The organism is Pseudomonas sp. AN-B15, assembly GCF_019056475.1.
Taxonomy (GTDB): Bacteria; Pseudomonadota; Gammaproteobacteria; order Pseudomonadales; family Pseudomonadaceae; genus Aquipseudomonas; species Aquipseudomonas parakoreensis.
Genome location: NZ_CP049737.1, coordinates 4,584,402 through 4,642,072, shown reverse-complemented (window position 1 = coordinate 4,642,072; position 57,671 = coordinate 4,584,402). Strand labels below are relative to the sequence as shown.

Annotated in this window: 36 protein-coding genes and 1 pseudogene (2 of these 37 cut by a window edge); 19 read left to right on the top strand and 18 right to left on the bottom strand. The window is 60.7% G+C overall.

Going from position 1 to position 57,671, the window contains the following annotated elements:
• Positions 1-660: the 5' portion of a LysR substrate-binding domain-containing protein gene (locus tag GTQ41_RS20975; RefSeq protein WP_047296134.1), read on the bottom strand. It extends 222 nt beyond the left edge of the window; 660 of the gene's 882 nt are visible here — the first part of the coding sequence; it begins with the start codon at positions 658-660; its stop codon lies off the left edge, out of view.
• 228 nt (positions 661-888) lie between these two features.
• On the opposite strand from GTQ41_RS20975, the gene GTQ41_RS20970 reads away from it, so the two are divergent.
• The 6 genes from GTQ41_RS20970 (at position 889) to GTQ41_RS20945 (ending at position 8,274) form a co-directional block, all read left to right on the top strand.
• Entirely contained in the window at positions 889-2,526 is a 1,638-nt protein-coding gene (locus tag GTQ41_RS20970) for a 5-guanidino-2-oxopentanoate decarboxylase (RefSeq protein WP_047296132.1), read from the top strand.
• Positions 2,523-3,974, top strand: a complete 1,452-nt coding sequence (locus GTQ41_RS20965; RefSeq protein WP_047296130.1) for an aldehyde dehydrogenase family protein — start codon at positions 2,523-2,525, stop codon at positions 3,972-3,974. The genes GTQ41_RS20970 and GTQ41_RS20965 overlap by 4 nt, the downstream gene beginning before the upstream one ends.
• A 217-nt stretch (positions 3,975-4,191) precedes the next feature.
• Positions 4,192-5,295 (top strand): ABC transporter substrate-binding protein, encoded by a 1,104-nt coding sequence (locus GTQ41_RS20960; RefSeq protein ID WP_217325351.1) that lies wholly within the window; start codon positions 4,192-4,194, stop codon positions 5,293-5,295.
• Positions 5,296-5,451: 156 nt separating this feature from the next.
• The gene (locus tag GTQ41_RS20955; protein WP_007965862.1) at positions 5,452-6,360 is read left to right on the top strand and encodes an ABC transporter permease; all 909 of its coding nucleotides are present in this window, start codon (positions 5,452-5,454) and stop codon (positions 6,358-6,360) included.
• Complete coding sequence (locus tag GTQ41_RS20950) at positions 6,357-7,205, top strand: ABC transporter permease (protein ID WP_047296126.1); 849 nt, start codon at positions 6,357-6,359, stop codon at positions 7,203-7,205. Before GTQ41_RS20955 ends, GTQ41_RS20950 begins: the two co-directional genes overlap by 4 nt.
• Before the next feature lie 13 nt (positions 7,206-7,218).
• Positions 7,219-8,274, top strand: coding sequence for an ABC transporter ATP-binding protein (locus GTQ41_RS20945; RefSeq protein WP_047296124.1), 1,056 nt, complete (start codon positions 7,219-7,221; stop codon positions 8,272-8,274).
• 151 nt (positions 8,275-8,425) lie between these two features.
• Here the strand turns inward: GTQ41_RS20945 and GTQ41_RS20940 are convergent, their stop codons facing one another.
• Positions 8,426-9,355: an AraC family transcriptional regulator gene (locus GTQ41_RS20940; protein ID WP_047296122.1), complete on the bottom strand. Its 930-nt coding sequence runs from the start codon at positions 9,353-9,355 to the stop codon at positions 8,426-8,428.
• Between the two features lie 430 nt (positions 9,356-9,785).
• Between GTQ41_RS20940 and GTQ41_RS20935 the strand changes: the two genes are divergently transcribed.
• The gene (locus GTQ41_RS20935) at positions 9,786-10,139 is read left to right on the top strand and encodes a putative quinol monooxygenase (RefSeq protein WP_047296119.1); all 354 of its coding nucleotides are present in this window, start codon (positions 9,786-9,788) and stop codon (positions 10,137-10,139) included.
• 43 nt (positions 10,140-10,182) lie between these two features.
• Positions 10,183-10,425 (top strand): hypothetical protein, encoded by a 243-nt coding sequence (locus tag GTQ41_RS20930; RefSeq protein ID WP_047296118.1) that lies wholly within the window; start codon positions 10,183-10,185, stop codon positions 10,423-10,425.
• A 6-nt stretch (positions 10,426-10,431) separates the two neighbouring features.
• On the opposite strand, the gene GTQ41_RS20925 is transcribed toward GTQ41_RS20930, so the two are convergent.
• Entirely contained in the window at positions 10,432-11,061 is a 630-nt protein-coding gene (locus GTQ41_RS20925) for a flavin reductase family protein (protein WP_047296117.1), read from the bottom strand.
• 253 nt (positions 11,062-11,314) lie between these two features.
• Entirely contained in the window at positions 11,315-11,590 is a 276-nt protein-coding gene (locus tag GTQ41_RS20920; protein ID WP_217325350.1) for a hypothetical protein, read from the bottom strand.
• Positions 11,591-11,932: 342 nt separating this feature from the next.
• Here GTQ41_RS20920 and GTQ41_RS20915 point away from each other — a divergent pair, with 342 nt between their 5' ends.
• Positions 11,933-12,688, top strand: coding sequence for a membrane protein (locus GTQ41_RS20915; protein WP_047296115.1), 756 nt, complete (start codon positions 11,933-11,935; stop codon positions 12,686-12,688).
• Between the two features lie 148 nt (positions 12,689-12,836).
• Here GTQ41_RS20915 and GTQ41_RS20910 read toward each other — a convergent pair whose 3' ends face one another.
• From GTQ41_RS20910 to GTQ41_RS20880, 7 genes are all read right to left on the bottom strand, one after another.
• The gene (locus GTQ41_RS20910) at positions 12,837-14,156 is read right to left on the bottom strand and encodes an MFS transporter (RefSeq protein ID WP_047296114.1); all 1,320 of its coding nucleotides are present in this window, start codon (positions 14,154-14,156) and stop codon (positions 12,837-12,839) included.
• A gap of 326 nt (positions 14,157-14,482) precedes the next feature.
• Positions 14,483-15,814: a sigma-54 dependent transcriptional regulator gene (locus tag GTQ41_RS20905; protein WP_047296112.1), complete on the bottom strand. Its 1,332-nt coding sequence runs from the start codon at positions 15,812-15,814 to the stop codon at positions 14,483-14,485.
• Entirely contained in the window at positions 15,814-17,574 is a 1,761-nt protein-coding gene (locus GTQ41_RS20900) for an ATP-binding protein (RefSeq protein ID WP_047296110.1), read from the bottom strand. Before GTQ41_RS20900 ends, GTQ41_RS20905 begins: the two co-directional genes overlap by 1 nt.
• A 78-nt stretch (positions 17,575-17,652) precedes the next feature.
• Positions 17,653-20,475, bottom strand: a complete 2,823-nt coding sequence (locus GTQ41_RS20895; protein ID WP_047296108.1) for an RHS repeat domain-containing protein — start codon at positions 20,473-20,475, stop codon at positions 17,653-17,655.
• A gap of 26 nt (positions 20,476-20,501) precedes the next feature.
• Positions 20,502-23,279 (bottom strand): RHS repeat domain-containing protein, encoded by a 2,778-nt coding sequence (locus GTQ41_RS20890; protein ID WP_047296106.1) that lies wholly within the window; start codon positions 23,277-23,279, stop codon positions 20,502-20,504.
• A complete protein-coding gene (locus GTQ41_RS20885; RefSeq protein WP_047296104.1) occupies positions 23,279-27,811 on the bottom strand; it encodes a SpvB/TcaC N-terminal domain-containing protein in 4,533 nt (1,510 codons plus the stop codon). The genes GTQ41_RS20890 and GTQ41_RS20885 overlap by 1 nt, the downstream gene beginning before the upstream one ends.
• Positions 27,812-28,000: 189 nt before the next feature.
• Entirely contained in the window at positions 28,001-29,524 is a 1,524-nt protein-coding gene (locus tag GTQ41_RS20880) for a fumarate hydratase (protein WP_027612504.1), read from the bottom strand.
• A 420-nt stretch (positions 29,525-29,944) separates the two neighbouring features.
• Between GTQ41_RS20880 and GTQ41_RS20875 the strand changes: the two genes are divergently transcribed.
• From GTQ41_RS20875 to GTQ41_RS20865, 3 genes are all read left to right on the top strand, one after another.
• Positions 29,945-31,051, top strand: a complete 1,107-nt coding sequence (locus GTQ41_RS20875) for a GGDEF domain-containing protein (RefSeq protein ID WP_047296103.1) — start codon at positions 29,945-29,947, stop codon at positions 31,049-31,051.
• Positions 31,044-31,979, top strand: coding sequence for an iron-sulfur-binding ferredoxin reductase (locus GTQ41_RS20870; protein WP_047296100.1), 936 nt, complete (start codon positions 31,044-31,046; stop codon positions 31,977-31,979). The genes GTQ41_RS20875 and GTQ41_RS20870 overlap by 8 nt, the downstream gene beginning before the upstream one ends.
• Positions 31,980-32,163: 184 nt before the next feature.
• Complete coding sequence (locus tag GTQ41_RS20865) at positions 32,164-32,913, top strand: enoyl-CoA hydratase-related protein (RefSeq protein WP_047296097.1); 750 nt, start codon at positions 32,164-32,166, stop codon at positions 32,911-32,913.
• Positions 32,914-33,117: 204 nt separating this feature from the next.
• On the opposite strand, the gene pyk is transcribed toward GTQ41_RS20865, so the two are convergent.
• Positions 33,118-34,569, bottom strand: a complete 1,452-nt coding sequence (gene pyk / locus GTQ41_RS20860) for a pyruvate kinase (protein ID WP_041068487.1) — start codon at positions 34,567-34,569, stop codon at positions 33,118-33,120.
• Positions 34,570-34,741: 172 nt separating this feature from the next.
• On the opposite strand from pyk, the gene GTQ41_RS20855 reads away from it, so the two are divergent.
• Both GTQ41_RS20855 and GTQ41_RS20850 read left to right on the top strand, forming a co-directional pair.
• Positions 34,742-35,128, top strand: a complete 387-nt coding sequence (locus GTQ41_RS20855; protein ID WP_047296095.1) for a tol-pal system YbgF family protein — start codon at positions 34,742-34,744, stop codon at positions 35,126-35,128.
• A 229-nt stretch (positions 35,129-35,357) separates the two neighbouring features.
• Complete coding sequence (locus GTQ41_RS20850; protein WP_047296093.1) at positions 35,358-35,717, top strand: PilZ domain-containing protein; 360 nt, start codon at positions 35,358-35,360, stop codon at positions 35,715-35,717.
• A 147-nt stretch (positions 35,718-35,864) separates the two neighbouring features.
• Here the strand turns inward: GTQ41_RS20850 and GTQ41_RS28680 are convergent.
• A pseudogene (locus tag GTQ41_RS28680) lies at positions 35,865-36,010 on the bottom strand (DUF6124 family protein); the annotation flags it as partial.
• A 431-nt stretch (positions 36,011-36,441) separates the two neighbouring features.
• Here GTQ41_RS28680 and GTQ41_RS20845 point away from each other — a divergent pair.
• The 5 genes from GTQ41_RS20845 to GTQ41_RS20825 all read left to right on the top strand — a co-directional run bounded on the left by GTQ41_RS20845 (position 36,442) and on the right by GTQ41_RS20825 (position 52,441).
• A complete protein-coding gene (locus GTQ41_RS20845) occupies positions 36,442-37,053 on the top strand; it encodes a hypothetical protein (RefSeq protein WP_155416822.1) in 612 nt (203 codons plus the stop codon).
• 78 nt (positions 37,054-37,131) lie between these two features.
• Positions 37,132-40,416 carry a hypothetical protein gene (locus tag GTQ41_RS20840; protein WP_155416821.1) on the top strand — a complete coding sequence of 1,095 codons (3,285 nt, stop codon included), beginning with the start codon at positions 37,132-37,134 and terminating at the stop codon, positions 40,414-40,416.
• Positions 40,413-44,036 carry a Tc toxin subunit A gene (locus GTQ41_RS20835; RefSeq protein WP_047296091.1) on the top strand — a complete coding sequence of 1,208 codons (3,624 nt, stop codon included), beginning with the start codon at positions 40,413-40,415 and terminating at the stop codon, positions 44,034-44,036. Before GTQ41_RS20840 ends, GTQ41_RS20835 begins: the two co-directional genes overlap by 4 nt.
• Positions 44,037-44,082: 46 nt before the next feature.
• Positions 44,083-48,138 (top strand): neuraminidase-like domain-containing protein, encoded by a 4,056-nt coding sequence (locus GTQ41_RS20830; RefSeq protein WP_217325349.1) that lies wholly within the window; start codon positions 44,083-44,085, stop codon positions 48,136-48,138.
• Positions 48,131-52,441, top strand: a complete 4,311-nt coding sequence (locus GTQ41_RS20825; protein WP_052912772.1) for a hypothetical protein — start codon at positions 48,131-48,133, stop codon at positions 52,439-52,441. The genes GTQ41_RS20830 and GTQ41_RS20825 overlap by 8 nt, the downstream gene beginning before the upstream one ends.
• A 17-nt stretch (positions 52,442-52,458) precedes the next feature.
• On the opposite strand, the gene GTQ41_RS20820 is transcribed toward GTQ41_RS20825, so the two are convergent.
• The 5 genes from GTQ41_RS20820 to GTQ41_RS20800 form a co-directional block, all read right to left on the bottom strand.
• Positions 52,459-53,790, bottom strand: a complete 1,332-nt coding sequence (locus GTQ41_RS20820; RefSeq protein ID WP_047296086.1) for a DUF58 domain-containing protein — start codon at positions 53,788-53,790, stop codon at positions 52,459-52,461.
• 115 nt (positions 53,791-53,905) lie between these two features.
• Positions 53,906-54,907, bottom strand: a complete 1,002-nt coding sequence (locus GTQ41_RS20815) for a MoxR family ATPase (protein ID WP_047296084.1) — start codon at positions 54,905-54,907, stop codon at positions 53,906-53,908.
• Complete coding sequence (locus GTQ41_RS20810; RefSeq protein ID WP_047296082.1) at positions 54,904-56,067, bottom strand: DUF4350 domain-containing protein; 1,164 nt, start codon at positions 56,065-56,067, stop codon at positions 54,904-54,906. The genes GTQ41_RS20815 and GTQ41_RS20810 overlap by 4 nt, the downstream gene beginning before the upstream one ends.
• Positions 56,064-57,608: a DUF4129 domain-containing protein gene (locus tag GTQ41_RS20805; protein ID WP_047296081.1), complete on the bottom strand. Its 1,545-nt coding sequence runs from the start codon at positions 57,606-57,608 to the stop codon at positions 56,064-56,066. Before GTQ41_RS20805 ends, GTQ41_RS20810 begins: the two co-directional genes overlap by 4 nt.
• Positions 57,595-57,671 carry the 3' end of a stage II sporulation protein M gene (locus tag GTQ41_RS20800; RefSeq protein ID WP_047296303.1) on the bottom strand. It continues 901 nt past the right edge of the window, so 77 of the gene's 978 nt are visible here — the last part of the coding sequence; the start codon falls outside the window, past its right edge — the gene reads right to left on this strand; it ends in the stop codon at positions 57,595-57,597. The genes GTQ41_RS20805 and GTQ41_RS20800 overlap by 14 nt, the downstream gene beginning before the upstream one ends.

The window sequence follows — 57,671 nt, the reverse complement described above, 5'->3', positions numbered from 1 at the left end:
CGTCTCGAAATGCTGGCCCGTGTTGACGTTGTTCAACTGCAATTCGGCCGCCGTCAGCCATACCGTCCAATCCTGCGTATCGCGGGTCGGATGCAATAGCAGATGTTGTTGCAGGTCGGCCGGTTCGCTCAGCGCCGGTGGGCCTTTCAATAACGCTGGCGAACAGACCGGCGTCAGTTGCTCATCGAACAGATGCAGGGCAGTGGATGAGTTGTCCGGCGGCGTGCCGTAGATCACCGCCGCATCGAACTGCTCGCGCTGGAAGTCGACACCGTGGGCCAGTGTGGTGGTCAGTTTGACCGGTACGTCCGGGCGTTCCTTTTGCCATTGCAGCAGACGCGGCACCAGCCAGCGCATCACGCAGCTGGGCGCCTTGAGTTGCAGGGTTTGCCGCTTGCGACCGATCTGCTCGGTGGCCTCGCTGATCAACCCGAAGATCTTCTCCACCCGCGGCAGCCATTCGCGCCCTTCGGCGGTCAGCTCCAGGCCTCGGGCCAGACGGATGAACAGCTCATACCCCAGATGATCTTCCAGCCCGGCGATCTGCCGGCTCACGGCGCCCTGGGTGATGTGCAACTGCTCGGCCGCCCGGGTGAAGTTGCAGCACTGCGCAGTGATCAGAAACGTGTGCAGGGCGGGCAGGGGAGGCAGTCGTTTCATGTGGATCCAAGGTATGACGTGAGGACATGGCTAGTATGACTTTTAATCGATTGTTGCCGCTACCTGCCGCCCGTTCAATGAGCTCATTCCACCCGGATCGATGTGGGAGCGAGCTTGCTCGCGAATACGGTTTTCCATTCAGCATCAATGTGGCTGATACACCGCTTTCGCGAGCAAGCTCGCTCCCACACTGGCACGGCGTATTGAACAACAAGAAGGGCAATCGACATGGCGACGTGTGGCGAAGTACTGGTCAAGTTACTCGAGGATTACGGGGTCGAGCAGGTGTTCGGCATTCCCGGGGTGCACACCGTGGAGCTGTATCGCGGGCTGGCCCGTTCGAGCATCAACCATGTCACCCCACGGCATGAACAGGGCGCCGGTTTCATGGCCGACGGCTACGCGCGCACCAGCGGCAAACCGGGGGTGTGCTTCATCATCACCGGTCCGGGCATGACCAACATCACCACCGCGATGGGCCAGGCTTACGCCGACTCGATCCCGATGCTGGTGATCTCCAGCGTGCAGACCCGCAGCCAGTTGGGCGGCGGTCGCGGCAAGCTCCACGAGTTGCCGAACCAGAGTGCGCTGGTCGGCGGCGTGGCGGCGTTCTCCCACACTTTGATGTCGGCGGCAGAGTTGCCGGCCGTGCTGGCCCGTGCCTTCGCGCTGTTCCAGGCCGGGCGTCCGCGTCCGGTGCACATCGAGATTCCGCTGGATGTGTTGGTGGAAGAGGCCGACGAACTGCTCGCCAGCATTCCGGTGAATATCGACCGCGCCGGGGCTGCACCGGCTGCCGTACGGCGCATGAGCGAACTGCTGGCCGGCGCTCAGCGTCCGCTGATTCTCGCCGGTGGCGGGGCCATCGATGCCGCCGCCGAACTCACCGAACTGGCCGAGTTGCTCGACGCCCCGGTGGCGCTGACCATTAATGCCAAAGGCATGTTGCCGGCCAGCCATCCGCTGCTGATCGGCTCGACGCAAAGCCTGGTCGCGACCCGCGCGCTGGTGGCCGATGCCGACGTGGTGCTGGCAATTGGCACCGAACTGGCCGAAACCGATTACGACGTGACCTTCGCCGGCGGCTTCGAGATTCCCGGCAAGCTGCTGCGCATCGACATCGACGCCGATCAGACCGTGCGCAATTATCCGCCGCACGTGGCCTTGGTCGCCGACTCGCGCAACGCTGCGCAAGCGCTGCTCGGTGCGCTATCGCAGCAGGCGCTGGCCGAGCGGCGCAACGATTGGGGCCAGGTGCGGGCAGCGCGTCTGCGCGATGAGCTGGCCGCGACCTGGGATGCACCCACCCTGGCCCAGACCCGTTTTCTGGAAACCGTCCTGCACGAGTTGCCGGACGCGGTGTTCGTCGGCGACTCCACGCAACCGGTGTACACCGGCAACCTCACCTTCAACCCGGAGCGACCACGGCGCTGGTTCAACTCGTCCACCGGTTACGGCACCCTCGGTTACGCCTTGCCGGCGGCGATTGGCGCGTGGCTCGGTGGCAACCTCGAGGGTGACGCTCGTCCGCCGGTGGTGTGCCTGATCGGCGACGGCGGCTTGCAGTTCACCCTGCCGGAACTGGCCAGCGCGGTTGAAGCGCGCACGCCGGTGATCATCCTGCTGTGGAATAACCAGGGTTACGAAGAGATCAAGAAGTACATGGTCAACCGCGCCATCGAGCCGGTCGGCGTCGACATCTACACCCCGGATTTCATCGGCGTCGCCAAGGCCCTGGGCTGTGCCGCCGAAGCGATCAGCTCGGTTGAACAACTGCGCGGCGCGCTGCGTGCCGCCACTGATCGTCAGGGCCCGACCCTGATCGAAATCGACCAGACCCAATGGATGCAGGCGGTGGCCCAATGATCAATTTCCCGACCACACTCGATGGCCTGTACATCAACGGCCAATGGTCGGCCGGGCGTGAACACCTGCGGGTGATCAACCCGGCCACCGAAGCACTGCTGACCACGGTCAATGGTGGTGATGAAAGCGCGGTTGAGCTGGCCGTCGGCGCCGCCACTGCAGCGTTCAAGCGCTGGTCGAAAACCAGCGGTGCCGAACGCGGCGCGATCCTGCGCAACATCGCCAACGGCGTGCGCAACGGTCGCGATCACCTGATGAAATTGCAGTCGGGCAACAACGGCAAACCGCAATTCGAAGCGGCCATCGACGTCGATGATGTGATCGCCACCTTCGAGTATTACGCCGGTTTGGCCGAAGGCCTCGACGCACAACTCGACAGTAACGTGGTGCTGCCCAGCGACGATTTCAGCGCGCGTCTGCGTCGTGAACCGTGCGGTGTGGTCGGGCTGATCGTGCCGTGGAATTTCCCGATGGTCACCACTGCGTGGAAGCTCGCACCGGCCTTGGCCGCTGGTTGCTGCGTGGTGCTCAAACCTTCGGAAGTCACGCCGCTGCCGGAGCTGGAACTGGCGGCGATCATTGCTGAATCCGGTCTGCCCGACGGCGTGTTCAACCTGGTCTGCGGCACCGGTCTGGCGGTGGGGGCACCGCTGTCGGCGGATCCGCGCATCGCGAAGATTTCCTTCACCGGCAGCAACGCTGTCGGCGTGCAGGTGATGCAGCGCGCCGCCGAAACCGTGAAGGGCGTGAGCCTGGAGCTGGGTGGCAAATCTTCGTTGTTGGTGCTCGAAGACGCCGATCTGGAACTGGCGGTGGAACTGGCTTGCGGCGGCGGTTTCTTCAATGCCGGGCAGATGTGTTCAGCCACCAGTCGCGTGCTGGTCGCCGAGGAGCTGGCCGATGAATTTCTTGAGCGTCTGCGAAAACGCGCGCAAGCGATTCGCGTGGCCGACCCGTTCGACCCGGACGTGGAGATGGGCGCACTGGTCAATCAGGCGCAGTACCAGCGTGTGCTCGGCCACATCGACCGCGGTTTGAGTGCCGGGGCGAAGCTGGTATGCGGCGGCAATCGTCCGGCGCATCTGTCGCGCGGTTATTTTTTGCAGCCGACGGTGTTCACCGACGTGCCCCTCGACAGTGCGCTGTGGTGTGAAGAGATCTTTGGCCCGGTGCTCTGCGTGCGCAGTTTCAGCAGCGAAGCCGAGGCGATTGCCCTGGCCAACGACAGCCAGTTCGGGCTGGTCGCCAGTGTGGTGACGCGTAACGCCGAGACCGCCGACCGGGTCGCCAATGCCCTGCAGGCGGGGCTGGTGTGGCTCAACGCGCCGCAAGTGATCTTCCCGCAGACGGCGTGGGGTGGTTACAAGCAGAGCAGTATCGGCCGCGAATTGGGGCCGTGGGGCCTGGCTGCGTTTCAGGAAATCAAACACGTGATCCGGGCGCTCTGAACGCCCGAAAAAGGTGAGCGCATGCCTCGCAACGAGGCATGCGTCGGTGTCATGGCTTCGATGAGTTTTTATCGATAGTCAGGTGTATTGCACGACCTCAGGATGAACCCGTCGGCTGCGCTGCAGGCCTTTGAATACAAGGCCTGCAGCGGATCCGGCCGCGCGGATGCAACGGTTGCGACCAACCTCATACTTAAAAGAACAAAGGGAGTCCTTCATGGGCGAGCATGATCTGAACAGGCGTCAATTCATTAAAACCGTCGGCGTCGCCTCGGTAGCAGCGGCGGCCCTGAGCATGCCCTTCATCCGGGCCAGCGCCAGCGACACACGGTTTGCCGGCAAGACCTTGCGTTTGCTGACCTGGTCGGATGACACCGGCCTCGCCGCACTGCGCAACATCGCCGCCACGTTCGAGGCCAAGACCGGCGCCAAGGTCATTGCCGACCGCACTGGCAGCACCTCGGAAATGGTCGCCAAACTCAAGGCCGGCGGTGACCGTCCGCAGTACGACATCATCACCCTGGCCGGAGTCGGTGCTGAAGGTCTGGCCGCCGCCGGACTGCTGGAAAAACCCGACCTCAACCGCATTCCCAACCTGATCGATGTACCGGAAAAATACCGCACCGGCGCCAACGGGCACGGCATCGGTTACCTGCTGTGGTGCAACAGTCTGGTCTACAGCACCCGCACCCTCAAACAGGCTCCGGACAGTTACGCCGCGCTGTGGGATGCCGATCTGGCGCCGAACATTTTCCTGCCGCCGCCGAACTGGACCGAGGCCATGGACCTGATCATCATCGCCGCGAAACTCGCCGGCGCTGATGAACACAACATTGAGCCGGGCTTCAAGAAACTCGCCGAGCTCAAGGATCGCGTGGTCACCCTCGGCGAGAACCCGAACCAGATCGCCGAGCTGTTCCGCACCGGTTCCCTGGACATGGGTGGTTTGTACGCCCCGGCATTCTTCCCCAAGCAGATCCGCGATCCGAACTACGGCCTCGGTGCCACGTTCGGCATGAAGGAAGGTTTCTACACCGACCTGATGCTCTCGGTGATGCCGAAGAACCGTCCGGGCGACACCGATCTGGCCTACGCCTTCATCGATCACTCTCTCGATCCGCTGGTGCAGGGCAAGATGGCCGAAGACATCTTCAACGGCCCGGTCAACGCCAAGGCGATCATCTCCGCCGAAGCGCGCAAGAGCCCGTACATCCTCACCCCGGAGCAGATTGCCGAGAAGGCGATCATGCACGACAACGCCTTCCTGGCGACCGTGCATGACCAATGGATTCGTCGTTATACGGAAATCTTTTCTTCCTGACCCTAACACCTCCTGTAGGAGCTGCCGAAGGCTGCGATCTTTTGCCTTTGATCTTCTTTGCGCAGATGAGGATCAACAGCAAGATCAAAAGATCGCAGCCTTCGGCAGCTCCTACAGGGATGTGTTGTTCGGCTTTCCATTGACGAGATCATTGCTATGGAACATCAATCCCTGACCCAACCGGTCGGCGCCGCAGACGTGCGCCCGGCGCGCGGTGTTTCGCCGACCGCCCGGGCGTGGTTTTTCCTCACGCCGTCGATGCTGTTTCTCGGTGTGCTGATCGCCGCCAGTCTGCTGGTGCTGCGCATGAGTGTCGGCACTAAAGGCGCGGAGTGGAGCGGGTTCAGCCTCGCCAGCTACGCGCAATTGCTCGAACCCTATTACCTGAAATCCCTGCTGCTGACCCTGCGTCTGGCGTTGATCAGTGCGGTGATCGCCGTGCTGCTGGCGATCCCGGTGGCGTACACAATGTCACGCCTGACCTCGCCGTTCGTGCGGCGGATCTTTCTCGCGGCGGTGCTGTTGCCGCTGCTGGTCAACCTGCTGCTGCAAAGCTACGGCTGGCTGGTGATTCTCGGCCCGGGCGGGATGCTCAACCAGACGCTGATGGGCCTGGGCCTGATCAAGCGCCCGATCATGTTGCTGTACAACCAGAACGGCGTGCTGATGGGCCTGGTGCAGACTGCGTTTCCACTGGCGGTGTTGCCGATTGCCAGCGCCATGCGCGGTGTCGCGCGCACCTACGAAGAGGCCGCCGCAACCCTGGGCGCCAGCCGTTTTCAGGTGTTCCGCCAGGTGGTGTTGCCGATGAGTCTGCCGGGGATCATCACCGGGGCGACGCTGGTGTTCGCCTACAACGCCAGCAGTTTTGTCGTGCCGTTGCTGCTCGGTGGTCGCCGTGTGCCGATGCTCGCGGTGATGGTGCATGACCAGATCGCGCCGCTGATGAACTGGCCCGCCGCATCGGCGGCCGGGGTGGTGCTGATCGTCACCACGCTGGCGATCATGACCCTGTCCGAATACATCACCGGCCGTCGTCGGCGCCTGCTGGAGGCTTCGCAATGAGTTCCCTGACCAACAAGCGCATGGCGCTGCTGCCCGGCGACACCGGCAAGTTCGCCGGGATCCTTTCCGGGGTCATTCTGCTGCTGGCGGTATTGCCGATCCTGACCATGATCGTCATGTCGTTCAGCGGTGCGTCGAACCTCGACTTCCCGCCGAGCAGCTACAGCCTGCAATGGTACAAGGCGGCCTGGCACACCTTCGTCTCGCCGGACGCCAGTGATGTGTTGAGCCTCGGCCAGGCCATGGCCACCAGCCTGCTGGTGTCGTGCCTGACCATGGTCTTCGCCACGCTGATCGCGGTGCCCGCCGCCTATGCGCTGACCCGCTGCGAGTTCCGTGGCAAAGCCGTGGCGCTGCAACTGATGTCGCTGCCGCTGGTGTTTCCGATGGTGGTGTTGGGTTTGGCGTTGTTGCTGGTGTTCGACAGCCTGCCGTTTCACCTGACCACCTCGCGGCTGGTGATTGCCCACGTGATTCTGGCGCTGCCGTTCGTGGTGAAAAACTGCACCGCCGCGATGCTCTCCATCGGCAGCGAAGTCGAAGAGGCGGCGCGGATGCTCGGCGCCTCACCGCTGCGGGCGATTGTCGATGTGGTGGTGCCGTTGATGAAGTCGGGGATTCTGGCGGGGATGCTGCTGGCGTTCATCGTCTCGTTCAACGAATTCACCGTGACCTATTTCCTCTACACCATCGACGTCATGACCGTGCCGATCTGGATGTACAGCCGCACCGTGTCATCGCTCGACCCTACCGTGTTCTCGTTTGCCGTGCTGATCGTGCTGATCGACTTCGTCCTGATCTGGGCGCTGGAGAAGCTGGTGGGCGAGGGCGGCGTTTCCTTTTGATTTGAGGTGCAACATGACTGGTCTGATTCTGGAAAACGTCGAGAAATTCTACGGCTCGGCTTGCGCGGTACAGGACGTCAACCTGCATTTGCCGGAAGGCAAACTGGTGTGTTTTCTCGGCCCGTCGGGCTGTGGCAAAACCACCTTGCTGCGGATGATCGCCGGGCTGGAAACCCTCACCGGCGGCGAGATTCGCCTCGACGGCGAGGACATCGGTCACACCCCGGCGCACCTGCGCAACTTCGGCATGGTGTTCCAGTCACTGGCGCTGTTTCCGCACATGACCGTTGGCGAGAACATCGCCTACCCGCTGAAACTGCGCGGCGTGAGCAAGGCCGAGCAGCAGGCGCGGGTGGTGGAGTTGCTGGAATTGATTCAGCTGCAAGCGATGATCGACCGGCCGGTGGCGAAACTCTCCGGCGGGCAACGACAGCGGGTGGCGATTGCCCGGGCCATCGCCTCACGGCCGAAAATCCTTCTGCTCGACGAACCGCTGTCGGCGCTGGACGCCAAGTTGCGCGAGTCGATGCAGGTGGAAATCCGCCAGTTGCAGCAGCGTTTGAACATCACCACGATCATGGTCACCCATGATCAGCGCGAAGCCATGACCATGGCCGACATCGTCGTGGTGCTCGGCGAGCACAAGGTGCAGCAGGTGGGCACGCCGATCGAAATCTATCGGCACCCGGCCAACGAGTTCGTCGCTGACTTCATCGGTTCGGGCAACATCTTCCCGGCCACGGCGCTGGGCGACGGCAAAGTCAGCCTGCCGGGCGGTGATGCGCTGCAAGTGCCGATCTGCAGCAGCATCGAGGCGGGGCAGAAGGTAAAGATGCTGATTCGTCCGGAAGACCTGCAACTGTCCGCGCCACAGACGACGGCGGGCAATCGCTTGCTCGGGAAGGTGACGTTCGTGAGGGATATCGGGGCGACCATCGAGACCACGGTGGAGTGTTCCGGGGTGACGTTTACCGCATTGAGCACGCCGTGTCAGGGGATCGGTTTGGGAATCGGGCATCCGGTGTCGGTGACGTTGCCGAGCGAGGCGTGTCGGGTACTCGGTGCCTGATTCTGGATTGAGGTTGTCTTGACTGGCCCCATCGCTGGCAAGCCAGCTCCCACAGGTTTTTCGGGTGTGTACACATTCTGTGATCAGCACAAAACTCTGTGGGAGCTGGCTTGCCAGCGATGGCGTCAGTCGATACAACACAACACCTTGATCAGACCGACTGCCGCAACCGCGCCAGATCCCTTAACGGCGGCGCACCAAACAAGCGGCTGTACTCACGGCTGAATTGCGACGGGCTTTCATAGCCCACGCGATAGCCCGCTGCCGACGCTTCCAGCCCTTCGGCCAGCATCAGGCGTCGCGCCTCTTGCAGGCGCAGTTGCTTTTGATATTGCAGCGGACTCATCGCGGTCATCGCTTTGAAACGGTGATGCAGGGTCGAGACGCTGAGGTTCACTTCTTTCGCCAGATCATCGATGCGCAGCGGCTGTTCGAAGTTGCCGTTGAGCCATTTGATCGCCTGACTGATGCGATGGCTCTGACTGTTGGCAATCGCAATCTCATACAAACGGTGGCCCTGCGGACTGCGCAGCAGGCGATAGAGAATCTCCCGGCGAATCAGTGGCGCGAGCATGGCGATGTCTTTCGGCGCATCCAGCAGTCGCGCCAGACGCAACACCGCGTCGAGCATCGCGCTGTCGATCTTCTCCACATACAGGCCGCGCCCGGTCGGCCGGGTCGGCACGCCCATGGGGCCGGCGTCGGCGATCAATGCGGTGATTTCCGCCGGGTCGATGTCCAGGCGCACGGCGAGGATCGGCTCCTCCGGCGAGACATTTACTACCCGCCCGCTGAGCGGCATCGAGACCGAGACCACCAGGTAATTCAGCGGGTCGTAATTGAAGAACTCATCGGCCAGCCGTACCTCTTTGCGACCCTGGGCCATGATGCACAGCGCCGGTTGCGCGAGCACCGGGGCGAAATCATGGGATTTTGTGTGGCGCGACATGAACAGTGAGCCGATGGCGGTCTGGTAACTGCCGTCGTCCGTGGTGTTGCGGCGGATGATCGCCGCGAGTTCTGCGCGCTGTTTTTCCATGTCGGCATCGGGCGGAGACTGGAAACGATCGAATGACGTCATGCGCGGCATCCTCTGCTAAGACGGTGGAATGGGGCAGAGACTATATTTGTGCAAGCGCCAGCGGTAGACACATCCTGTCAAATGCTTGCCTGATTCTGCATCGGCTGCTTTTGTGCCGCCGCGATCAGCCTGCATCCGACGCACAGTGCCTGCGGTCAAATCCCCCTGTAGGAGCTGCCGAAGGCTGCGATCTTTTGATTTTAAAAGCGAAAGTCAAAAGATCGCAGCCTTCGGCAGCTCCTACACAAAACTCGTATGACAGCGGTGTGACAGGGCTTTAGCGGTGGTTGCCAGTCGTTTATGCAGTCTCGCAGGATTGTGCAACAGGGCGGCAGGAATCGACTAACGGCACCTTGCGCGCGGCCCTTAACCTTGGTTCCTGTCGCAGCCCGTCCCCCGGCTGCCACGCGACTCCCTGGGAGGGTTGAACATGTCCAAGCAGATTCCCGTCAGTCATATGGCCTTCGTTCGAGCGCGCGCCGGCCGCTCCGCCGAACTGGGTATGCGCCTCAGTGCCTTGATCGAACCGTCACGCAACGCCCCCGGTTGCCTGAACTTCGCCTTGCAGCAGTCGCAATGCGATCCGGAGCTGTGGCTGGTTTCCGGTTTCTGGAGCCATCAACAGGCGATGACTGCGTATTTCAACAGCCCGTCGATGCAGATCTTTGCCGAGCTGGTCCAGGACCTGGTGGTCAACAGCCTGGATTTCCACACCTTCAAAGAGGTGTCGGCGGTGCAGGCGCTGGGACAATGCCCGGCACCGATACACAAACTCGCCGGTTGAGGGTTTAATGTCCGGCTTATTGGTCTGAGCCAGGATGTGTGCCATGGCACGTAAAGAGTTCGAACATTTCGAAGCAGTCTCCGCAGTCGTCCCCGTCGAGTTGGGCGGCAACAAGGGTTATCACGCGGCAATCGCGGTCAAGGCCCTGGTCGATGGCGGTGCGCCACGTTTCCATAAACTGCTGGGTGATCAGGTGTTCCCCGGCGCCATCGCTGCCGATGACGCGGCGACCCAGGAGCTGGAACGTCTGCAGGGCGTCACTGATGACGCCGAGCTGATCTGGTAACTGCGCTTACTTGCCCGCCCCCGGGCGCCACATTTTGAACAGGGCTTCAGGCCCCAACTGGAAATAATCCGCCGGCCCGCCGCCGCGCAGAATCGGTTCTGCCGCGGCGGTGTCGTAGATCCCGTCCTTCAACAGCCACTTGGCGATATGCACGGCAACCACTTCACCGAGAATCAGCCAGCTCGGCACGGTTTCGCCATCGGCGCGCTGCAACTGAATGATCTGCGTGACCTTGCATTCGAAGGACACCGGGCTTTCGGCTACCCGTGGCACTGCAATCAGCTTCGACGCCACCGGCGTCAGTCCCGCCAATTCAAACTCGTTGACCTCGGGCGCGACCATCGCGCAGCTCTGGTTCATCTGCTCGGCCAGCGGCCGGGTGGCGAGGTTCCAGGCGAATTCGCCGGTCTGCTCGATGTTGTTCAGGCTGTCTTTGCGTCCGACGCTGGAAAAACCAATGATCGGCGGAATGTAGTTGAACGCGTTGAAGAAGCTGTAAGGCGCAAGGTTCAGCCGGCCGTGGGCATCCTGCGAAGAAATCCAGCCGATAGGGCGCGGGCCGACGATGGCGTTGAACGGATCGTGGGGCAGGCCGTGGCCGTGAGCGGGTTCGTAGAAGTGGATGTCATCGGACATGGCTGGGGTTCCTCAAGAGGGCATTCTGAAAGACGCCATAGTGTAAGAGCGCACCGCGTATTTCCAGTCAAACGCTGATCCCACTGTAGGAGCTGCCGAAGGCTGCGATCTTTTGATCTTGCTCTTAAAAACAAAATCAAAAGATCGCAGCCTTCGGCAGCTCCTACAGGGGATTTTGGTGGATTTGAGAATTGTGCGGCTTCAGAAATGACTAAGCCCGGCCGAAGCCGGGCTGTGGAAGAGCTGCTGATATTCAGCTGATGGCTGCAGCAGTACCGGTTTTATCGAAGCCGTCAGCCGCGATGGCGTTGGCAGTACCGGTCTTGTCGAAGCCATCGGCAGCCACGGTTTTGCCGATGTTGGTTTTATCGAAACCGTCAGCGGCGTAAGTGCCCGAGTAGCTGGTTTCGATGGCGGCGCTGGCGCCGGAAATGAAGTCGGCCGATTTGGTTTTGTCCGAACCATCGGCAGCGAAAGTGTTGGCGGCCAATACGGACAGGGTCAGGGCGAGGATCAGTTTGGTTTTCATGTCAGTTACTCCAGATGCGTTGGCGATGTGTCTTGCTTGGATCTAATGCTACGCCAACTAAATTGATTAAAAAGCGCAAATAAATGCTAAAAACAATCGATTAACTTGATATTAAGGGCGGCGCATTCAATTCGCTTTCATCGTTAGAGCGAGCGCCGCGCAGGTCATCGATCAGGTAGGTGCAGGATGCGGGAGATGCATTAACCGCTAATTAATGGCCTCCTTCGAACTGTGTGACAGATTTTTCATGCATTCCCGACCGGTTTTTCACCGGTGCAACGCCAGTCTGCCCACGGCCAGAAAACCAAGAACCAGCCGTCTCACACTGGAGCTTTGCTTGCGATGAACAAACTGCCTCAAATCACCCTGGCGTTCTGGGTCATGAAAATCTGCGCGACGACCCTGGGGGAAACCGCGGGGGACTTGCTGTCGATGACCCTCAACGTCGGTTACGCCCTCAGCTCGCTGATCCTGATCAGCGTGTTCGTGCTGACCCTGATCACCCAGTTGATGGCCAAGACCTACAAGCCGCTGCTGTACTGGATCGTGATTCTGTCGACCAGCACCGCCGGCACCACCATGTCCGACTTCATGGACCGCACCCTTGAACTGGGCTACGCCACCGGATCGATGATCCTGATTGCGATTCTGCTGGCGATCTTCGCGGCCTGGCGCCTGAGCGGCGATTCGCTGAACGTCAGCAAGGTGCAGACCTTTCGGGGCGAGATGTTCTACTGGATGGCGATTCTGTTTTCCAACACCCTGGGGACCGCGCTCGGCGACTACCTGGCCGATGATTCGGGCCTGGGTTTTGCCGGTGGCGCGCTGCTGATCGGCTCGACCATTGCCGTGGTGGTCGCGCTCAAATACTTCACCAGGATTTCGACCGTGGTCTTGTTCTGGGTGGCGTTCGTGCTGACCCGGCCGTTCGGTGCGACCTTGGGTGACCTGATGACCAAATCCCATGAAAAGGGTGGCCTGGACTTCGGCACCATCGGCTCGTCGGCGGTGCTGGCGGGGATTCTGCTGGTGATGATTGCCGGCGCGTCGTTTGCGCAGAAGCGTTATGGCAAGCCGCCGGTTGCCGAGTTGACTTGATACCGAGTCGTCCCAATCGCTGGCAAGCCAGCTCCCACAATGATCGGTGATGTTCACCAAATCTGTGTGCACCACCTGAACCTGTGGGAGCTGGCTTGCCAGCGATGAGGCCACCACAGCCACCGTTGCAGTGGCTGTGAAAACCCGATCAGTCCGTCACGATCCGCGAATGTTTCTGCGTGTCTTTCATGGTGATGTACACCAGCAACGACACTGCGATGCACGCGGTCACGTACCAGTAGTAACCGGTTTCCATGCCGATGCTCTTGAACCACAGTGCGATGTATTCGGCGGTGCCGCCGAAGATCGATACGGTCAGTGCGTAGGGCAGACCGACGCCCAGCGCGCGGATTTCGGTCGGGAACAGTTCGGCTTTCACCACGGCGTTGATCGAGGTGTAGCCGCTGACAATGATCAGTGCGGCCATGATCAGGAAGAACGCGCCCCACCAGGTCTGGATGGTGTGCAGGGTCATCAGGATCGGCACGGTGAAGATCGTACCGAGTACGCCGAAAGCGATCAGGATCGGACGTCGACCGATTTTATCGGACAGGCCACCGATGATCGGTTGCAGGCACATGAACAGGAACAGCGTGGCGGCGGAAATGGTGGTCGAGTCGGAGATGCTCATGCCGACCGTGTTCACCAGGTATTTTTGCATGTAGGTGGTGTAGGTGTAGAACGCCAGCGTACCGCCCATGGTCAGGCCGACCACGGTGAGCAGCTCTTTCGGATGGCGCAGCAAGGTGCGCATGGCGCTTTCCTTGGACTTCTCTTTTTTGGTGAACGACTCGGTCTCTTCCATGCCGCGACGCAGGTACAGCGCGACGACCGCGCACAGTGCGCCGATGGCGAACGGAATACGCCAGCCCCACGCGTACAGCTGTTCGGTGGTCAGCAGGTTCTGCAGCACGATCAACACACCCAGCGCGATGAGCTGACCGGAGATCAGGGTCACGTACTGGAAGCTGGAGAAGAAACCGCGACGTTCCTTGGTCGCCATCTCCGACAGGTAGGTGGCCGAGGTGCCGTATTCGCCGCCCACCGACAGGCCCTGCAGCAGACGGGCAAACACCAGCAGGATCGGCGCGCCGATGCCGATGGTTTCGTAGTTCGGGCTGAGGGCGATCAGCAAGGAGCCGAAGCACATCAGGTAGACCGAGGCCATCAAGGCTTTCTTGCGACCGACCTTGTCGGCGTAGAGGCCCATCAGCCAGCCACCGATCGGACGCATCAGGAAGCCCACGGCGAAGATCGCGGCGGTGTTCATCAGTTGCGCGGTGGTGGAACCGGCGGGGAAGAAGGTTTTGGCAAAGTACAGCGAGAAAGCGGCGTAGACGTACCAGTCATACCACTCGACCATGTTGCCGACCGAGCCGCTGAAGATCGATTTGATCCGGCTGGCGGTGGTTCTTGCTTTGGCGGGCGCGGCAGCCGACCCAAGGGGCAGGGCGTTGGAGTTATCCATTGAAGGATCCTTCGTTTAATTGTTTTTGTGGAGCGCGTTAAAACGCAGCCTGCCGGGGCTATAGCAGGAGCTGTGCCAACGGCGAGAGGGGCGGTTTAGACGGGGTGGCGGGATTTAATGAGCGGAAATCCGCTTATGGCTGGATTGTGGTGAGCGGAAAATTGCTCATTCAGACAGACCCGTGGATCATCGTTGGCTGTGCCGGCCCCTTCGCGAGCAGGCTCGCTCCCACAGTGGTCGGTGGTGTTCACACATTCTGTGTTCAGCACAAAACCCTGTGGGAGCGTGGCTTGCCCGCGAAGAGGCCCGATCAGACACTGCAAAACTCAGCTGCCCGAAACAAACATCTCCCGACTCAGCCCATGCCGCTGCAGCTTTTCATTGAAGGTCCGGCGCGGCAGCTGCAACTCCTCCAGCACCGCTTTCACATCGCCCTTGTGCCGGGTCAGCGCTGCGCGCAGGCACTGCGCTTCAAACGCTTCCTGCTGCGCGGCGAGGGACTGGCCGGGGTCGATGCCCTGCACCGGCTCATCCAGCCCCAGTACCTGCCGCTCGGCAACGTTGGCCAGTTCCCGCACGTTGCCCGGCCAGTCGTGGCTGAGCAGGTGACTCAATTGCGCTCCGGAGAGTGGCGCAAAGGTGCGGCCCAGACGCTGGGCGGCGCTGAAGGCGAAGGATTCGAACAGCAGCGGGATGTCTTCGCGCCGATCACGCAGCGGCGGCAGACGCAGCTCGGCGACGTTCAGACGATACGCCAGGTCTTCGCGAAAACGTCCGGCCCGGGCCTCGTCCAGCAGATCAGGTTTGGTCGCGGCAACGATGCGCAAGTCGACACGAATGCTCTGATTCGACCCGAGGCGCTCCAGCTTCTGTTCCTGCAGCACTCGCAGCAATTTCACTTGCTGGGCCATTGGCATGCTTTCGATTTCATCAAGAAACAGCGTGCCGCCGTCGGCGTATTCCAGCTTGCCGATACGCTTGCCGGAAGCCCCGGTGAACGCGCCACTTTCGTGACCGAACAATTCGGCTTCGAACAACTGCTCGGGGATCGCCGCGCAGTTCAGCGCGACGAAGGGCTTGTCGGCGCGCGGGCCGAAATCATGCAGGCAACGCGCGATCAGTTCCTTGCCGCTGCCGGTTTCGCCACGGATCAGCACGTTGACCGGCAGCGCCGCCAGATCCAGCACCTGGCGGCGCAAGGTCTGCATGCCACGGGACACGCCGAGCAGCGTCGCATCGAGGCGGGCGCGGTGGTCGGCTTGCTCGTGCAGGGCGCGGTTTTCCAGGACCAGCCGACGCTTGTCGAGTGCGCGGCGCAGGCTGCCAAGCAGGGTCTCCGGGCTGAACGGTTTTTCCAGGAAGTCGTAGGCACCGTCACGCATGGCTTCGACCGCCATCGGCACATCGCCGTGACCGGTCAGCAGAATCACCGGCAGATCGGCATCACGTTTCTGCACTTCGGCCAGCAATTGCAGACCGCTGAGCCCGGGCATGCGCACATCGCTGAGGATCACCCCGGGAAAATGCGCCGGCAGGGCCGCGAGGCAATCTTCGGCTCGGCTGAACAGCTGCACTTCGAACCCCGACAGGCTCAGCCATTGCTCGACGGCATTGCGAATGCTGCTTTCGTCATCGACGACCATCACTGAATTGAGCATCAGAGGTGTGCCTCCAGATCGATCGGCAGGGTCAGGGCAAACACCGCACCGGCTTCGCCATTTTCCACGCTCAGACGCCCGCCGGATTCGTGCACGATAGCGAAGGATACCGCCAGCCCCAACCCCAGACCGTCGCCGACCGGTTTGGTGGTGAAGAACGGGTCGAACACCTGATTCAGGTGTTCTTCGGCAATCCCGCCGCCATTGTCGATCACACTCAGGCGCCACAGCTGTTCGTCGGCCTCCAGTCGGATTTCCAGACGCTTGCACGGTTTGCCTTGCATCGCATCGAGGGCGTTGCGCAGCAGGTTGATCAGCACCTGTTCGAGGCGGATCGCATCGCCGCGCACCCACGCCGGGCGCGTCAGGTGCAGCACCAGGCTGACCTGTTCATCGCGCAGACGGGCGTCGAGCAATTGCAGCGATTGATCGACCACCGTCGCCAGATCCAGGCGTTCGCGCAGGCCGCTGGGGCTCTTGCGGGCGAAGGTTTTCAGATGGCCGGTAAGCGACGCCATGCGCGTGAGCATGTCGTCCACCGGTTTGAGCGCCTTGTAGGCGTCATCGACACGGCCATGCTCGAGCAGCAGGCGCAGGGTCGCCAGTTGCATGCGTTGCGCAGTCAGCGGTTGATTGATTTCGTGGGCCAGGGCGGCGGACATTTGCCCCAGCGCCGCCAGTTTGGCCGATTGCACCAGACCGTCCTGCGCGGTGCGCAGATCGCGGGTGCGTTCCTCAACCAGTTGTTCGAGTTCTTCGCGGTTGCGCTGGCGGACTTTCGACAGACGCCAGCGCTGATTGAGAAACAGCAACAGAAACACCAGCGCCAGCCACACTCCCGCAGCGGCCAGCCCGGCGTTGCGCAAGTCCTCGAAGGCCACTTGCGGGCGGCGCAGCAGGTGCAGGGTCCAGCCTTCGGTGGTCAGCGGCAGCGATTCCCACAAGTAGTCCGCCGTTCCGTCCGGGCCTTCGACCCGGCGCAAGTCGCTGTTGTCGTCGAAGTGACGCAGCGACAGATGCGTCAGCGGGACCAGCGATTGTTTGTCGTACTGCCGCGTACGCTTGATCTCGGCCATGTCGCGGCTGTCCAGTGGCCGTAACGAGCGATAGCGCCAGCCGGGCTGGTTGGCGATGAAGATGATCCCGCGCGCATCGCTGACCAGTAACGTGTCACTGCCCTGGCTCCATTCGCGCTCAAGCTCGGGGAACTCCAGTTTGACCACCATCGCCCCGAGGAACTCGGCGTTGTCGCCCAGCACGGCGCTGGACAGAAAATAACCGGGGATGCCGCTGGTCACGCCCACCGCATAAAAGCGCCCGCTGCCCTGAGTGCGGGTCTGGCTGAAGTACGGACGAAAACCGTAGTTGTGGCCGACGTAACTGCTTGGCAGGCGCCAGTTGCTGGCGGCCACCGCGAGGCCGGTGTGATCGAGCAGTTCGAGGGTCGAGGACTGCGCCGCGCCGTTGATCTGCTCCAGCTTCAGGTTCAGCGCGTTCTGTTGCTCAGCACCCACTGGCCCGGCCAGCGCGCCGCGCAATTGCGGATCCAGCGCCAGCACGGCGGGCAGGGCGCGGTAGCGGTCGATCAGGGTATGCAGTGAATTGGCATACAACGCCAATTGCTGGCTGGCGCGGGTGGCGTCTTCCTCCAGCGCCTGACGCTCGGCGTGGCGGATGGCAAGGGCCGCCGCGATGGCCGCACCGGCAATGATCAGCAGGGTGTACAACGTCAAACGCAGGGTACGAGAAGTCGGCAGCATGCTGGACTGATGGATAAGGGGACGGGCGGGCACGATAGCATGGGGCCGGCGATCCTGTTCGCTTCATGTGTCAGCGGATCAGACCGTAGTGAACTGACGGGATCTGGAACGCAATATCGTGCGCGTGTATTCCAGCTCGTTGATCACGGCCGCCGTGGCCTGCCATAGATTTTGCGGAGTATCGCCTTCGTTTCGGCCCAATAGCCCATAGGTATTGATTGCCGTCAAACCTGCGCTCTCGAAGGCTTTTTCGATATCCAGCATGTTGGCAGACAAATAATCGATCAGGCCGCTCGCATTGGCGATGCCCTTGGCCATTTTTTCAGCGCTGAGCTCATGACTTGCTCCGGCGATTTCATGGCCTATTTCAATTGCACCCAACAGTGCCCCCGCCGTGGCGCTGATTTCAGCGGCAGCTTGCGGCAGCATTTCCTTGGCGCCAACACTGATCAGAGTCGACGCCACTTCCTTGGAGCCCTTGAGCACGCCCTTCTGCGTATCGGGGATCATTTTCGCGTACTTTTGCTGCAGGTAATTGATCGGTGCCATGGTTTTATATTCGGCTTTCTCGACAATTTTTTCTTTGGACAGACGGCTGGCCTTGAATTTGACAGACGCGCTGGTGCCGGTGCGTTCTGCGGCGTAATCCCACAATCCGCTAATCAGTTTCTTCGCGCCAATGCCCATTGCAATCCCTACGACGTTACCTGCGCCGGGAGCGACGGCGCCCAGCGCCTGGGCGCCGATACCGACCAGAATGCCGCCGCCGTAGGCCACGACCTGGCCGGTCAGGTGTACACCGGTGCGGCGCAGGACGGCCCCGGCAAATTGCCCGGTCGAGCGCTGGTTGAGTACCTGTTGCTGGGCATCCAGACCGCGACGCAGCGACAGCGCCAGAATGTTCAGATGACGATCGACCTGTTGTGACAGGCTGACCCGATCCCGGTAACGCTGCTTTTTCTCTTTGCTCAGTGCCTTTCTCTGATCGCGCTGAGCGGGGGTTTCGATAAACCTGTCCAAGGTCTGGCCGTCGGTGTCGATGTGGCCAATCGGATTGTTGGCGACAAAGGCATACAGGTTCAGCCCGTCGATATCCAGCGCCGGATCAGCGCTGACCCAGCGTTGCAACCACGGTGCGTAATAGCGTGCGCCATAGTAATAAAGGCCGCTGCTGTCCATTTCCCGGCCTGAATAGCGAATGGTTTTGTAGCCGACTTCCAGTGCCGAGCGAGTCGCCAGCCAGGCGGTTCCACCAAATGCGTAGTAATGCTCCAGGCTGATCACGTCAGCCTGCCGGTCAAGCTCCAGTGCGCAAGAACCAAGATGGTCATCAAGGTTATAGCGCAGTTGATCGGCTTCGATGCCGGACGGTCGGCCATTGAGCCAGTGCAGGCAACGTGCGCCTGGAAGATTGATGACATGCAGTTGCTGCCCGTCACTGCGGCTGTGGATTTCCAGGCCTGGCAGGTAGCGTACCTCGTGACGGTGGGTGACGGACGGGGTGTGGCTCAGCGAGCACTTGTAGATGCGCTCACCTTGGCTGTAACGGTAGGTTTCAACGTCGTCGGGCAAGCCGTTGCTGTGTTGCAGCAAGGTAACGCGAGTCAGTTGATCACGACTGTCCCACGCCAGAGGCTGAGCGCCGGGTTGCAGTTTCAACTGGTTACCGTGCTCGTCGAAGTGATCGCTGAACACCGGGTCGGGATCAGCGGATTTGCAGCGCACCCCACGATTACTGTTCGGGTCAATCTTCATCAGCTGAGTGAAATTGTGGCCTTCGCGCACATGCACAAGCTCGACGAGGTTGTTTCCCGCGTCATATGCATAATGTTCGGTGTAGTTGTAGCGTCGTCCCGGATCTACAGGCTGGATCGGTTGCGGTAAACCGGGCGACTGCTGCGGGATCTCGCCTTCGAAGCCGCGACTTTCGCTCAGCCGATACAACGAGTCGTAGACAAAGTGGCGATCACCCTCGACGCGCTGATTGGCAAAATACACTGTGGCCAGGGTGCGATCCTCGATACGCAGGATATTGCCGACCGGGTCGTAGGTGTAGCGCAAGTCTTGCAGCGGTTTTTCCTGATCCTTGCCGGCCAGCAGATGCAGCAGCCGACCGTCAGCAGGATCGTAGACGCGGCGGCTGCGAACACCATTACCGACCAGTTGTTCCAGCGGCTGGCCCGAGGCGTTGTATGCGGCAGCGTCGAGTACCGGTTGCGCTGCGTCCGCCCCGGCTATCCACAGTGATACCCGACTTGACTGGCCGGCGACATCGTAGCTGGAGCATTGTCGGTGACCACCGGCATCGGTGACTTGCACCACATTGCCGCGTGCGTCGAAATCCATACGCGTGATGAACGCCGTCGTCTCGCCAGACAGCGTACGTGTTTCACCCACGGCCTTGCCATGCAGGCTGTATCCGTCGACCACCACCGTGGCGCCCGGGTCGGCGCTTTCGCTCAGCTCACCGCGCAGGTTATGTCCGGGGTCGGCATTGTGGTCGGCATAGCTGTAGCGCTCGACGTCGACTTGCGCATCTTCAGTGACGGCGATCAACCGCATCATCGGGTCGTATCGATAGCGCCATTGCTTGCCGCGCTGGTCTTGGCGTTGCAACACTTCATTGGCCAGACCGGGCAGATTGACGCGCCAGCCGGAATCGACGCTGTCGACTTTCAGTGGTTCGCCGTCCAGACGGTAGGCGGTGGTCAGGCAGGGCATGGGGAGCCGTGGGTCATATTGTTCGATCAGACGGCCGTTGGGGTCGTAGCATTGGCGGGTGATCTGGCATTGGACTTCGGCGTCCACCACCGTCCGCAGATAAGCAACGTTTCTGGCCGGCAGCCCCCTGGGATCGTGAGCCGACAGGGTGGGCGTTCGCCAGTGCACTGAAGGACTCATGCCCGCCCCTCTGAGAAACGGATCATTCAGGCTGCCTTTTTCCGGGTTCGGCGCTGCGCCAGCAAGAACTGATTGTCAGTAGTGCCCATCGCTTTGTACGCCGTCATCATGTCTTGAGAGCGCTTGATGGTGGACAGCGTAAAACGGGTCAGACGACGCAGGTCCGAGCGAGCGATGGGGGCCAGGGTCTCTACCGATGTCATGTGGTTGATGTTCGGCAGTGAGTTGGCCGGGTAAACGATGTCGGTGCCCAGCGCATCGAATGCATTTTCTGCCCAGCCGGCACGTTGTTCTACCGCCGATTTCCAGTCATCGAGCATTGTGTCTATTTTCTGGATCTTTACCGGATCAAGGCGGTTTTTGATGTCTTCTGCTTCTACTGCCCGGGCAAACATGTTCTGTGCTGCGGGGATGATCGATATCCACGAAGCCATGAGCCGGCCCATGATGAAGGAGGGGTTGAGTACCGCATCCAGGCCCGGATGAATCAGCTCGTCTTTCACGTGTCGCCAGGAGCTGATTTCCTTTGCGCCTGCTCTGATGCCCAGCTCGTGATCAATGGCCTTGACCGAGATCTGCGAGGTTTGCGGAATCAGTGGGCCCGTTCTGAGACCGGCGCTGTTGGCGATCGGATCTATCATGGCCGTGGCGGAGTCGCCGCCAATATTGCCGCCGATCACCCCCCCGGTCGTGGTGTAAGGCGTGGTGCCAGGCATATTGGGAATCACCAGGTCAACCAGCTTGCCGCCTGCGACACCGCCCTCATAGCCGACGACCCCTCTCACGACTTCGCCTGCCATGTTCAGTGCCAGATTCATTGCCACACCCTCCTCATGGAGAATGTTGTGGATTTGCCCCGCCACCTGCGTGGAATGTCCCTGGACGCTGGAAAGAAAGGCTGAATACAGCATGATCACACTTTCCGCCTTGTTGTTTCCGTCAGGATCCACATACCGCAGCGGATTGTTACCCACGAACGCAAACCGGTTTGGCCCATCGACATCTCCCGCCGGATCCGCACTGAGCCATCGTTGCAACCACGGCGCGTAATACCGCGCGCCGTAGTAATACAAACCGCTGACATCCATTTCCTTGCCTGAATAGCGCAGCGTCTTGTAGTCAATCTCAACCGCCGAATTCGCGCTCATCCACGCGGTCGCACCGAACGGGTAATAGCCTTCGTGGCTGATCAGGCGCGCCTGCTGGTCCAGTTCCATCACGCATGAGCCCAAGTGGTCATTGAGGGTGTAACGCAACTGGTTGTCGGCAACGCCCGGCGGTTTTCCGCTGAGCCAATGCAGGCAAACGACATGGCCGCCGCCGGTGGCGAGACTGATGACGTGCAGTTGCTCCGTGTTGTCCTTGCTGCGGATTTCCAGTCCGGGCAGGTAGCGCACTTCGTGGAAATGCCGGGTAGAACCGCTGTAGGTGTCGTGGCGTTTGTAGACGCGCGCGCCTTGGCTGTAGTGATAGAACTCGGCGTCATCCGGGCCGTTTTCGCGTTGGACCAGAGTCACCGAAGCCAGTTGATCGCGGGCGTCCCAGCGTAATGTCAGTCCCGGTTGCAGGGCCATCAGGTTGCCGTGGCGGTCGAATAACCGTTCGAAATCCGGTGCGGGATCACCTTCTGTCCAGCGCACACCGCGATTGCTTGCTGCGTCGATATGCATCAACCGGGTCTGGCAGGCGCCTTCGCGCACATGACGCAGTTGCGTCAGGTTGCCGCCGTGATCGTAGCGGTAGGTCTGCAGGTAATTGCGCCGATCCCTGGGATCGCTGGGCTGCGGTCGGCCGGGAATGTCGCCGGGGGTGGCATCGTCGTAACCGCTGGCGCTGATCAGCCGATACAACGAGTCGTAATGAAACGCGCGTTCGCCGTCGACCCGCTGGTTGGCGAAATAACTGGGAGTGAACACGTTGTCGAGGATGCGTGTCGGGTTGCCGACCGGATCGTATTCATAACTGATGTCCTGCAGGGGTGGCTGCGCACCTTTTCGCGCCCATTGCCGCTGCAGACGCCCTGTGCCTGGCTCGTAGTCCCAGTTGCTGGCAATGCCATTGCCGGCCTGTTGTTTGATGATTTGTCCGACGGCGTTGAACTGCGTGTCGAGCAACACCTCCTGCCAGGTGTGGTCGCCGGCCAGTTGCAGTTGCAACTGTTTGAGTTGACCGGCGACGTCGTAGCGCAATTGCTGACGATGGCCGCCAGCGTCGGTCTGTTCCAGCATCGCGTCCAGCGGGCTGAAAATACGCTGGGTGACAAACTCCCGGGCATCGGTAAAGGTGCGGCTTTCGCGCAGTGGCTGACCGGCCAGGCTGTAGCTGTTCAGGTGCAGGCTGCCGGACGGGTCGATTTGCTCCAGTAATCGGCCGCGCTGGTTGTGCTCGGGCGGAGCACTGGCATCGGCATAGGTAAAGGTGCCACTGAGCGTGTCGGCGCTGTTGCTGATCGCCACCAGGCGCAGCAGCTCATCGTAACGGCTGCGCCAGTGCACGCCGCGCGCGTCCCAGCGCTGCACGGTTTGCCCGGCCAGCCCGGGCAGACTCAGGCGCCAGCCGGCGTCGACGTTGCTGACCTTGAGTGGCTGGCCGTTGAGGTCGTAGAGGTGAGTAGTGCTCGGGCCGCTCAGGCGTGGATCGAACTGCGCCACCAGACGCCCGGCCATATCGTGCTGTTGGCGAGTCACCAGGGCCTGGGCCGTCTCATCGGCCCGTGCGCGCAGATAGCCAACCTGACGCAGCGGCAAGCCGCGACCGTCGATCACGACGAGCGATGGCGTGCGCCGATGGAGATTGGCGCTCATCAGTGCAGCATCCGTGGTGAAGCCGACGCCTGCTCAGCGGTTTCGTCGGTGTCGTTGAAGTCTTCGCTGGTCTGATACCACGGATGATAGGTCTCGCGAGAAAAGTAGCCTTTGGCGTTGATCAACTTGACCGGACGCCCGAGCGGGTCATAGAACAGCTGATCGAAGTAGCCGTACCGTCGCAGCGATTGATCATTGACGTAGCCGTGAGTATCGGCAAAAAACGGCCGGAACTGCCGCACCGCCAGGCCCTTGTTGTTGTATTCGACCCGGGCGCTGACCCGCCAGCGTGACTCGGCGTGTTCCTCGCGCAACTGTCCGCGATCGACGATCAGTGACCCATCAGCGGCCACTACACAGGCGATTCCGGGTTCGACCCGTTGCAGGGTTTGCAACGCGCGGCCAAAACCGTCCACGTAGCTGATGGTGATCTGCACTTGTGCCGCCACCGGATCATCGGGATAGCGGTCGGCACTCAGCGTCGCGCTGTGCACCGGTGTGCGCGCAACCGCGTTGATGAGTTCACGCAGTGCCTGTTCGGCGGGTGTCGGCGCCGTCAATTGCGCCAGCCGTCGGCGCGCGCTGGCGCGAATGTGCAGGCTCGGCAAGACATCGCCGCTGGCCAGCCATTGGTCAAGCAGTTGCGGCGTTGTGTTGACCTGTGTCGGCAACCGTCCCATCCAGCTGAACAAATCCCTGTGCAAGGTGCTGGCCGCTTTTTGTACGGTCGCCTGCGGGTTGGCAATCGCGGCGTCCGGGCCTGGATCTACTGGGCGAACGTATTCGTCGAGCGGTCGAAAACCGGCAGCGACAGCGTTTTCTGTGCCATGGAAGCTGGTCGCAAAAGGTTGGCCGGAAGGTGCATAGAGCGCTTCCTGAATGTTCTCGTTGGCATCGATGATGCGCACTGGCTGCAGAGCATGGCGATCGTATTCGCAGCGGGTGATGCAGCCATCCGGCAGTTCGACGCTGATGACCAGCAGGCGATACTCGTCGTATTGCGCCTCGGTCCAGCCGTGGCTCAGGGTTTCGCGATACGCAAGGACCCGGAAGAAATCCTTGGCCTCGGCGTACTTCGCGTAGTTGTAATGCGCGGACCAAAGGCTTTCGGCGTTCGCGTTTACCGCCGTGTCGTCGAACAGTAGCGGCATGGGTGTGTAACCGATGTTCGCCAGCTCCTGCAGGATATCGAACGGTGGCGGCAGAACGTCGTAGGCGGCGAGGGCCGTCTTGTCAAAGCTGGCCATTTCCAGCGGCCCTGTCAGCGCTTCGAATTGCGCCGAGCCATCGGGCAGCAGACTGCCGTCTTCTGTCTTGATATAGCGCTGTACGGTTTGTCCGGTCAGCACCCGCAGGGCATTCCACTCGGGCGAGCGGACATGTTCCTTGAGTGACTCCCAGTTTGTCTCTTGCGGGTTGAGACCCGATGGCAGGTCGCCGTTTGGCAATACCAGGGCATTGCGGCGTTGCTGCCAGGGCAGGTGGAGGCGCCATTGTTGCGGGTTCTTGTCCAGATTGATCGAGCGTGCGCGTGTTTCGTCGAGATAAAAAAAACGCTGCGCCGGGTCATGCGCGTCCCGCCACCACTGTTGTTCGTCGGGGTCGCTGAAAGGCGGGGGATCGCCCGGCAGGCGCCGTCGTGCATAACTGATGGTCAGGCTGTGAGTGGCGTGGCCGTATTCGCTGCTGTTGAGCAACACTTCATGCCGGCACAACGGGTCGTCAATGAAACCATCGTACTGATAGCTAAGTTTTTCCAGGGTCTGCACCAGCAGCACGGCTGCCGATCCCTGCCGAGCTGTGGGCTGGACATCTCGCACCCGATAACGAAACTCCTCTACCGCACAGAGCCGTGTATTGGCCGGCTCGTCAGTGCCGTTCCAGGTTTCGATACGGGCGACGGCGCCGACCAGCGCACGCGCAATTGCACGGCGTACGCCTTCGTCCTCTGGCGTTACGGGTTCATCGTATTCATCGCCGGGGTGATAGCGACTGAAGACGGTGGGTCGCAAGTCAACTGCGTCACGGTCACCGTCGAAGTAACCCTGCCTTGATCGATCCATCGCCTGCCCGGTCAAGAACCAGGTACAGACCCGCACCGGTGCTGTGAAGCCAGCTTCGTCATCGCCCGCCGAACGTTCGCTGTCGGTCTGCTGCAGGTGACCGAAACCACGAAATTCACGCTCGGTGCTGTCGTAGACGCCTTCGCGATAGACGCACGATTGCGTCAGGCAATTGCCGGTAATTTCATCCAGTTGGCGTTGCCGGCTGACGACTTGAACCGCGAACGGTAAATGGCACACCGGTATTTCCCCGGGATGCTCGACTCGCCACTGCTGCTTTTCATCCAGCCATTCCTGGGCAGAGCTGCGGTAGACCACCTGCGTGGCGCAGCCCATGTTGTTGTTGGTCGCGGTCAGCAAATAAGGCTTGGCTGCGACGAAGTCGTAGCGCCAGTGCTGCGGGGTCATGTGCGGCACCGTCAGGATCAGGCTGGCACAACCCAGGCCTTGCAGGTCGGCGAAAGTGACCTGACACAGACGGTCGTAACTCACGCCTGGCGGCCACGGCACGAAGACGGGCGTCTGTTCCAGGCCATTGCCGCCGCGATTGAGGTAGATCTCGAAGCCGGCGGTTTTCAGATAAATCAAGGCCGGTGCGCCGGAGCCGTCGAGGTCGGCGATCCGCAGTTGCTCGACGTTGAATTCGTCGTACAGGAAGGGCAGGGCACTGATCACCCGGCCTTCGCCGAATTTGCCATGCCCCAGATTGGGCCAGCATTTGATTTCGTTGTGCCGGATCCGGCACAGCTCGCTCATGTCACTGCCGAGCATGTTGCCCAGAAACACCAGTTCTGTGGGGGCGTTGCCGAACAGCGGCAGACTGTCCTCATTGTCTTCGCGAGGCACCTCTTCGGCGCTGGAAAATCCCTGCTCCCGGCGATTGGCATACAAGCGCACCGCGCGCGGACCGATCAGTGCCAGCGAGTTGAGGCCATCACCGACCAGGTCGCCGAGCTGCGAAAGTGTGTTGAAAAATTCCAGCGGCATGCCGTTAAACGCGATGAATGGCGCCCAGCTGCGGTCGGCATTCAACGTGCGATATCCGCCGATGCCCGGTTCGGCAACGCTCCAGTCCAGTCGCCCGTTGCCGGTCAGGTCGAGCAAGATCTGCCGCGCGGCGCCGGCGCGTCTGGCCACCGGGATCTGTTCCAGTTCAGTCCAGGGCGCATAGGTGATGGCGTCAGGTCCCGCCATTGCACGAAGCGGTTCGCGGTAATACCAGCACTGATCGTAGCGGCAGAGAAATCCCGGTAGACCTTCGCCGTACAGGTCGAGGCACTGGTAAAACTGGCCATCCTCAACGCCCGGCATATTGTCTTCGGCGAACATCCGGGTCGGGATTTTATTGATCGCGAAGGGCGAGTAGTCAAACTCCACCGGCGGTGTCGTCTCCAGCGCGCCGCTGGCATCGAAGGCCTGATAGTGAGCGGCGTTGATCCGGTTGTACGTCCATGGATCGGAGGGCGACGGGTATTCGAGCAGCAGCCGCCGCACCAGCAGTGGATCCGCACCGGCAGGTCGCGAGAAGTTGTGGAACATCAGGATTTGTCGGCACAGGCGCCGCGTACCCAGCTCGAAACCCTGACCGAAGGTGGAGAACGGATCCCGGCGTTTATCCCAGACAGCCAGGCTGTCGCCACCGTACACCGGAGCCTCTGTCAGTGAACGGGTGCGCTCGCCGTAATCGAACAACAGATGGAAATGCCAATCCAGTTCGGTCAGATCATCCACGGTCCAGCTGAACAAATGCTGGCTGGCCGTGACGTTGCCATAGAACACCGCGCGCAAGTAACGCTGGGCGCGGTAATCGTGAATCGGGTCGAGGTCCTGGTCATCGGCCAGATAGGCAAAGCAGATGTGCTCGCCAAGCGGGTTCATGCTCTCGCACAGCAACCAACTGGCGACGCGAAGTGCATCGTCCGGATCGGCCCGGCGCGAGGCGCGGGTCTTGCCGTATACCTGCAGTGAACCGTCCGCGCCGTGGATCAGCCAGAAGGGTGGCTCGGCTGCCGTTTTTGTCGCCCGTTGCCAGCGCTCGCGGAGCGCAAAGTCACGTTCGACCCGCGGCCAGTAACGCACGACGTTGTGATAGCCGACTTCAATTCCGTTGTAGGATTTTTCAAGGCGCGACTTTACTGTGCCGTCGTCGTTGAGTTCCGGCAGCCACACCTCACCATCGTCACCGATGATTTCATCGAGATCGCTATAACGCGGTACCCCTTTTGCGGTACCACGGCTGATCTGAGCAATGCCCAGGCTCCAGCCGAAGCCGAATGGCCCGTTGCCGGTCTGACTGCTGTACGTCAGCGACAGTTGCGGATCCCAGCCACGTCCGGCGGACAGCGGCAGTGGCAGTTCAAATGAAGCCGCGCCAGTGGCACCCACTGCCCCCCAGCTTTTGCCGATCGTTGTGATCGACGCGCTGCTGGCGATGGACGGGGTGATGATGCTCAGCTCTTGATCGGCCATGGTCGGATCCATTGCACACGCGAAGCACGTGCGTGGACAGACGCTATCAACAAGAAAAGATTTCGTAACCTGTCAGATCTGACAGGTGCCAAAAAGCTATTAATGTGCAGGGTGCTCGCACGGACAGGTGGGCACAAAAAAGGCCGGCCCGTCAGATGACGGGCCGGCCTTGTTCATGCTGCGAAACGCTTACTGCACTTCTACCGCCAGGCTTTCGGCGATCTTCTGCTGCCAGATCGCCGGGCCGGTGATGTGTACCGACTCACCGTTGCTGTCCACCGCGACGGTGACCGGCATGTCCTTGACCTCGAACTCGTAGATCGCTTCCATGCCCAGTTCGGCGAAGGCCAGCACCTTGGACTTCTTGATGGCCTGGGCCACCAGGTAAGCGGCGCCGCCCACGGCCATCAGGTACACGGCCTTGTTGTCCTTGATCGCTTCGATCGCGGTCGGGCCACGCTCGGACTTGCCGATCATGCCCAGCAGGCCGGTCTGCTCAAGGATCTGACGGGTGAACTTGTCCATCCGCGTCGCGGTGGTCGGGCCAGCCGGGCCAACCACTTCGTCACCGACCGGATCCACCGGGCCGACGTAGTAGATAAAGCGACCTTTCAGATCCACCGGCAGGGTTTCACCCTTGTTCAGCATCTCGACCATGCGCTTGTGCGCCGCGTCGCGACCGGTGAGCATCTTGCCGTTGAGCAGGACGGTTTCGCCCGGCTTCCAGCTCTGCACTTCTTCCGGGGTCAGGGTGTCGAGGTTGACGCGACGGGCCGACGGGCCGGCTTCCCAGACGATTTCCGGGTAGGCATCCAGCGATGGCGCTTCCAGCGATGCCGGGCCAGAACCGTCGAGCACGAAGTGCGCGTGACGGGTGGCGGCGCAGTTCGGGATCATGCACACCGGCAACGAAGCGGCGTGGGTCGGGTAATCCATGATCTTCACGTCGAGCACGGTGGTCAGGCCACCGAGACCCTGGGCGCCGATGCCCAGCTGGTTGACCTTCTCGAACAGCTCCAGACGGATCTCTTCGATACGGTTCTGCGGGCCACGGGCTTTGAGTTCGTGGATGTCGATGGATTCCATCAACACTTCCTTGGCCATGACCGCGGCTTTCTCGGCGGTGCCGCCGATGCCGATGCCGAGCATGCCTGGTGGGCACCAGCCGGCGCCCATGGTTGGAACGGTCTTCAGTACCCAGTCAACGATCGAGTCGGACGGGTTGAGCATGGCCATTTTCGACTTGTTCTCGGAACCGCCGCCCTTGGCCGCCACGTCCACTTCCACGGTGTTGCCCGGGACGATGGAGTAGTGGATGACCGCCGGGGTGTTGTCCTTGGTGTTTTTGCGAGCGCCCGCCGGGTCGGCGAGGATCGAGGCTCGCAGGACGTTTTCCGGCAGGTTGTAGGCGCGGCGCACGCCTTCGTTGATCATGTCGTCCAGGCTCATGGTCGCGCCATCCCAACGTACGTCCATGCCCACACGTACGAACACGGTGACGATGCCGGTGTCCTGGCAGATCGGGCGGTGGCCGGTGGCGCACATACGCGAGTTGATCAGGATCTGTGCGATCGAATCACGGGCCGCTGGCGATTCTTCGCGCAGGTAGGCTTCGTGCATCGCCTGGATGAAATCCACGGGGTGGTAGTAGGAAATGAATTGCAGGGCGTCGGCAACGCTCTGAATCAGGTCATCTTGCTTGATCACGGTCATGAGTCGCGCTCCTCTAAAAGACGGGAACATTCAATAAGGTGCTTGCAGCTTGGGTGCATCGGTCGGTTGCAAGCACCTTTCAAGGCACGCCGGGGCTGCTGGCGCGACGCTAAAAAGGCGCGGCAGTATACCGCGCCTCTTCAGGGCGTACACGCGCTGGCAGTCATTCGTTGGTCGCATGGCTGGCCCACCCTTTCTGTAGGAGCTGCCGAAGGCTGCGATCTTTTGTCTTTTACTTTTGAAAGCAAGATCAAAAGATCGCAGCCTTCGGCAGCTCCTACAGGTCAGTGCACAAGGGTTTTTGACGTCAATTATCAGGCCCGAAAATCGGTGGTCATTTATCGACCGCCCCTCTAAAGTGGCATCCGGTCTGTAGAGTAGGACACTCGGTCAGCCTCCTATCGCACGGTGAGTCAACGATTGACCCATAACGCCATTCAACGTCTTTTGCTCAAACGCTTCGCCCTCGCTGCGGCCACCTATGGATTGGCTTTGCTGTTGTTGTGGCTGGCATTTTTCACCGGACATTACCCGCAATCACTGAACAGCGTGGCCATCGGCAGTGCGCTGGTGGTGATCTGCCAGGCCACGTTGTTTACGCTGTTCTGGTCCGGGCACAATCAGCGCTTCGCCGACCCCAGCCTGACCGAAGCGCAAGTGCTGCTCGGGCTCGGCTGGCAGACCTGGCTGATCGCTCATCTGGACGAAGCACGTGGCGCGTTTCTGGTGTTCTACGTGCTGATCCTGTTGTTCGGCCTGTTTCATTTATCCCGGCGCGCGTTCATTCGTTGCGCGCTGCTGGTGTTCTTCAGTTTCTGTGCGATCACCCTCTGGGACGGCTATCACTTCCGTCTGCCGGATCCGGCAATGGCGGCGTTGCAGGTGTGCATTCTGGCGATGGTGCTGGCCTGGCTGGTGATCTACGCACGCTTTGTGCAGGTGTCACGGCAACGCATGCGCCAACGCCGGTTTGCCCTGCAGGCGCATCAGGACACCCTGCGCGGAATGATGCGCCAGCTCGAAGATCTGGTGGCCACCGATGAGCTGACCGGACTGTTCAATCGCCGGCATTTTCTGCGTCTGGCTTCCCGCGAACTCGACGACATGGAGCCGGGTGTGGTTCACGGTCTGGCGCTGATCGATCTCGACCATTTCAAGCGCATCAACGATTTGCACGGTCATGCCGCCGGCGATCAGGTGTTGCAGGCCTTCGCCGGTGTGGCGGGTGCCTGCCTGCGTGACGGCGACGTACTGGCGCGTTACGGTGGCGAGGAATTCGTGGTGTTGCTGCCCGACTGCGATGCCGAACGCCTGACGGCTTGTTGTGAACGCCTGCGCATTGCTTTCACTGATGTCGAACTGGTGGGGCTGAACGTGCGCAACCTCAGCCTGTCGGCAGGCATGACCCTGCTGGAACTGGGTGATGATCTGGACGACGCCTTGCAGCGCGCCGATCAGGCGCTGTACCGGGCCAAGCGCGACGGGCGCAATCGCTGTGCAGCGGCGTGGGAGAATGTGGATGCCTGAACTTCGGGTCGGTGACCGGCAATGGTCGGTGGCGGCGGGCAGCAATTTGCTCGACGCGCTGAATCAGCACGGCGTCGCGGTGCCTTACAGTTGCCGCGCCGGCAGTTGCCATGCCTGTCTGGTGCAGTGCGTGAACGGCTTGCCCACCGACAGTCGACCGGACGCCTTGAGTGCCGAACAGCGCCAGGAAGGCTGGCGACTGGCCTGTCAGTGCCAGGTCACGCAAGACTTGCACGTGCACACGTTCGACCCGCTCACTGACGGTCGCCCGGCGCTGGTCCAGGCGCTGGACTGGCTCAGCGACAACGTACTGCGTTTGCGCCTGACCCCGCAACGACCGCTGCGCTACAGCGCCGGGCAACATCTGGTGCTGTGGATCAACCACATCGCCCGGCCATATTCGCTGGCGAGCCTGCCGCAGGAAGACCGCTATCTCGAATTCCACCTCGACTGTCGCCAGCCCGGCGAATTCAGCGATGCGGCGCGGCGCCTGCAGATCGGCGACCCGATCCGCCTCGGCGAGCTGCGCGGCGGCGCCCTGCATTACGACCCGGACTGGCACGCGCGCCCGCTGTGGCTGCTGGCTGCCGGCACCGGGCTGGGGCCGTTGTTCGGCGTGCTGCGCGAAGCCTTGCGTCAGGATCACCAAGGCGCCATCCGCCTTATTCATCTGGCCCATGACGCGCGTGAGCACTATCTGGCCAAACCTCTGGCGGCGCTCGCTGCGCAGCGCGAAAACCTCAGCGTCGAGCTATGGACGGCGGCCGAGTCAGCCGCCGCTTTGGCGCAACTGCGCCTTGTTTCCCGGCAGACCCTGGCCTTAGTCTGCGGCTCGACTGCCAGCGTCGAGGCCTTTGCCAAGCGTCTGTACCTGGCCGGACTGCCGCGCAATCAACTGCTGGCCGATGTGTTTTTGTCCCGCCGTTAAGCGCTGAAACTTTTGGGGCACGGCGCAACCCTGTAGTGAGGGGATTTATCCCCGACGGGCTGCGTAGCGGCCCCAGGATTTTGTGAGCGCTGCGCACTCAATCGGGGATAAATCCCCTCGCCACAAAAGTTTTGCATCACCAAAAAAGAACTTTGTCAGCCCTTTTTAATGTTGAGTAACGCTGATGACCGAAGCCATCCTGCTGGAACGCGAACGCGGTTTGCTCACCCTGCGCCTCAACCGCCCGGACAAGAAAAACGCCCTGACCCGCGCGATGTACAGTCGCCTTGCCGAGGCCCTGAAGCAGGCCGACAGCGATCCTGAAATCACTGCCGTGCTGATCTCTGGCAGCGCCGAATGCTTCACCGCCGGCAACGACATCGCCGACTTCATCCAGCAACCGCCGAGCGACCTCGACAGCCCGGTGTTCCACTTCATGCTCAATCTGCTCGAATGCCGTAAACCAGTGGTTGCCGCTGTGGCCGGTGCTGCCGTGGGCATCGGCACCACATTATTGCTGCATTGCGATCTGGTCTACGTCAGCCGCGATGCGCGGTTGCGCATGCCGTTCGTCAATCTGGGGCTGTGTCCGGAGTTCGGTTCCAGCCTGATCCTGCCGCGTTTGCTCGGGCAGGCCAAAGCGGCCGAGTTGTTGTTGCTCGGTGAAGGTTTCAGCGGTGAGCAGGCCGCGCAGTGGGGCATCGCCAGCGAGGCGCTGGGCAGTGGCGAAGCGGCGCTGAACAAGGCCCGGGAAATGGCTCTGCGTTTCGACGAATTGCCGCCGGACGCGGTGCGCATCAGCAAGCAATTGATGAAGGCGCCGGATCGCGAATTGATCCGTAAGGTGATCGAGGAGGAGGGCGCGCTGTTCACCCAGCGCTTGCGCTCGCCGGAGGCGTTGGCGGCCTTGACCGGGTTTATCAAGCGGCATTGAGATTTTCGCTGGCCGGGCTGGCCTCATCGCTGGCAAGCCAGCTCCCACAGTTTTTGTGGTGGATGCAAGATCTGTGATCACCGCCTGGCCCTGTGGGAGCTGGCTTGCCAGCGATGAGGCCGGAGCCGATACAAAATCTGTTGGAGCAGAATGCAAAAAGCCCCGGCACTCACATGCCGGGGCTTTTGGTTTTCAGCGAATCACTCAGACCTGTGGATCGCCAACGTGCAGGATCTTCATGCCGTTGGTGCCGCCGGTGGTGTGGTAGCTGTCGCCCTTGGTCAGGATGACCCAGTCGCCTTTTTCCACGACGCCGCGCTTGACCAGCTCGTCGATGGCTTTCTGGCTGACTTCGTTCGGGGCCAGCGAAGCCGGATCGAACGGAACGGTGTACACGCCACGGAACATCGCCGCGCGGGCCTGGGCTTCGCGGTGCGGGGTGAAGCAGTAGATCGGCACCGACGAACGGATACGCGACATGATCAGCGGGGTGTAGCCGCTCTCGGTCAGCGCGATGATCGCCTTGACGCCCGGGAAGTGGTTGGCGGTGTACATGGTCGCCAGCGCAATGCTCTCGTCGCAGCGCTCGAATTCCTTGCCGATGCGGTGGCTGGAGGTCTTGCTAGTCGGGTGCTTTTCAGCGCCGACGCAGATGCGCGCCATGGCCTGCACGGCTTCCAGCGGATAAGCGCCGGCAGCGGATTCGGCAGACAGCATCACGGCGTCGGTGTAGTCGAGCACGGCGTTGGCCACGTCGGACACTTCGGCGCGGGTCGGCATCGGGTTCTGAATCATCGACTCCATCATCTGGGTCGCCACGATCACCGCTTTGTTGTGGCGGCGTGCATGCAGAATGATTTTCTTCTGAATGCCCACCAGCTCGGCGTCGCCGATTTCCACACCGAGGTCGCCACGCGCAACCATGACCGCGTCGGAGGCCTTGATCAGACCGTCGAGGGTTTCGTCATCGGCCACGGCTTCGGCGCGTTCGATCTTCGCCACCAGCCAGGCAGTGCCGCCAGCTTCATCGCGCAGTTGACGGGCGTAGTTCATGTCCGCCGCATCACGCGGGAAAGACACGGCGAGGTAGTCGACTTCCATTTCGGCGGCGAGCTTGATGTCGGCCTTGTCTTTTTCAGTCAGGGCCGGAGCAGTCAGGCCGCCGCCGCGACGGTTGATGCCTTTGTGGTCGGACAGCGGGCCGCCGATGGTCACGATGCAGTGCAGTTCGGTGGCGGTGGCGGTTTCAACGCGCATCACCACGCGGCCGTCGTCGAGCAGCAGCTCGTCGCCCACGCCGCAGTCCTTGACCAGATCCGGGTAGTCGATGCCGACCACTTGCTGGTTGCCTTCGGTCAACGGATGGCTGGTGGAGAAGGTGAACTTGTCACCGATCTTCAGCTCGATGCGCTTGTTGGCGAATTTGGCGATACGGATTTTCGGGCCTTGCAGGTCGCCCAGCAGGGCGACGAAGCGACCGTGCTTGGCCGCGAGGTCACGCACCAGCTTCGCACGAGCCTTGTGCTCGTCGGGGGTGCCGTGGGAGAAGTTCAGACGGGCGACGTCCAGACCAGCCAGAATCAGCTGTTCGAGAACTTCCGGCGAGTTACTGGCCGGGCCAAGGGTAGCGACGATTTTGGTACGACGGACGGACATGCAAAGACTCCTCAGGTTCAAGCGCTCGCAGAGGCTACTACGCTCTTTGGGTGTAGTCATTGTTCGTTTGCACTACTTATTGTTTTCTTTATTGAACGCGACAATCGGAACAAAGGACTCTGAAGATTTCTCGCCCGAGGTCGATAATGATCACAAGACAGGAGAATACCCCATGCGATTCGTGCCCATTGCCGCCCTTGCCCTCAGCGTCCTCGCCGTCACGGGCTGCACCCGTTGGTCGATGAACCATCATCTGAACAACGCCTACAGCGCCTATGACCGGGGCAATTGCGAGCAGGTGATGCTCGAACTGTCCAAGGTCGAACGCGCCAGCCGTGCCCGCCCGTATGTGTGGCCGGAAGTGTCGATGATGCGCGGTCAGTGCCTGGAACGGCAAAAAATGTACATCGACGCGGCGCAGACCTACCAGTTCATCATCGCCTCGTACCCCAACAGCGAATACGCCTTCCGCGCTCGCGCGCGCCTGGAAACCCTGCAGAGCCTGGGTCATTACCCGACGCGTAGCGCAGCGGCCGTGCCAGGTCCGCAACGCTTCTGATGCCGGGTGTCATACAAACGCTGGCCGACTGTACAAGCTGAGCTATAGTCCATTGATCCGGTTCGGCGCCTGGCGCCCAAACCGAGGCAACACCTGCGACTGGTAGAGGTTGAGGTGATGGCGTATTGGCGACCGTCACACCGGGAGCGGGGAGAGCGTGTCTGCGAGACGGGCCCGTTCCGAAGCAAAGGTGCGGCTCTGTAGTGGAGCCTTGCATGGCGTACTGCGCATGTTTACTGACCGCCGAATCGAACGGCATCAACTGCCGTACTTCCTCCGGGTGTACAACAGCGTCACCGACAAACCCATCGGTTTTCTGGGCAACGTGTCCGAAGACGGGCTGATGCTCATCAGTCAGTTGCCGATGATGATCGGCGCCGAATTCCATCTACGCCTGAAAATCCCTGCCAGCGATGGTTGCCAGCAGGTGATCGACCTCAACGCGTGTTGCCTGTGGTGCCAGGAAGATGCAACACCGCTGCATTACGACGCCGGCTTCAGCCTGCAACGCCCGCCTCCGGAATACGGGCAATTGGTCGAGGCGCTGCGCCAGTACTTCAGCTTCCAGCCATTGCCGGCTTCGGCCTGACTTCGGCGGCGCTCGCACGATTGCCATCGCGGGCAAGCCCGCTCCCACAGTGTCCGGGGTTGATCAAGGAATGTGTGCACACAACAAATCCCTGGGGGAGCGGGCTTGCCCGCGAAGGCGTCAGACCCGACAACGTCTATCTACGGGCTAACCCACAGCAATCGCCCGCTCACTGTCCAGCGTCTTCTCTGCCAGCAACAACCCATCTCGCTCAACTGATAAATCGCCATCGCCAGATGCCGTGGTTGGTCTTCCAGGCTGCCCGCCAGATCCAGCAGCAGAATGCTCACCGACTAAACGAGAGGTGGCGGCTGGACGCAGGTTAGTCGACCGGGAGGACTACGAAAAAACCGGCGCGCTCGAGGGCGCCCTGCGCACAGCCACCATTGAGTGCGGGGATAGGGAATACCCGACTTGATGACGCTCATGCACCTTTCGCAGTACCTCCCGGGCGACTAAACCCGACCACTGATTGGCAGCGGTACGGATCACGTTACGGGGCATCGGCAAGGCGCACAAGCCGGCGGATTCTGGCGGATCTGTAGGCAAAGGCGCAAGGCGTTGTAGTTTGCTGCGCGTGTCGAAGTAGGACGGGGAATCGTTAGCTGTTCTAGTGTCTATAAAATATTTTTTTAGACGTATTTGATCTTTTTAACTGTCAGTTCTGACAGTAGGCGGGTGAGCAGCGGGGAAGTAAATTAAAACTTCACTTGAGGAGAATGTTATGAAGGACGCGAAAATTGATTTGAGTGAAGTTGAGCGTTGGGCGAAGTTCCAAGCTGAAAGGTCAGGAACTATTTATCATGGGCGAGGTGAGTTTTTTGATGCTGATGTTACTTATTCTGATGGCTGGGATAACGCAGTAACCAGAGTGGCTTATCTTAATCACAGGATTCCAGAGTTGCATGCCTGGTTGTATTATCAATATAAAAAATCTGCCGACGGAAGAGCGGTTGATGTCAGGACTAATATGTACAAAATGACTACGCGTCCAATAGATAAGCCGTGGTACAGAGGGAATTTGAATCTTGAATTTCATAATTTCAGTGTAATACGAACTATACCTTCCCCCGATGCAATGTGGCAGGAAGTACAGCCTTCAGAATTTATTGCCTATGTAAGATACGGATCAATTCCGGTTCAATCCGCTAATATACAATTCCGTATCGCATGCAACTTTGATGGTACTCATAATGATGGGTGGGAGCATTCTTCATGGGAAGTATTTCCAATAAATGCTGTTCAGGGTGATGAGGTAGTTGATGAGAGGCTCGGCAATCCGCGAATCGTTGTCGAGCGATTTTTTGAAGAGCGAAAGAATAAACAGGGTGAATGAGTGAATGGATTTTAATAGTTCCCCAATGAACTATATACAGATGTTCAATTCTTGGGGGTGGAACCGGAGGGAGTGTTCATGGTTCAGGAATATGATGGCGAAACTGGTCCAGCCAGCGCTGTAATTATCACGCCTGCAAATAATGGAACTATCCCTCCTGTTCCGATTTCCGTCACGGGCACCACAAGCCTTCCGATGAATATAGTATTGCACTTGTACCGGGGGCAAGAATCGGTTCAGATAAGTAGCGGAATAATCAACGGGAATACATGGTCCCGCATCCTGAATGCTCATCCCCCTGGTAGTTATCACCTGGAAGCGATTCAGGCTTCGACATCAAGAGTGTCGTTCACTATCGAAGTTACTACACCAATTATTAATGAGCCTTCCGGTGACGTAACGTCACCCCAATTCACAGTGCAGGGTAGTGGTGGTTTATTTAATGATGGTGTAATCACTCTCTATAATGCTGCGGATAATGCCTCGCTGGGTAACGCCACTGTTCGGGTCGGTGGCAGTTGGATGGCTAATATTAGTCTGCCTGTTGAAACACAGCCACTGACTTATTATGCCATTCAGAAAGTCGGCACATACTCATCCTCTAGATCCAATTTGATGACTGTGGTTTTGAAAGTAGCTCCGGTCATCGATTCCCCGTCACCAGGAGCAGTGGTACGCGCCAGCGCTCAACTATTGATTACCGGACGGGGTACGCCGGGAAAAACAATTGACGTGATGAAACCCGGCGGTGGTGTTTTACATGCAACAGCACTTGTTAAATCCAACCGCACATGGGAGGCCCCGTTCAACCAGGATAATTATCCTAACGGTGGTCTGGTCGAAATGCAGGCTGGTCACCGCGGGCTGAATGACTGGACTGCAACGCAATATTTCACCTTGCTTCTGCGGCCGACAATCACGACGCCATCCGAATCAGCAGTGACCGATCCGAGAGGTCCGATAGCGGGGGGGAGGGCTGTTTCAGGTGCCGTTGTCGAAGTCCTAAAGGATTTGGAACATTCATTCAAGATTGGCCAGGGCACAGCAGAAAGCAACGGACAATGGCAGGTCACTGCGTTCACTCAAGACATGCCGCCGGGCAGCTTTACGATTGTTGCGCGGCAGACGCTGTCAGGCGTCACTTCCGATGTAAGTTTGCCGCGCTCGTTCAAAATCCGCCCCCCTGCACTGACCTCCGTCAGCGTCACCTATCCAACCCTCACCACCATCGAGTTTTCCGGCGCAGGTTTTACCGGCGCCACGGTTGAGATCACCATCGTCAACGGCCCGGAAGAGGCGACACCGCCACCTGTCGTAGTCGTGACCGCAGGCAGTTGGAGAACGACCTCACAGAAATGGCCCTTCGGCGTTTACAATTTGAAGGTCGTGCAGAAAGTTTCCGATAACGCCGGAGGCTGGATTCCCTCCCACGAGTACCTGTTCAGGACTTCATCAGAGTTGCCGGCGCCCACAGAGGTGACTCACACCGTTTCCAATTACACCCCGACCTTCACCGGAAAGGGCTTTATCAACGCTTCGGTCGAGGTTACCGACAAGGCCGATGGCAGTGCGGTTGCTCCGGCAACCACCGTCACGGCGCAAGGCTGGTTGACCCGGGCTACTCAGGCTTGGGCGCCCGGTTCGACGCGCACGGTGAAAGTCGTGCAAAAACTGGGTGATGCGGTGTCGGATGCGGTGGAGCGGATCATCAATATCGACCGTTTTCCGGCGCCGACTGAGCTGGCTTGTACGGTGGTCGATTACACGCCGGTCCTGACTGGCAAGGGGGTCAGTGGCGCGACGGTGCACGTGACGGACAAGGCAACCGGCGCGCCGATTGCACCGCCTGCACCGGTCACGGCGCAGGGGTGGTCGGCACGGGCCTCTGCAGTCTGGGAGCCGAACACCACCAAGGTTGTGTTGTTGGTGCAGAAGGACGGTGCGCTCGTTTCCGACCCGGTGGAAATGACAATCACCGTGCCGCTGCTGGCTCCCGTTATCACTGATGTCGAGGACGATGGACTGTCACCGAAAATCTCCGGCACCTGCTGGCCCGGCGCGACGCTGAGCCTGAAATACAGCGACAGCGCGAACGAGCACCGGCCGGTCGGCACCAGCGGCACATGGACCTTCAAGCGCGACGCCGGCTTCGCTCCGGACAGGGAGCACAGGGTGACCGTGATCCAGAGCGTTGCCGGGCGCCCATCGCCGCCCGCTTCGCAAGCGTTTTCAGTCAGCCCGGAGCAGCTGGTGATCACCGAGCCGACTGAAAACACAGACACCCACTACGACATGACCGTGCGCGGAGTCAACGGCTACAACGGTGCGACGTTGCAACTGCGGGATGCGCAATTCGGACGGAATCTGGGTGAGCCGAAACGGCTGACCACTCATGGCGCCTGGTTCGTCGAACTGAAAAAACTCGAGTTTCGCAAATACCAGATCGAAGCCGTGCAAACCATTGCTGGCAGACCTTCTTTGCCCAGTGCCGTGCGCAGCTATTTTGTCGTGCTGGTGCCGCCGGTCATCAGGGTGCCGGCGCCGAATCAATCGCTGGCCCGGACCTCGACGCTTTCGGGCACCGCCGAACCCTTTGGTCAAGTGACGATCTGGCGTGAAAATCCCAGTGAAATCCTGCTTGATAAAGTCCCGGTCAACTTTGTGGGCGAATGGCGTGCCGAGGTAACGTTGCCGGTCGGCAACTACACCGTAAAGGGCCGGCAATTCTTCGAGACCCACGCGTCCAGGGAAAGTCCTCCGCGCACTTACAAAGTGGTGCCTGCCGCCCCGGTGATCGAAAGCCCCGGACGCGGCGTGCACATCGGTCGTCAGGTCGTGGTGTCCGGCTTTGGCTATCCGGGCGACACCGTGCTTGTGACGTTGACAGGCAGCAGGGGCACGACGCGCGCAAGCGCCCCGGTGCTTGAGGACCGTACCTGGTCACTGACGCTGGAAACGGGGCAGTCCGTCGGCCCTGCGAATCTGGTGGCGGTGGCTTCGCGTGATGATTTCGACTCTGCCGCCTCGGCTGCACTTCCAGTGGTACTGGGCACCTATTTGCCAGCTATCGATGAGCCGGCACCGGGATTCCGGGTCGAAAATCCGCTACGTTTCGTCGGCAAGGGACGCACGGGTGTCGGGCGCGTGGTGCCCTGGTTCAACCCTGACACCGTGCTAAGCGCAGGCATTGCCGTCACTGCTCAAGGCTGGAGCGGCGAGGCAACGCAGCCCCTGCTGCCAGGCGGCCAGTGGTGTCGATTCCAGCAGACCATCACTGACGCTGCGGATGGCTCGACCGTATCCGACTGGGTTGAAAGCGAGCGTTTCGAGATCACGTCGATTGCTCCGGGAGCCCGACCATGACCGAGCCTTTGATCCGCCCGGTGCAGCAGTGGCTGAGACAGGTATTCAGTGACGAACAGCGCGAAACCTACGCCGATTTTTGTGATCACCTGGAAAACGGTGGTTCGGTTTTTCCGCTGGTCGAACAAGGCGTTCAGGGGCTGGTCAGGCATTACCGGTTGAGCCCCGACGATGCGCAGACCTTTTTACGCAGGGCCAACAGCCTGGCGGTGTTTGTCCGGCGCCAGTTCATTGAACATTCGTTGAGCGGTTCGAACGCCCGGGTCACCCGCCCCGGGAGCGGTCTGTTGTCGAGGGTCGATGGGCCAAGCTACGAGCAGCTGTTCTCGCCAGATTTCGATGCCATGTGCCCGCCGCAGGCACTGGAGTCAATCGTCTCCCCGGTGGCCTACCTGATTGAGCTGTTGCGCTGGATCGAAGAGAAAATACTCCCCATGGGCAGCGCCGATAAGCTCGATTTGCATGAGCGCCGGCAGGATCTGAAGAGGCTGCTGGTTGACTTCAATGCCGTGCATCAGGCGGTGTCGGCGCTGGACATCATCGTCCCGGTACTCGAAACGTTCATCGAGGAAAACGACAGCGCTACTGACCTCGAAGAGGCGTTGATCCAGACCCGTTATCCCAACGGTCTGCCGTACTACCAGCACTGGGTCACGCTTGATTTTGTCGCCCGGGAACATGGCTTGTCGGTGGGCAATATCGTCCAGATGGTGGATTTGGCCTATCCCTACTTCCTGCAGCCCGAGGCGTGGGACAACGATGCCGGTCGCGCCTTTACCCATGCGTCGCGGTTGGGGCCCTACCAGCGTGAACTGTTGACGGAGGCGCCCACTGACGAGGCAAACAAACTCGAATATTACCAACGCAACTTTGGTACGACCGTAGAAGATTGGCAGGACCTCAATCAGGTGAAGTTCTTTGGCCAGCAAACAGGGCTGGACACCCGTGATATCGAGTCGTTGCTGTCGATTCGCGAATTCGCCCCGACGCGTTCGGCCAACGTCACTGTGTATGAAAGCGAGCAACCGGGCGCTGACGAGAGCCAGCGATCCGGCTCGGTGTACCTCAATGCCGCGACCAGCCCGGCACTCGGCATTGTTTACAGTGAAGACAGCACAACTTTTCTGCATCGTTTTACACAAGACCCGGCCACCATTGACCGCTACGAACGAATGAATCGCAAGTTGCGTCTGGATCGATGGCTGGAACTGCCCAGCGAGCAGGTGGACGCGTTGTTGACGGCGGCGATCAGGGCAGAGACACGTCAGGCGCAACGGGCAGCCCCGTGGTGGATTTCCACCCATCAGGTGCAGGCCCTCGGCTTGTTTCAGTCGCTGCGTGAACGCTATGGCTGTTCGGCAGAGGACTTCGCGGCATTTCTCGATGAAATCCCGATTTACGGCCGTGCCGATGCCCTGTCACTGTTCGATCGTACCTTCAACAGCCAAGGCAATTATCGTCAGCCCCTGGTGCTGGACGGCGAAGCATTTGCGACGCTGCCAGCACAGTCCGGGGCGGAGCTGACGATCAGCCAGTTGTGCAGCGGATTGGCTATCGATCTGCAGACATATGCCTACCTTGCGGTCGCGATCGAACGGGCACACGGGTTCAACGGCACGCTCAGGCGCACCCCGGCAGTCATTTCGAGTTTCTACCGATTGGTGAAGTTGCCACGGTTATTGGGCATTACCCCGGTCGAAGGGGTGTTGATGCTGACCCTGCTGGGTGGCGAGCGCTGGGTCGACGGGCTGGCAGGTGTACCGCGCCTGTACACACGACTCGAAAGCCAAACCCCACCGGACGTGCTCAATCTGATTGATGCCCTGCACGCCTGTGTATCCTGGTGCAGGGATCGCGAAATCCCTGTGCTGTGGACGTTGAACCACGTGGCACCGCTGCAGGCGCTGGCGGTAGCCACGCAGGCTGAGCGTCGGTTGTTTGAGCAGATTCTCAACCTGCTGCCGGCGACGCTGTTCAACAATGCCGGGTTGTCGATGGCTGGCGTGCCCTCGCTGGAAGGGCTGGACTGGCTGCATTTGCTGACCGAGCTGGTCGACGACAGGGGGTTGATCATCGATCTGCAATTACCCGAGGCCCAATACCTGAGCCTGGCCAGGGAAATCTTCGACCAGGCCATCAGGGAAGGGCTGGGCGAGAGCGAAGACGCCGTTCGGAGCGTTCTTGTCGAGCGCATGCTCGGCGTGCTGTTGCAGGCGCGGGAAGCGCAGGTCTCGGTCGTCAGGGAGTGTCTGGTGGCGTACACCGGCCTTGATATCGAACGCGGATTGCTGATGCTGACCTGGGCACAGTCCACCGTTTATCAATTGCTGTCTCAGGTCAGCGCGCGTGCCGATCGTGATGCGGCTGATGCGCTCAGGCGCGCTGCACGTGCTTCTGAACAACCCGACCCGCTGCTGAGCTTGTTGGCTGACGTGCGACGTCGCAGCGCCGTGACGAACCAGCTGGATCTGTCTGCGGTGTTGCTCGAAGACTTTCTGCAGTACGGCCATAAGGCCTGGATGGCTCAGAACGATCGACATCTGCTGTCTATCCGTACCCTGTATTACCTGAGCACACTGGGTCGGGCCTTCGAGCTGAGCGCGCAACCGGCCGGCAAACTGCTCGATTACCTGCGTCAGGTCAATGCATTGCCCAGCCCTCTGACAGGCGACGCGTTGCGCCTGGCACAGGAAGCGGCCGCGTTGCGACTGGCGGCGTTTTTCGACTGGAGCGTGCAGGAGGTGCGTGAGTGTGTCAGCCGCATCGACCCGACGTTGAACATTCTCAACACACTGCCCCAGCTCGATTTGCTGATGCGCATCCGCGTCTTGGCCCGGCACAGCGGCATGGACGCCCTGACGATTTTCCTCGTGGGCAGTCTGCCGGAAGACGTCAACAAGGATGCGTACCGGTTCGCCGCCGAGCGTGCGCTGCTCAGCCTTTCAGACAGCCGCGAGTCGGTGGTGACCTTCGCCGATGAGGTGACGCAACCGCTGGTCACCATGACTTGTGTGGTGGACAAGACTGAGGCGGTGGCCGGCAAGGACGACGAGAAAGTGATGTTTACCGTGACGCTGCGCGATGCCGACAAGCGGCCACTGAGTGGCGTCAATGTGTACTGGCAAGTGAGTCTCGGCACGATTGTGCCCAAGGCCACTGAAGTCGATGGAACGGTAACGGTCGAGTATCTGCCGGGCAAGGTCATGGGGCAGGAAACGCCGCTGTTCTGGCTTGACCTGATCGACGCGCAACAGGCCCCGACCATCAACATCGCCGATGACCCCGATACGCTTTTCTTCCCGGCACCATTAACGTCTCTGGTGCCGTTGGAGCCGGTTCCTGCGGGGCAGGAAATCGCGTTGTACGCCACGCTGCGCGACAACTATCGAAACCCCGGACGCAATCGTCTGGTGCGCTGGTTTGCCAGACCGGCCAGCGGCAGCAGCGGCACGGCGGTGATCCGTCCCGAACAGAATTATGCCGATGCCGAGGGGGTTACACGGGTGTACGTGTCGAGTCCGTCCGGTGGCACGTTCATTTTCAGCGTGCGCTGCGAAGCCAATAACCACCAAATAGATTTTGACCCGGTCACTTTCACCGAAGCCCCGATTCTCCAATGACAGCGTTGGTTGACGCAGCGTTAACCCCACGACTCAGGACAAGACCATGACTCAACGCAAGTTGTCTCCCTTGTTGGAAAAACGCCGCGCAGCATTGGTCGAGTACTGCATCGGTCAGGCTGCCAGGGAAAATTACTCTTTCGTGAAAACGCCGCAGGATCTGTTCGAGTTATTGCGCATGGATCCGCTGGACAACTACCCGGTGCAAAGTTCGTGGGTCGCCGAGGCGACCAGTTGCGCGCAGCAATTCATCCATGCGGCCTATCGCAAGCTTGAGCCGGGTTACAAAGACACGGTTTTCCCGACAGAACACTTGAAACTCTGGGAGCTGTACAGCAATTACCCCGACTGGGCGGCACTGACGTTGATCGCATACTATCCGGAAAACTTCATCAATCCCTTTGTGCGGCAACGCAAGACCCGTCTGTTCAAGGCACTGGAAAATGACTTGAACCAAACGCGTCTGACCGACGATTCGGTGCGGCGTGCGTTGCAGGAATACCTCAAGGCATTCGAACAGACCTGCAATCTGGACGTCATCAGCGCCTGCCTGGAGGGCGATTCGGCAAGCCGTGCAACTTACTATTTCGTCGGTCGTCAGCGGGTGCAGCCGTTGCAGTATTACTGGCGCAAGGCCGACATCGACCTCACCACTGCCGGCAATCCGGTCAACCCGGCGACATGGAATGAATGGCAACCCGTCGACATTCCGGTGGGCGGCCGGGTTCTGGATATACGGCCGCTGGTCTGGGCGGGACGCTTGTGTCTGGTGTGGGCCGAATGGTCTGATCAGGTAGGCGAAAAAGGGGTGAACGGCTATGTGCCCCCCAAGCTGGATATCAACCTGGCGTTCATGAGCCAGAACGCGGAATGGTCCGCACCACTGAGCCTGTACAGCGCTGATCAGGGCAGCGATACCAGCGCGGATGCCCGGTTGCTGGCGATGACGTTGGCCGATGACCTGATTCACCCCAAGGGACGGCTGGGTGTATTGCTCACCAGCCCGGCGGGTCTGGAAGTCCGCGCCACGCGTGATGTGCTCTTTCGTCCGCTGGCCGAAGACGACGGCACTTGGCTCGATCATCTGGCCAATGAACGCTTCACCGATATTCTGACCTTGCAGCATTCGCTGACGCCGAAGAATCAGCCAGTGGTCGCGATCAAGAGTGAGACCTCGGGACCGCTGACGGGTTATTACGGGCTGCAGGCGGTGTTTTCGGAGAAGGGTACAGAGGATTTTCTCTGGGTCAGGGGGCTGTGTCGGGCAACGGGCGGAAACACCGGCGAGCGCGCCGAGTTTGAGTTGGCACTGAGCAATGGTGCAGAAGGCGACCCTGTACCTGTCAAGGCATCAGAATCGGTTGCAGGGGGGTGGGCCACTCAATGGATGGAACTCAAGCGCTTGAAAGGAGGATTCACCGGGCTGGTCGAGTTCTCCTTGAGCAACGCCGAACAAGGCAGCAGGCAATTTACAGTCTCGCTGACCAAAATCACCCGTTTCGTGCCGCCGACGCTGGAAAAAAATACGCTGGATGCCGCGCAGTTCATCGGCTTCAGGCAGCCTGGTGTGTTGTCCCGCACGCGCTTGAATTCGCTGTTCGGCCCGGAGCTGGTGCAGCGCAGCAATGTTTCCGTGGATGCCGTACTGGACTGGGACACCCAGTTCCTGACCGAACCACCTCCAGCTGCGGGACCGATCGATGAGCCGAACGGGGCGTTCGACGGGGCCAATGGTCTGTATTTCTGGGAGCTGTTTTTTCATCTGCCGCATCTGGTGGCGACCCGTTTGCGGGCTGAGGATCGCTATCTGGAAGCGCAGAACTGGCTGCACTATGTGTTCGATCCGCAAGCCGTTGAAACGTCGGTGGAGCCGAAAAAACCTCGTTTTTGGCGCTGCCGTCCTCTGTACAGCGAGGGGAAAGTCGGGCACGAAGCACAGATGCCCACCGATCCTGATGCGATCGCCTATGCCGCGCCACAGCACTATCAGATTCTGTTGTTCACCGAGTACGTGAGAAACCTGGTCGCTTGGGGCGACTGGTACTACCGTCAGCTCACCCGCGATGCGCTGGTGGCGGCAAAACTGTGTTACGTACAAGCCGAGTTTCTGATGGGCAAGCCACCCTCTGTTCGCGCGGTGACTCGTTGGCAAGCGCAGACGGTAGACGACTTGTTGAGACAGAGCACGAACCGCCCCGCGCTCGAACAGTTCGAGCAGGAACTGCAGTTTTCTCCGGCAGACATACCCCCGGCTGCCGAAGCGTCACCGTTGATGGGCCTGCTGGCGAACGAGCCGTTCAAACTGCCGATCAACGAACAGTTGCTTGATCTGTTCGATTGGCCGGGCCAGCGTCTGAACAACTTGCGCAACAACCTGACCCTGGATGGCAAACCACTGGACGTTGCGCTGTTCAGCCCGCCCACCGATCCCAATCAATTGTTGCGCGATCTGGCCGCTGGCGGCGTTGGCCTGCCGCGGCCGATGGGCGGACGTCTGGTGGTGGGCGCCTTCCGCTGGCGGGTCACCTACGAGGCGGCATTGCGCGCCGTGCAGACCTTGCAGGAGTACGGCAGCCAGGTTTTGCGCCTGCTGGAACAGCGCGATCGGGCCGAGCTGGAAGAACTGCAGCAAGAGCATCTCAAGGAACTGGGCGATTACGCCCGCGCGGTTCAAGAACAATCCATTGCCCAGCTTGAAGCGGGGCTCACGGCCCTGAGTCAGAGTCAGACCATGGCCAGGCAGCGGGCCGAACGATACAACGCCTGGTACGACGAACACATCAGCGATGCCGAATACCAGGTCATGGAAAAGCTGCAGGCCGTCAAATGGATGAATGCAGGGACGCACGCGATCAAGACCGGAGGCGCAGTCGTGGGGGCCCTGCCGAATATTTTCGGCGTGGCCAACGGTGGTCATCGTCCAGAAAAAATCGCCGATGCCGTGGTCTATGGTCTGGAGCTCGGCGCGATGATTGTGCAGGTCGACGCAGATAAACAAGCCCTCACCGAAAGCTACCGCCTGCGCCGCAGGGAGTGGGAATTGCAACGCGATCAGGCATTGGCCGAAGTCGCGGCGCTGGCCGGGCAGATCACCGCGCAAACATTCGCCCTGGAAGCGGCCAGGAAGAGTCTGGAGCAAACCCTGCGGGCCAACGGTCAGGCGCTGACGCTCTACAACTACCTGAAAAAACGTGCGACCAACGCCGAATTGTTCGGTTGGCTCCTGGGCCAGCTCAAGGCCTTGCACTATCAGGCTTACGATGCGGTGGTCAGTCTGTGCCTGAGTGCCCGTGCGTCGTTGAGTGCTGAAACCGGTAATTACGACACCGTTGAGGCGTTACCACAGGTCTGGCTGGACAATCGTCACGGATTGACCGCCGGTGAGCACTTGCGCGAATACCTGCTGCGCATGGACCGCCTGTACCTGCAAAGCCATGAACGCCGTCTGGAACGGGTCAAGACCGTTTCGTTGCGACGCTTGTTCGATGACCGGAAAGATCCGCAGCCGGGATTCTCCGACTGGAGCCAGGCACTGAATGAGCTGACCGCCAAGGGCACGCTGGAATTTCAGCTGACGCAGCTGTCATTCGATCGCGATCACCCCGGCGAGTATTGCCGGCTGATCAACCTGGTCGAGGTCCATACGCCCGGACTGCTCGGCTCTTATCAGGATCTACAGGCGACGCTGCTGCAGATCGGCAGCATGATCGCTACCCAGGCTACGGCGCAGTCCGTCGAGTACCTGCATCGTCCCGCGGGCAAGGTGGCGCCGGACGAGGTGCTGTTCAATCTGCGCAGTGGTCAGCAGATCGGTTTATCGACAGGGATCGCCGACACAGGCATGAACGCCTCTAAACCGGATGAGGGCTTGCTCAACCCGTTCGAGAACACCGGCGCGGTTTCGCGCTGGCAGTTGCACTTTCCCTGGCCCAAATGCGAGCGGCAAGCGTCGATGCTCAACTCGCTTACCGACATCATTGTGCGCGTGCGGTACACGGCCAAGGCCGGTGAGCCGACGTTTACCCTCGCCGTCAAAGACCTGGTCACCCGGGCGCTGACGTCCCGCTCACGTAATAACCAAGGAGCTGACCATCATGTTTGAACCCGTGATTCAGGCCAACGACAGTCTGGTGCTCAATGGGGATTTCCGTGAGGGTCTGGAGTTCTGGAAAAAGGGCAATAATGAACGTGAGATCTCAGTCATAGGCGAAGTGTATGAAGATGTGCAGATTAAAGTGCTTGCTGCGGGAAACCTTGCCTCTGTCCATCAAACGTTCACTTTACCTTTACAACCAAGTGACAGTGCCCGGTATGTGCTGAGTTTCATGTATGAAACGCGGCACACCGAACCGGGAAACATACTCATCACGGCTGAAGATGGCACCCCGTTGGGAGAAATACCGTTGCCGCCGGGCAGCGCTCGCGACGCTGCAGAGGAGCAGGTCCGGATTGCCAATGGGCAGCCGCTGGATTTCAAACCGACGTTCTGCAGCACTTCGCTGGAATTTCCGGGGCAGCGCGAGGACAAGATTCGCCTCACAATCGTCGCTCCGGAAAATGCTGATCCCGAGGACTATCACCTGCGGGTTTTGATCACCCGCATTCGCCTGGAATTGCACCTGGCGCTGCCGCAGGTGCGCACGGTGAAGGTAGACGCAGAGCATTTGTTACCTGGCGAGCCGGTTCACTTGGGTCTGGGCGCGATGGGGGACTTGCAGCACCGGCTTGAGTTCATACTCGCCCCCGACAGTCCCTGGTTGCACACCAACGCTGCGTTGGTGAGCGATGACAATCCACAAGGCGCCATTATTGCGACCCCTGCCTGGGGCGTGGATCAACCACTGGATTCACCGTGGCTCCTTCAATGTCCATTGATCGGTGATCAGGAACCTTACTTGTTCACGCTGCAACTGGTGAACCAGTTCACCGCCGAGCCTTACTCGATGCAGGTCTCGCTGGGGCATCACCGGCTGATGTTCGATGAGGTGCTGGAGGCTGCGTATTTCCCGGTGCTGGAGTTGGGGCAATCAGTGCGTCTGGGGGTGCGCGTAGCGTCCTGGTACACCGGTCAGTTTCTGGCTGGACGCACAGTGACCTGGGCCACAGAAGAGCAGGGTGTGCTGAGTACGACCCCCACTGACCCGGAAGGCTGGGCGTATGTCGATTATCTGCCCGTTGCGGCAGGGGACATTGCCATTCTGGCCTCGGTGGCGAGCCCTTACTACGCCAGCGGGGTCGAGACCACGAAGCTGGACGTTCGTGTGCTGGCGACCGATCCATGGAAGGACGTGCTGGCCGTGGTAGAAGACGATACCTCGTCTTGGGCGCAAAAGACCGGTTATCCCAATCGGGGTTTGACTTATCAGCTGGGTGTCCGGCTGCCTGAGGCGTTACGTGGCACTGAGCTGGCCATGCACTGGGAAGGCGATAGCGCGGCACAGTTGGGTGTGGAGGTACGTCCCGAGCTGGAAGAATGGGTGCCCTCCAGCGCCGCCGACCTGAGCTGGGAACTGGACTGCCGGGACGAGCTTGACGGGCGTTTTCAGTTGCAGCTTTCGTGCTCGAAGTTATTGCTGCGTTCGGACAGAAAACCGATGTCACTGGCACGCAATCTGGTGCGCATTGGTGACGTTCAGGAGGCCAACAAGTTTCCCGTGGTGGACGAAGGCGAAAGTGTTCTGTTGCGGGTACAGGTGGTGCATGTGGTCACCAGTGGCGACGGCGATCCGGTCAACAATGCACGGGTGGACTGGCAGATGCCCGAAGGCACGATTGTCACCCGATCGGGGATCGGCGGCTGGGCCAGTGTGCTGTATCAACCAGGCCACGCCGGTGAACGGGTGGTGACCGCTCGCGTGCTGGCCCACGATGAAGCGGTGCCGATAGAGCGACCGTTTGCAGTGAAGGCGCTGGCCAGCAGTCCGTGGAAGGATCAGGTCAGGATTGTGTTCGACGATGTAGACGTCGATCTGGCCGAGCTGGGGTTACTGTGCTGGCGCGGAGCCCCACACACACTGAAAGTCGAACCCACGGCCGGCAGTGTGCTGCTTGACCAGATGGTGACGCTGCAATGGCGAGGGGCGTCGCCGGGAATCGGGTTGACCGTCACGTCTATCGGCGAGCCGCGCAAGCTTGAGGCAAGCGGGCTGGAGTGGACGTTCTGTTCGCAAGTCGACTCGAGTACCAGCAGTCTGTTCAGCCTGACCTTGAGCAGTCCGGTACTGGCCGCGCCCCGGGAGTTGTTCGGTCGGCTGATCTCTACAGCGCTTGTGGATGAACTGACGGTGATGCTGGATCAGGTGACTGCGACAAGCGCCAGTCAGAGAATGTTTCCCTGCATCGGGGCCACGCACACTTTGCGTTACCTGCCCAATGCCTTGAGCCCTCTGGTGGGATTGCAGGCCATATTGATATGGCAGGGAACGCCGGCCGATGAGCTGGGTGCGAAGATCGAGCCGGCGCCCGATATTGCCCGGCCACTTGCTGACGGCGGTCTCGAATGGACACTGGACCTAAGTTTGAGCAAAGCGACTGGCAACTTCACGCTTGAGCTTTATCTACCTGCGTTGAGTCGGCCCATGAGCGCGACTCCGATGCAGCTCGGCCATAACAAGTTGCGAATCGAAGACTGGCATGAGTCCGCAGTCGATGCTGTTGTTGGCAAGGACAAAGCCTGGAGCTGGATCCGGGTGGTCTCGGCTTTCACCCGCCAGGCAGTCGCGCAGGTGGCGGTGCAGTGGAAGAGCGCAATCGGCTCCGACACCGTCGCCAGCGATGACCTCGGCTGGTCGGGGTTTGGCCTGCTGCCGGGCACGGCGGGTCAGCAGGAGGTGGTGGCCCATGTGCACAGCCTGTTCGATGGCTATGAGGAGCAGCGTGCCCTGTCTTTTACGGCACTTGCCCGTGACCCTTGGGAAGATGTGCGGGTGCGGTTCGATGGACATGATGAACATTCATGGGGCAAACACACGTACTTTCCACGACGCAATGGCTCACATGCCATCGAGGTACTGTTCCCGGAGGGCAGCCCGTTGCTCGACCAGAAACTGACCCTGGGTTTGACCGGCATTGGCCCAGTGGAACTGGGGCTGAGTTTCGAACCCGCGCTCGGCGCGCCACGCCAGCCTTCAGCCTTCGGTTTTCTGCGCTATTCCTTGCGCTGTGCCGACTTGAAGGACGGTGGCTTCGCCTTGCGTCTCGGGGCTGAGCGTCTGGCCAGCCTGTCGCCGGCCAACGCGATGTCGCTGGGGGAGGGCGAGCAAGTGTGGAAACTGCTCACCAGTACCAGCGTTCAGCAAGTGCTGGAATGGGAGCAGGAACTGGTCGAGCAGGTGAAAGTGGTGTCGTCCGTTTCCGGTCAAGGTATCGCCGGCGTATTGGTGACCTGGCGCAATGAGGATTTGGGGACGACCACCCGTCTGACCGACTTTTATGGTGTTGCCACTGTGCGCTTCAAACCGCAGACGCCGGGCCCGGCGGTAGTGACGGCGACGGTGGGAGAGACGGCGCATTCGGAGTCGGTCGAGCTGCCCTATACGCTTGAAGAACCGCGCGTCATCAGCGAGTTGTACGAACCGGAAGATTCTCGTTTGCCACCCAATGAGGACCGCGCGCAAGCCATTGCCAGAGTGGTGTCGGCACGCACCGGTTTGCCGCTGGCGAGGGTGCAGGTGCGCTGGGATTTTGCAGGCAGTGCCTTGACGCCGTCGGTGACGGATGAGGAGGGGCTTGCGCGTTTGACCTTTAATTATCCGGCTGAACAGGATGACGTATTGTCTGCCACGGTCAGTGGTGGAGTAGGCGGTTGGGATATGGCGCAGTTGGTGTATGGCGGGCTGGTGCCGGTGATTGAGTCGTTGACCAGTTTGTACACTGACATCAACTTGGGGCAGTCAGTCAGCGCGGTTGTGCGTGTAGTTTCCCGGAATGATGGCAAGCCGCTGGAAGGGATTAAAGTCCGGTGGCGGATCCCCGGCCTGGACCTGCTTGTCACCACTACAGATATGGATGGCAAGTCGACACTGCAACTGAGCCCGATCGAGTTGGGGCCGAACAGGCTCGAAGCGAGTGTCGGTCTTGGAAGTTCCAAAACATGGACTTTTTACGTATTCGATCCTGCACAAATTCCCATGTTTGAGCGCATCACTAATCTTTCACCGCGAAATGTTGTCGGCAGCGAGGCGCATGTCGAAGTCAGAATCATTGACCAGCAGACAGGGCAGCCTGTAGCCAACAGAAATATTGCGTGGTTCTATTCGAATTCGTCGCTGGGCTCGATGAGGTCCAACGCTGACGGGATCGCGTACGTCAAGTTCATCTTCCCGCGAGCAGGTCGGGAAAAGCTGAACGCCCAAACCTTTTTGGCCTACGAGGAGTTGTTTATTACCGTAACTGAGAACTTGTGAGGGAACGGCAGCCGGGCTCAGAGCGTTCCGGCCTTCTTCCAGTTGAGGTACTCAGTCACTAATGCGGCGCTCAACTCTCCGGGCTGTACATCGAGCACCTGAACTGCCTGCGCATTCAACCGCTCATGCAACTCTGCCCGGGCATTGAGGTAATCCACCGTGCCGCAATAAGCCAGTGCTTCGGGCAGCGTTTGTACCGGGGCATTGCGCACGCGATCGAGGGTTTCCTCGCGCAGGCTGACCACCAGCACTTGATGCTGCTGGCTCAGACGTTTGACGCTGGCGAGCAGGTCTTCGGTGTCCTCGTCACGCAGGTTGGTCAGCAGCACGATCAGCGCCCGGCGCTTCTGCCGCGCCAACAGCTGATTGATCGCGGTTGAATAGTCGGCAGGACGCTGACTGCTGTCCAGATCATAGACGGCGTTGAGCAGGACCTTGAGCTGACTTGAACTTTTGATCGGTGCGAGAAAACGCGGTTGCGCGGCGGCGAATGTGCTCAGCCCCACGGCATCACCCTGACGCAGGGCCACGTGGCTCAGCAGCAGACACGCATTCAGCGCATGGTCGAAATGCGACAGCTCGCCATCCTGGCTGCGCATTTGCCGGCCGCAATCGAGCATGAACATGATCTGTTGATCACGCTCGTCCTGATACTCGCGGGCAATCGGCGTGCGCTGACGGGCGGTGGCTTTCCAGTCGATCTGGCGCAGGCTGTCGCCCTCGCGAAATTCGCGCAACTGATGAAATTCCTGACCCTGCCCGCGACGCTGGCGCTGGCGCACACCGAGTTGGCTGAGCCAGTTGTCCACCGCCAGCAACTGCCCACCGTAGAGTTTTGCGAAGTCCGGATAGACGCGGATCTCACCGCTCACGTCGAGCAGGCGTTTGCCTGTCCACAGCCCGAACGGGCTGGGCAGATTGATTTCGCAATGCTCGAAGCTGAAGTGCCCACGTTTGAGCGGGCGCAGGCGATAGCCGACCTCGCTGTATTGCCCGGGTTGCAGTTCGACCACCTGCGGCAGGTTTTCGAAACTCAGCCCCTGTGGCACATGGTCGAAAATCTCCACCGCGACCGGCCCGTTGAAGTCATGGCTGAGCTGCAGCCGTACCTCACTCCAGCGTCCGAGCGCCAGACTGCCGGGCGTCTGGCGCTGTAGGCGCGGCGACGGCAGGTGGCTGAGGCGCAGCGCATCAATGATCGCCAGTACCAGCAGCGCCAGGAGCAAGCCCCAGTTGATCGCCGACAGCGGGGCGGGCACGTCGATGTCGAGGGCTTGTAGCGTGCCAGTGAGGATACCGACGAGGCACAGGGCGGCGAGCCAGATCAACAACAGACGTGAGGGTTTCATGGTGCTGCACCGGTTTGTCTGCTGAAAAGATCGCAGCCTGCGGCAGTTCCTGCATAGAGCGCGATCCCCTGTTGGAGCTGCCGAAGGCTGCGATCTTTCGATCTTTTCTGGATCCTCACAGACGCGGCGCCGGCACTTGGTCGAGCAACTGCTGCAGTACCTGATCGACCTGCAGGCCTTCGATGTCCAGCTCCGGCGCTACTCGCACCCGATGGCGCAGCACCGAGAGCGCGCAGCCCTTGATGTCATCGGGAAGCACAAACTCGCCGCCACGCAGCAACGCACGGGCGCGGGCGCAGCGCACCAGCGCAATCGAGGCTCGCGGGCCGGCGCCGAGGGTCAGGCCGGGCCAGGAGCGGGTGCTGCGTGCCAGTCGTACCGCGTAATCCAGCACTTGGTCGTCAATCGGCAGGTCGCTGGCGATGCGTTGCAAGGCCTGCACGTCCTTGGCCTGCAGGACCGTGCGCAGCGGCTGTACATCAAGCATGTCGGCGCGGGTCGAGCGGCTGACCTGACGCACCATGTTCAACTCCTGCTCGGCCTCCGGGTAATCCATGCGCACCTTGAGCATGAAACGGTCGAGCTCGGCTTCCGGCAGTGGATAAGTGCCTTCCTGTTCGATCGGGTTTTGCGTGGCGAGCACCATGAACGGCTGGGGTATCGGCAGCGCCCGGCCTTCGAGGGTGACCTGGCGTTCCTGCATGGCTTCGAGCAAGGCGGCTTGAGTCTTGGCCGGGGCACGGTTGATCTCGTCGGCCAGCAGCAGGTGGGTGAACAGCGGCCCTTTGCGCAACTTGAATTGTTCGCTTTGCAGGTCGTAGACCGCGTGGCCGGTGACATCGCTGGGCATCAGGTCCGGGGTGAACTGGATGCGTGCGAACTCGCCGCCGAAGCATTTCGCCAGGGCGCGAACCAGCAGCGTCTTGCCAAGTCCGGGGACGCCTTCGAGCAGCACATGGCCGCCGGCGATCAACGCGGTCAGCACGTCGTCGATCACGCTGTTCTGGCCGATCAAGGCCTTCTGCAATTCGCCGCGCACCGCTTGCGCCAACTGGCTGGCACGCTGGCGTTGCTGGGCGGCGTGGGTGGCGCTGCCGGGCTCGATCTGTTCACTCATAGCGTGTTCCTCAAGGTTTGCAGGTGGGCCACCTGGCGACTGAAATCAGCGCTGCTCATGCGCTGTTTCGGCAGCGGGCTCAGGGCCTGGCTGATGGCGCGGGTCGGCTGTCGGGTCAGGCGCGACAGCACCAGCCATTGCTCAGCCACGTTCAACTGGTCGAAGCCGGGATAGCGGCGGCGAGCGCGGCGCAGCACGTCCTGTTGCAGGGCTTGCAACAGCGTGTGCTGACCGTTGTGGCGCAGGATGAAGTCGGCACTGGCGCGCAAGTGTTCCTGCAGCTGGCGACGGCCACTCGGGGCAGGTGCCTGCAGTGGCCCATGGCGCACAGCAACATGCCACAGGCCCAGGCCGATCAGCGCCAGCAGGGCGACGATGGCGTGCGGGAAGTAACGCCAGAGCAAGGTCAGCAGACCATCGTGCGCCGTGCTGTAAATCAGCGTGACGTCAGTGTCGGCGCTCAGGTACCAGAGCAGCCAGGCGTTGTCGTACTTGGCGATGGCCGGGGTTTTCCACAGCTCGGCATCGGTGACGACCGTGATCGAGCCGACACCGTAGGGCAATTGCATCATGTGCGTGGCCCTGGCGCTGTTGGCCCAGGCCTGGGCGAGATTCTTCGGGTCGTCCAGATGGAACGCGGTGTCGAAACCGGCGTAGGCCGGCGCGTCCTCGTCTTCGAGGTAGAGTTTGGTCAGGTTCGGGTACGGGTCATCGGCCAGGTCCGCCGGCGGTTCCTTGAGATCCTTGCTCAGCGACTGGTGCAACTGCACCCGGTCCAGCAACAGGTCATCGCTCTGTTTGGCCTGCTTGTCCCACAACGCTTCGGCCACGAATACGATTCGCCCGCCGGCGCGAGCCCAGTTCAACACTTGATCAACCTGCCGTGGTGTCATCCGCGAACGCTCGCCAAACAACAGCAGGGTGTGCCGGCGCGGATCAATATCGGGCAGCACCGCCAGCGTTTCGGCATGGCTGACGTTGAGTCCGTGCTCGCGCAAAAACATTTCTGCCGCCAGATAAGGATTGGCTTGCGCCTGGGGCGACGGGCCGTGATCGATCACTTCCTGATAGGGCCGGGCCTTGACGTACAGATAAACGCTCAACGCTGCGAGCAGCGCGACGATCAGCCCGCCGAGCAACCACGCGCTGCGCCGGCTCAAGCGTGCGCTCCATGGTCGAACAAGGCGCGCCAACCGTCACACAGTTCCCGTTGCAGATGGGCCGCCGGCATGCGGTGCCCATAGGCCATGTTCTGCCAGTGCAGCGTCAGGCTGCGACTGAACGCCAGCAGTTCAGGGTGCTGCAATTGCTCAACCCGCAGCAGTACCTGATGCTCGGTGTCGGCGGGTTTCAAGGTCAGGGCAAAATCGTGCAGCAGACGGCTGAGCAATCCGCGATAGAGCAGGCCCAGCGCGGCGCGCGGCTGGGTTTGCCAGAGTTGTTCGGCGCTGGCGGCGATGTCGTCGGGCAGGGATTGCGGGTTCAGGTCAAGGCCGAATGCTTGTTGTGGAGCAGGTGGCCGGACACGGGCGGGCGGCTTCGGCCGACGGCTGACGAAGGTGCGCAGGAATTCGCGGTAGCGCCAGATCAGCCAGCCGATAGCCGCGAGCAACGCGCCCCACAGCAGCACTTCGATCAAGACCGCCACAGCATTGAAGCGTTGACCGTCGAGCCAGCCGAGCAGGGTTTTCAGCCATTGCGGGGCCTCGCCGGGTTTGCCCTCCGCCGGGGCTGCCGGGTCGTCACCCAAGCGATAGCGCGTCACGCTTTCCTTGTTCTTGAACGGTGGTTGTTCGAGCAGCGCCTTGATGCTGTCGTGCGAAGCCTGACTGGTCAGCGGTTGATTCAGCAGGCGAGGTGCCTCCGGGGCGTTGGCCGGCGCATTCGCCCACGCCGGTGGCACTGTCGGCAACCATAGACAGACGGCCAACAGCAGGCCCAGAGCGCTGCCGTTCAGGCGTTGGCGCAAACGGCGGAACACCAGTTCGATGTCCCACGCCTCCAGTACAGTGCGTCGGTTCAGATACAGACTGAAACCGCAGGCGACATACATCGGTTCCCAGACCACCAGTACCAGCGCGTAGAAAGCGTTGGTCAGGTGCTCCAGCCAACGCCAGTGGTGATCGCTGTCGAGGATCAGCGATTGCCAGTCCCAGTCGGTTTCGATCTGCTGTGGCAGGAGCATGTAGAACAGCACCATCAGGCCGATCCACAGCGCGGTCTCCAGGTGCATGCCGATGATCGTCAGCCATTGCGCGGCGCCGGCATTGCGTTGCAGCAACACCTGCAAGCGTTGCTGACGCGCCGTGCCGTCGAGGCCTTCGAGTTGCACCACCGGCAGCAGGAAGCTGCGACTCAGGCTCAGGCGGCGCCAGGTCAGGCTGGCCAGCAGTTGTGGTTTCAACAGCCGTGGAAATTCGCGCAGGGCCTGTTTCAGCGTGGGCGTTTCGCCGAACAGGGCCTTGGACAGGATGTACAGCGGCAGGCGCTCGTACGCCGGTTTCAGCCACCAGAAAATCAATACCGCCAGCGACGGCGAATCCCACAGCAACAAGGTCAGCATGGCGAACAACGGCAAGGTGACGATGGCCCAACTGGTCATCAGCAGGCGTCGATGCTGCTGGCTCATGAGCACGCCCAGGTCCATGGCCTCCCAGCTGCTGCGCGGGCGGATCGCCACGGTGGCATCACTCAGGCGCATGGCGTGTCCTTCCGGCGAGCAGCAGATAAGCCGCGACGGCGATCCACAACGCAGCGCCGACCG

Bases quoted from the DNA above. Each gene is read 5' to 3' on its own strand.
- GTQ41_RS20940 (WP_047296122.1), bottom strand. From the start codon at position 9,355: ATGACGTCATTCGATCGTTTCCAGTCTCCGCCCGATGCCGACATGGAA.
- GTQ41_RS20935 (WP_047296119.1), top strand. From the start codon at position 9,786: ATGTCCAAGCAGATTCCCGTCAGTCATATGGCCTTCGTTCGAGCGCGC.
- GTQ41_RS20895 (WP_047296108.1), bottom strand. From the start codon at position 20,475: ATGAGTCCTTCAGTGCACTGGCGAACGCCCACCCTGTCGGCTCACGAT.
- GTQ41_RS20930 (WP_047296118.1), top strand. From the start codon at position 10,183: ATGGCACGTAAAGAGTTCGAACATTTCGAAGCAGTCTCCGCAGTCGTC.
- GTQ41_RS20840 (WP_155416821.1), top strand. From the start codon at position 37,132: ATGGTTCAGGAATATGATGGCGAAACTGGTCCAGCCAGCGCTGTAATT.
- GTQ41_RS20950 (WP_047296126.1), top strand. From the start codon at position 6,357: ATGAGTTCCCTGACCAACAAGCGCATGGCGCTGCTGCCCGGCGACACC.
- GTQ41_RS20820 (WP_047296086.1), bottom strand. From the start codon at position 53,790: ATGAAACCCTCACGTCTGTTGTTGATCTGGCTCGCCGCCCTGTGCCTC.
- GTQ41_RS20960 (WP_217325351.1), top strand. From the start codon at position 4,192: ATGGGCGAGCATGATCTGAACAGGCGTCAATTCATTAAAACCGTCGGC.
- GTQ41_RS20825 (WP_052912772.1), top strand. From the start codon at position 48,131: ATGTTTGAACCCGTGATTCAGGCCAACGACAGTCTGGTGCTCAATGGG.
- GTQ41_RS20920 (WP_217325350.1), bottom strand. From the start codon at position 11,590: ATGAAAACCAAACTGATCCTCGCCCTGACCCTGTCCGTATTGGCCGCC.
- GTQ41_RS20955 (WP_007965862.1), top strand. From the start codon at position 5,452: ATGGAACATCAATCCCTGACCCAACCGGTCGGCGCCGCAGACGTGCGC.
- GTQ41_RS20925 (WP_047296117.1), bottom strand. From the start codon at position 11,061: ATGTCCGATGACATCCACTTCTACGAACCCGCTCACGGCCACGGCCTG.
- GTQ41_RS20900 (WP_047296110.1), bottom strand. From the start codon at position 17,574: ATGCTGCCGACTTCTCGTACCCTGCGTTTGACGTTGTACACCCTGCTG.
- GTQ41_RS20905 (WP_047296112.1), bottom strand. From the start codon at position 15,814: ATGCTCAATTCAGTGATGGTCGTCGATGACGAAAGCAGCATTCGCAAT.
- GTQ41_RS20835 (WP_047296091.1), top strand. From the start codon at position 40,413: ATGACCGAGCCTTTGATCCGCCCGGTGCAGCAGTGGCTGAGACAGGTA.
- GTQ41_RS20970 (WP_047296132.1), top strand. From the start codon at position 889: ATGGCGACGTGTGGCGAAGTACTGGTCAAGTTACTCGAGGATTACGGG.
- GTQ41_RS20855 (WP_047296095.1), top strand. From the start codon at position 34,742: ATGCGATTCGTGCCCATTGCCGCCCTTGCCCTCAGCGTCCTCGCCGTC.
- GTQ41_RS20890 (WP_047296106.1), bottom strand. From the start codon at position 23,279: ATGAGCGCCAATCTCCATCGGCGCACGCCATCGCTCGTCGTGATCGAC.
- GTQ41_RS20880 (WP_027612504.1), bottom strand. From the start codon at position 29,524: ATGACCGTGATCAAGCAAGATGACCTGATTCAGAGCGTTGCCGACGCC.
- GTQ41_RS20945 (WP_047296124.1), top strand. From the start codon at position 7,219: ATGACTGGTCTGATTCTGGAAAACGTCGAGAAATTCTACGGCTCGGCT.
- GTQ41_RS20805 (WP_047296081.1), bottom strand. From the start codon at position 57,608: ATGCGCCTGAGTGATGCCACCGTGGCGATCCGCCCGCGCAGCAGCTGG.
- pyk (WP_041068487.1), bottom strand. From the start codon at position 34,569: ATGTCCGTCCGTCGTACCAAAATCGTCGCTACCCTTGGCCCGGCCAGT.
- GTQ41_RS20865 (WP_047296097.1), top strand. From the start codon at position 32,164: ATGACCGAAGCCATCCTGCTGGAACGCGAACGCGGTTTGCTCACCCTG.
- GTQ41_RS20845 (WP_155416822.1), top strand. From the start codon at position 36,442: ATGAAGGACGCGAAAATTGATTTGAGTGAAGTTGAGCGTTGGGCGAAG.
- GTQ41_RS20910 (WP_047296114.1), bottom strand. From the start codon at position 14,156: ATGGATAACTCCAACGCCCTGCCCCTTGGGTCGGCTGCCGCGCCCGCC.
- GTQ41_RS20815 (WP_047296084.1), bottom strand. From the start codon at position 54,907: ATGAGTGAACAGATCGAGCCCGGCAGCGCCACCCACGCCGCCCAGCAA.
- GTQ41_RS20885 (WP_047296104.1), bottom strand. From the start codon at position 27,811: ATGGCCGATCAAGAGCTGAGCATCATCACCCCGTCCATCGCCAGCAGC.
- GTQ41_RS20870 (WP_047296100.1), top strand. From the start codon at position 31,044: ATGCCTGAACTTCGGGTCGGTGACCGGCAATGGTCGGTGGCGGCGGGC.
- GTQ41_RS20830 (WP_217325349.1), top strand. From the start codon at position 44,083: ATGACTCAACGCAAGTTGTCTCCCTTGTTGGAAAAACGCCGCGCAGCA.
- GTQ41_RS20915 (WP_047296115.1), top strand. From the start codon at position 11,933: ATGAACAAACTGCCTCAAATCACCCTGGCGTTCTGGGTCATGAAAATC.
- GTQ41_RS20850 (WP_047296093.1), top strand. From the start codon at position 35,358: ATGTTTACTGACCGCCGAATCGAACGGCATCAACTGCCGTACTTCCTC.
- GTQ41_RS20965 (WP_047296130.1), top strand. From the start codon at position 2,523: ATGATCAATTTCCCGACCACACTCGATGGCCTGTACATCAACGGCCAA.